The organism is Microbacterium xanthum, assembly GCF_034531355.1.
Classification (GTDB): Bacteria; Actinomycetota; Actinomycetes; order Actinomycetales; family Microbacteriaceae; genus Microbacterium; species Microbacterium xanthum.
Window position 1 is genome coordinate 115,344 of record NZ_JAWHUE010000004.1, and the last position, 57,671, is coordinate 173,014.

General features: G+C 69.2%; 54 protein-coding genes and 1 tRNA gene (1 of these 55 only partly in view). 45 read left to right on the forward strand and 10 right to left on the reverse strand.

The window, feature by feature from the left end; all coding sequences use genetic code 11:
- On the reverse strand, window positions 1-113 hold the start of the coding sequence (locus tag RZO50_RS12870; protein ID WP_416211613.1) for a DUF349 domain-containing protein. The gene continues 1,075 nt to the left of window position 1, outside the view; only the first 113 of its 1,188 coding nucleotides appear in the window; it begins with the start codon at window positions 111-113; its stop codon lies off the left edge, out of view.
- A 288-nt stretch (window positions 114-401) separates the two neighbouring features.
- Window positions 402-698 carry a dioxygenase gene (locus RZO50_RS12875; protein ID WP_322600133.1) on the reverse strand — a complete coding sequence of 99 codons (297 nt, stop codon included), beginning with the start codon at window positions 696-698 and terminating at the stop codon, window positions 402-404.
- A gap of 123 nt (window positions 699-821) precedes the next feature.
- Here RZO50_RS12875 and RZO50_RS12880 point away from each other — a divergent pair, with 123 nt between their 5' ends.
- From RZO50_RS12880 to RZO50_RS12950, 15 genes are all read left to right on the forward strand, one after another.
- Window positions 822-2,207, forward strand: coding sequence for a replication-associated recombination protein A (locus RZO50_RS12880; RefSeq protein WP_322600134.1), 1,386 nt, complete (start codon window positions 822-824; stop codon window positions 2,205-2,207).
- Between the two features lie 177 nt (window positions 2,208-2,384).
- The gene (gene rpsD, locus RZO50_RS12885) at window positions 2,385-3,014 is read left to right on the forward strand and encodes a 30S ribosomal protein S4 (RefSeq protein WP_322600135.1); all 630 of its coding nucleotides are present in this window, start codon (window positions 2,385-2,387) and stop codon (window positions 3,012-3,014) included.
- A 248-nt stretch (window positions 3,015-3,262) separates the two neighbouring features.
- A complete protein-coding gene (locus RZO50_RS12890; protein ID WP_322600136.1) occupies window positions 3,263-3,520 on the forward strand; it encodes an ATPase in 258 nt (85 codons plus the stop codon).
- Between the two features lie 61 nt (window positions 3,521-3,581).
- Window positions 3,582-6,242 (forward strand): alanine--tRNA ligase, encoded by a 2,661-nt coding sequence (gene alaS / locus RZO50_RS12895; RefSeq protein WP_322600137.1) that lies wholly within the window; start codon window positions 3,582-3,584, stop codon window positions 6,240-6,242.
- Window positions 6,239-6,712, forward strand: a complete 474-nt coding sequence (ruvX, locus tag RZO50_RS12900; RefSeq protein WP_322600138.1) for a Holliday junction resolvase RuvX — start codon at window positions 6,239-6,241, stop codon at window positions 6,710-6,712. Before alaS ends, ruvX begins: the two co-directional genes overlap by 4 nt.
- Window positions 6,712-8,217: an endolytic transglycosylase MltG gene (gene mltG / locus RZO50_RS12905; RefSeq protein ID WP_322600139.1), complete on the forward strand. Its 1,506-nt coding sequence runs from the start codon at window positions 6,712-6,714 to the stop codon at window positions 8,215-8,217. Before ruvX ends, mltG begins: the two co-directional genes overlap by 1 nt.
- Window positions 8,211-9,044: a shikimate dehydrogenase gene (locus tag RZO50_RS12910; protein WP_322600140.1), complete on the forward strand. Its 834-nt coding sequence runs from the start codon at window positions 8,211-8,213 to the stop codon at window positions 9,042-9,044. Before mltG ends, RZO50_RS12910 begins: the two co-directional genes overlap by 7 nt.
- A 4-nt stretch (window positions 9,045-9,048) precedes the next feature.
- Window positions 9,049-10,266, forward strand: a complete 1,218-nt coding sequence (aroC, locus tag RZO50_RS12915) for a chorismate synthase (protein ID WP_322600141.1) — start codon at window positions 9,049-9,051, stop codon at window positions 10,264-10,266.
- The gene (locus tag RZO50_RS12920) at window positions 10,263-10,775 is read left to right on the forward strand and encodes a shikimate kinase (protein ID WP_322600142.1); all 513 of its coding nucleotides are present in this window, start codon (window positions 10,263-10,265) and stop codon (window positions 10,773-10,775) included. The genes aroC and RZO50_RS12920 overlap by 4 nt, the downstream gene beginning before the upstream one ends.
- Complete coding sequence (gene aroB, locus RZO50_RS12925) at window positions 10,772-11,848, forward strand: 3-dehydroquinate synthase (protein WP_322600143.1); 1,077 nt, start codon at window positions 10,772-10,774, stop codon at window positions 11,846-11,848. The genes RZO50_RS12920 and aroB overlap by 4 nt, the downstream gene beginning before the upstream one ends.
- Window positions 11,845-12,309, forward strand: coding sequence for a type II 3-dehydroquinate dehydratase (aroQ, locus tag RZO50_RS12930; RefSeq protein WP_416211604.1), 465 nt, complete (start codon window positions 11,845-11,847; stop codon window positions 12,307-12,309). The genes aroB and aroQ overlap by 4 nt, the downstream gene beginning before the upstream one ends.
- Before the next feature lie 88 nt (window positions 12,310-12,397).
- Complete coding sequence (gene efp / locus RZO50_RS12935) at window positions 12,398-12,958, forward strand: elongation factor P (RefSeq protein ID WP_322600144.1); 561 nt, start codon at window positions 12,398-12,400, stop codon at window positions 12,956-12,958.
- Between the two features lie 7 nt (window positions 12,959-12,965).
- On the forward strand, window positions 12,966-13,376 hold the full coding sequence (nusB, locus tag RZO50_RS12940; protein ID WP_322600145.1) for a transcription antitermination factor NusB: 411 nt from the start codon (window positions 12,966-12,968) through the stop codon (window positions 13,374-13,376).
- Window positions 13,377-13,408: 32 nt separating this feature from the next.
- The gene (locus RZO50_RS12945) at window positions 13,409-16,372 is read left to right on the forward strand and encodes a DEAD/DEAH box helicase (protein WP_322600146.1); all 2,964 of its coding nucleotides are present in this window, start codon (window positions 13,409-13,411) and stop codon (window positions 16,370-16,372) included.
- Between the two features lie 80 nt (window positions 16,373-16,452).
- A complete protein-coding gene (locus RZO50_RS12950) occupies window positions 16,453-18,015 on the forward strand; it encodes a Rieske 2Fe-2S domain-containing protein (protein WP_322600147.1) in 1,563 nt (520 codons plus the stop codon).
- Between the two features lie 27 nt (window positions 18,016-18,042).
- Here the strand turns inward: RZO50_RS12950 and RZO50_RS12955 are convergent, their stop codons facing one another.
- Genes RZO50_RS12955 through mvk form a run of 6 tightly spaced genes read right to left on the reverse strand, consistent with a single transcriptional unit; the run spans window position 18,043 to window position 24,386 of the window.
- Window positions 18,043-19,206: a hydroxymethylglutaryl-CoA synthase gene (locus RZO50_RS12955; protein WP_322600148.1), complete on the reverse strand. Its 1,164-nt coding sequence runs from the start codon at window positions 19,204-19,206 to the stop codon at window positions 18,043-18,045.
- A complete protein-coding gene (locus RZO50_RS12960) occupies window positions 19,203-20,252 on the reverse strand; it encodes a hydroxymethylglutaryl-CoA reductase (protein WP_322600149.1) in 1,050 nt (349 codons plus the stop codon). Before RZO50_RS12960 ends, RZO50_RS12955 begins: the two co-directional genes overlap by 4 nt.
- A complete protein-coding gene (gene fni, locus RZO50_RS12965; RefSeq protein ID WP_322600150.1) occupies window positions 20,242-21,315 on the reverse strand; it encodes a type 2 isopentenyl-diphosphate Delta-isomerase in 1,074 nt (357 codons plus the stop codon). Before fni ends, RZO50_RS12960 begins: the two co-directional genes overlap by 11 nt.
- Window positions 21,305-22,411 carry a phosphomevalonate kinase gene (locus RZO50_RS12970; RefSeq protein WP_322600151.1) on the reverse strand — a complete coding sequence of 369 codons (1,107 nt, stop codon included), beginning with the start codon at window positions 22,409-22,411 and terminating at the stop codon, window positions 21,305-21,307. The genes fni and RZO50_RS12970 overlap by 11 nt, the downstream gene beginning before the upstream one ends.
- Complete coding sequence (gene mvaD / locus RZO50_RS12975; protein ID WP_322600152.1) at window positions 22,408-23,367, reverse strand: diphosphomevalonate decarboxylase; 960 nt, start codon at window positions 23,365-23,367, stop codon at window positions 22,408-22,410. Before mvaD ends, RZO50_RS12970 begins: the two co-directional genes overlap by 4 nt.
- Window positions 23,364-24,386, reverse strand: a complete 1,023-nt coding sequence (mvk, locus tag RZO50_RS12980; RefSeq protein WP_322600153.1) for a mevalonate kinase — start codon at window positions 24,384-24,386, stop codon at window positions 23,364-23,366. Before mvk ends, mvaD begins: the two co-directional genes overlap by 4 nt.
- Window positions 24,387-24,516: 130 nt before the next feature.
- On the opposite strand from mvk, the gene pyrR reads away from it, so the two are divergent.
- The 29 genes from pyrR (at window position 24,517) to RZO50_RS13125 (ending at window position 56,410) form a co-directional block, all read left to right on the forward strand.
- The gene (gene pyrR / locus RZO50_RS12985) at window positions 24,517-25,047 is read left to right on the forward strand and encodes a bifunctional pyr operon transcriptional regulator/uracil phosphoribosyltransferase PyrR (RefSeq protein ID WP_322600154.1); all 531 of its coding nucleotides are present in this window, start codon (window positions 24,517-24,519) and stop codon (window positions 25,045-25,047) included.
- Window positions 25,044-26,009 (forward strand): aspartate carbamoyltransferase catalytic subunit, encoded by a 966-nt coding sequence (locus tag RZO50_RS12990; RefSeq protein WP_322600155.1) that lies wholly within the window; start codon window positions 25,044-25,046, stop codon window positions 26,007-26,009. The genes pyrR and RZO50_RS12990 overlap by 4 nt, the downstream gene beginning before the upstream one ends.
- Window positions 26,006-27,337, forward strand: a complete 1,332-nt coding sequence (locus RZO50_RS12995) for a dihydroorotase (RefSeq protein WP_322600156.1) — start codon at window positions 26,006-26,008, stop codon at window positions 27,335-27,337. The genes RZO50_RS12990 and RZO50_RS12995 overlap by 4 nt, the downstream gene beginning before the upstream one ends.
- Window positions 27,334-27,837, forward strand: coding sequence for a PH-like domain-containing protein (locus RZO50_RS13000; protein WP_322600157.1), 504 nt, complete (start codon window positions 27,334-27,336; stop codon window positions 27,835-27,837). The genes RZO50_RS12995 and RZO50_RS13000 overlap by 4 nt, the downstream gene beginning before the upstream one ends.
- Window positions 27,834-29,009, forward strand: coding sequence for a glutamine-hydrolyzing carbamoyl-phosphate synthase small subunit (gene carA, locus RZO50_RS13005; protein WP_322600158.1), 1,176 nt, complete (start codon window positions 27,834-27,836; stop codon window positions 29,007-29,009). Before RZO50_RS13000 ends, carA begins: the two co-directional genes overlap by 4 nt.
- Window positions 29,009-32,296 carry a carbamoyl-phosphate synthase large subunit gene (gene carB / locus RZO50_RS13010; RefSeq protein WP_322600159.1) on the forward strand — a complete coding sequence of 1,096 codons (3,288 nt, stop codon included), beginning with the start codon at window positions 29,009-29,011 and terminating at the stop codon, window positions 32,294-32,296. The genes carA and carB overlap by 1 nt, the downstream gene beginning before the upstream one ends.
- Complete coding sequence (gene pyrF, locus RZO50_RS13015; RefSeq protein WP_322600160.1) at window positions 32,293-33,132, forward strand: orotidine-5'-phosphate decarboxylase; 840 nt, start codon at window positions 32,293-32,295, stop codon at window positions 33,130-33,132. The genes carB and pyrF overlap by 4 nt, the downstream gene beginning before the upstream one ends.
- Window positions 33,129-34,052 carry a guanylate kinase gene (gmk, locus tag RZO50_RS13020; protein WP_322600161.1) on the forward strand — a complete coding sequence of 308 codons (924 nt, stop codon included), beginning with the start codon at window positions 33,129-33,131 and terminating at the stop codon, window positions 34,050-34,052. The genes pyrF and gmk overlap by 4 nt, the downstream gene beginning before the upstream one ends.
- A 44-nt stretch (window positions 34,053-34,096) precedes the next feature.
- Window positions 34,097-34,351, forward strand: a complete 255-nt coding sequence (rpoZ, locus tag RZO50_RS13025; protein WP_071043502.1) for a DNA-directed RNA polymerase subunit omega — start codon at window positions 34,097-34,099, stop codon at window positions 34,349-34,351.
- Between the two features lie 96 nt (window positions 34,352-34,447).
- Complete coding sequence (gene metK / locus RZO50_RS13030) at window positions 34,448-35,641, forward strand: methionine adenosyltransferase (protein WP_322600162.1); 1,194 nt, start codon at window positions 34,448-34,450, stop codon at window positions 35,639-35,641.
- Between the two features lies 1 nt (window position 35,642).
- Window positions 35,643-37,640, forward strand: coding sequence for a primosomal protein N' family DNA-binding protein (locus tag RZO50_RS13035; RefSeq protein WP_322600163.1), 1,998 nt, complete (start codon window positions 35,643-35,645; stop codon window positions 37,638-37,640).
- Between the two features lie 7 nt (window positions 37,641-37,647).
- On the forward strand, window positions 37,648-38,568 hold the full coding sequence (fmt, locus tag RZO50_RS13040; RefSeq protein ID WP_322600164.1) for a methionyl-tRNA formyltransferase: 921 nt from the start codon (window positions 37,648-37,650) through the stop codon (window positions 38,566-38,568).
- A complete protein-coding gene (locus RZO50_RS13045; RefSeq protein ID WP_322600165.1) occupies window positions 38,565-39,929 on the forward strand; it encodes an RsmB/NOP family class I SAM-dependent RNA methyltransferase in 1,365 nt (454 codons plus the stop codon). The genes fmt and RZO50_RS13045 overlap by 4 nt, the downstream gene beginning before the upstream one ends.
- Window positions 39,926-40,624, forward strand: a complete 699-nt coding sequence (rpe, locus tag RZO50_RS13050; protein ID WP_322600166.1) for a ribulose-phosphate 3-epimerase — start codon at window positions 39,926-39,928, stop codon at window positions 40,622-40,624. Before RZO50_RS13045 ends, rpe begins: the two co-directional genes overlap by 4 nt.
- A 53-nt stretch (window positions 40,625-40,677) precedes the next feature.
- Window positions 40,678-40,941: a phosphoribosyl-ATP diphosphatase gene (locus RZO50_RS13055; protein ID WP_322600167.1), complete on the forward strand. Its 264-nt coding sequence runs from the start codon at window positions 40,678-40,680 to the stop codon at window positions 40,939-40,941.
- Window positions 40,942-40,984: 43 nt separating this feature from the next.
- Window positions 40,985-41,827: an ATP phosphoribosyltransferase gene (hisG, locus tag RZO50_RS13060; RefSeq protein WP_322600168.1), complete on the forward strand. Its 843-nt coding sequence runs from the start codon at window positions 40,985-40,987 to the stop codon at window positions 41,825-41,827.
- Between the two features lies 1 nt (window position 41,828).
- A complete protein-coding gene (gene hisF / locus RZO50_RS13065; protein WP_322600169.1) occupies window positions 41,829-42,620 on the forward strand; it encodes an imidazole glycerol phosphate synthase subunit HisF in 792 nt (263 codons plus the stop codon).
- Window positions 42,617-42,970 (forward strand): phosphoribosyl-AMP cyclohydrolase, encoded by a 354-nt coding sequence (gene hisI / locus RZO50_RS13070; RefSeq protein ID WP_322600170.1) that lies wholly within the window; start codon window positions 42,617-42,619, stop codon window positions 42,968-42,970. Before hisF ends, hisI begins: the two co-directional genes overlap by 4 nt.
- Entirely contained in the window at window positions 42,967-43,572 is a 606-nt protein-coding gene (locus RZO50_RS13075) for a Trp biosynthesis-associated membrane protein (protein ID WP_322600171.1), read from the forward strand. Before hisI ends, RZO50_RS13075 begins: the two co-directional genes overlap by 4 nt.
- Window positions 43,573-43,612: 40 nt before the next feature.
- The gene (locus RZO50_RS13080; RefSeq protein ID WP_322600172.1) at window positions 43,613-43,843 is read left to right on the forward strand and encodes a DUF6704 family protein; all 231 of its coding nucleotides are present in this window, start codon (window positions 43,613-43,615) and stop codon (window positions 43,841-43,843) included.
- Window positions 43,844-43,845: 2 nt separating this feature from the next.
- Window positions 43,846-44,655, forward strand: coding sequence for an indole-3-glycerol phosphate synthase TrpC (gene trpC / locus RZO50_RS13085; RefSeq protein WP_322600173.1), 810 nt, complete (start codon window positions 43,846-43,848; stop codon window positions 44,653-44,655).
- Entirely contained in the window at window positions 44,652-45,917 is a 1,266-nt protein-coding gene (trpB, locus tag RZO50_RS13090) for a tryptophan synthase subunit beta (RefSeq protein WP_322600174.1), read from the forward strand. Before trpC ends, trpB begins: the two co-directional genes overlap by 4 nt.
- Window positions 45,914-46,714, forward strand: coding sequence for a tryptophan synthase subunit alpha (gene trpA / locus RZO50_RS13095; protein ID WP_322600175.1), 801 nt, complete (start codon window positions 45,914-45,916; stop codon window positions 46,712-46,714). Before trpB ends, trpA begins: the two co-directional genes overlap by 4 nt.
- 59 nt (window positions 46,715-46,773) lie before the next feature.
- The gene (gene lgt / locus RZO50_RS13100; protein WP_322600176.1) at window positions 46,774-47,739 is read left to right on the forward strand and encodes a prolipoprotein diacylglyceryl transferase; all 966 of its coding nucleotides are present in this window, start codon (window positions 46,774-46,776) and stop codon (window positions 47,737-47,739) included.
- A gap of 71 nt (window positions 47,740-47,810) precedes the next feature.
- Window positions 47,811-52,409 (forward strand): glutamate synthase large subunit, encoded by a 4,599-nt coding sequence (gene gltB, locus RZO50_RS13105; RefSeq protein ID WP_416211605.1) that lies wholly within the window; start codon window positions 47,811-47,813, stop codon window positions 52,407-52,409.
- Window positions 52,402-53,868: a glutamate synthase subunit beta gene (locus RZO50_RS13110; protein WP_322600177.1), complete on the forward strand. Its 1,467-nt coding sequence runs from the start codon at window positions 52,402-52,404 to the stop codon at window positions 53,866-53,868. Before gltB ends, RZO50_RS13110 begins: the two co-directional genes overlap by 8 nt.
- A 54-nt stretch (window positions 53,869-53,922) precedes the next feature.
- Entirely contained in the window at window positions 53,923-55,371 is a 1,449-nt protein-coding gene (pyk, locus tag RZO50_RS13115) for a pyruvate kinase (protein WP_322600178.1), read from the forward strand.
- 71 nt (window positions 55,372-55,442) lie between these two features.
- Window positions 55,443-55,823, forward strand: coding sequence for an SHOCT domain-containing protein (locus RZO50_RS13120; RefSeq protein WP_322600445.1), 381 nt, complete (start codon window positions 55,443-55,445; stop codon window positions 55,821-55,823).
- Window positions 55,824-55,873: 50 nt separating this feature from the next.
- Complete coding sequence (locus RZO50_RS13125; protein ID WP_322600179.1) at window positions 55,874-56,410, forward strand: hypothetical protein; 537 nt, start codon at window positions 55,874-55,876, stop codon at window positions 56,408-56,410.
- A 49-nt stretch (window positions 56,411-56,459) separates the two neighbouring features.
- Here RZO50_RS13125 and RZO50_RS13130 read toward each other — a convergent pair.
- Window positions 56,460-56,542, reverse strand: a tRNA-Leu gene (locus tag RZO50_RS13130).
- Window positions 56,543-56,576: 34 nt separating this feature from the next.
- On the opposite strand from RZO50_RS13130, the gene RZO50_RS13135 reads away from it, so the two are divergent.
- Window positions 56,577-57,194: an ANTAR domain-containing response regulator gene (locus RZO50_RS13135; RefSeq protein WP_322600180.1), complete on the forward strand. Its 618-nt coding sequence runs from the start codon at window positions 56,577-56,579 to the stop codon at window positions 57,192-57,194.
- 44 nt (window positions 57,195-57,238) lie between these two features.
- Here the strand turns inward: RZO50_RS13135 and RZO50_RS13140 are convergent, their stop codons facing one another.
- Entirely contained in the window at window positions 57,239-57,664 is a 426-nt protein-coding gene (locus RZO50_RS13140) for a hotdog fold thioesterase (protein ID WP_322600181.1), read from the reverse strand.
- Window positions 57,665-57,671 lie beyond the last annotated feature (7 nt).

Genomic DNA, 57,671 nt, shown 5'->3' on the forward strand with positions numbered 1-57,671 from the left:
ACCTCGCTGGCCAGATCGGCGTACTTGCGCTCGAAGTAGGCGAGAGCTTCCGCCGGGCTTCCGTCCGGATACTGTCCGACCACGCGCCAGGCATCGCCCTCGCGCACCGACACGGTGCCCTCATCATCGACGCGTCCCCATGGCTGGTCGGTGGTCTCCGGCGCGGCGGCCGCGTCGGCCACTGCGGGCTCCGCAGCGGGGGTCGTGCTCCGCACGGCGGCCGGGGTGGGCGGAGCCGGCACGGCGGGACCGGCCTCGCGCTCGGGGGTGTCGGAGGTCTGGGGGTCGACGGGAGAGTCTGCTGCGGCAGTCACGGATAGCACCTCATCACGGCACGCGGCCGCCTTCGGGGGATGGACGGTGACAGCCTAGTACGTGCCGACCCCTGGGAAGGGTGCCGGTCAGGGGGTGGCGGAGGTCTCCGGCGTCGGCGACCGGTCACTCGAGGACGGGGACGGCGAAGGGGCCGGGTCGGTGACGACGGCTCCGGTCGGCTCCGGTGTCGGTGCGCCCGGGCCGGCGGTGAAGTACAGCGTCTGCAAGGAGATGATCGCGACGAGGATGACGCCGCCGCCGAGGCCGGCGACGAGGTTGTCGCGCGTGCGCCGCGCGATGCGGTCGTCGTGGAAACGGCGCCGCGCCTCGTAGAGACGTGTGCGTTGGCGCTCTTCGCGGTTCCTGCGATCGTTCCTGGGCACCGGTCCTCCTCTCGGCCCGCAGGCCGGGTCGATCCTATCCGTGACCGCGCGCGGCTCGAGCCACCTCCCGTCCGTCCCTTCGTGCGCGGTGCGGTGTCGGCGGCGACGGGTAGCCTGTGCGGGATGAGTTCGTCGGCGTTGTTCCAAGGGCAGACGCCCCTGGCCGTCCGCATGCGTCCCGCGTCGCTCGATGAGGTCGCCGGTCAGGAACACCTGTTGCGGAAGGGCTCGCCGCTGGTCGCTCTGGCCGATCCCGACGCGGCGACCGCCGGTTCCAGTTCGGTGATCCTCTGGGGCCCGCCGGGAACGGGCAAGACGACCCTCGCGCAGGCCATCGCTCGCTCGTCGGGACGGCGCTTCATCGAGCTGTCGGCGATCACCGCAGGCGTGAAAGACGTGCGGGAGGTCATGCAGGATGCGCTCACGCAGCGCGATCTGTACGGCCAGTCCACGATCCTCTTCCTGGACGAGATCCACCGCTTCACCAAGGCCCAGCAAGACGCGCTCCTCCCGGGTGTCGAGAACGGATGGGTGGTCCTGATCGCCGCGACGACGGAGAACCCGTCCTTCTCGGTGATCTCGCCCTTGCTGTCGAGGTCGCTCCTGCTGACGCTGAAGCCGCTGACCGATGCCGACCTCGCTCTGCTGGTGGACCGCGCCGTGGGCGACGCGCGCGGGTTGGCCGGCGCGGTCGAGCTCGACGATGACGCGCGCGACGCGCTCGTGCGGCTCTCCTCGGGCGATGCTCGCCGCGCGCTGACGGCGCTGGAAGCGGCCGCCGTCCTCGCACGCCCCGCCGTCGACCGCGGGGAGGGCCCGGCCGAGGAGCCGGCGGCCGACGAGGCGACCGACGATACCGAGCGCCCGAAGATCACCGCGGAGCACGTCGCCGCGGCTGTGGACCGGGCGCTGCTGCGCTACGACCGGCAGGGCGACGAGCACTACGACGTCATCAGCGCCTTCATCAAGTCGATCCGGGGTTCCGACGCGGACGCGGCGATGCACTACCTCGCACGCATGATCGAGGCGGGGGAGGACCCGCGGTTCATCGCACGACGCCTCATCATCTCTGCGTCGGAAGACATCGGCCTCGCCGATCCGCAGGCGCTGCCCGTCGCGGTGGCTGCCGCCGACGCCGTCCAGTTCATCGGGATGCCGGAAGGGCGCATACCCCTGGCCGAGGCCACGGCCTACCTCGCCACGGCCGCGAAATCGAACGCCGCCTACCTGGCCATCGACCAGGCGATCGCGGACGTGCGGGCCGGGGGATTCGGTCGTGTCCCCCTGCATCTGCGTGACGCGCACTACCCCGGAGCCAAACGACTGGGTCATGGTCGCGGCTACCTCTATCCCCATGACACCGAGGTCGGTGTCGCCCGACAGCAGTACCTTCCCGATGAGCTGCGCGGGCGTCGGTACTACGAGCCGACCGCGCGAGGGCACGAACGCGATCTGGGCGCGCGCGTCGACAAGATCCGCCGCATCCTTGCGGACGAGAACGGTCACTGAACCTCCGGTTGGCGGTCTGATAAGATCGATCGGCTCGAAACATGAGTTTTCGGGCATCCCCTCTCTCCTCAGACAACCATCCGGCGTGCCCCGGCGTGCAGTTCGGATCGGGCGAGGAGGGGGCGATACGTCCGTGAGCCGCGAAAGACGCGGCCACGTCATCGGAAGGAAGTCTTCGTGGCTACGAAGTCCCAGGACCGCCGCAAGGTCCGCCTCTCGCGCGCGCTCGGCGTCGCGCTCACCCCCAAGGCCGCCCGCTACCTCGAGAAGCGTCCGTACGGGCCCGGCCCGCACGGTCGCAACAAGCGCAAGGCGGACAGCGACTACGCCGTCCGTCTGCGTGAGAAGCAGCGCCTTCGCGAGCAGTACGGCATCCGCGAGAAGCAGATGCGCAACACCTTCAACGAGGCCCGCCGCAAGGACGGCCTGACGGGTGAGAACCTGGTCGAGCTGCTCGAGATGCGTCTCGACGCCCTCGTCGTGCGCGCCGGCTTCGCCCGGACCACCTCGCAGGCCCGCCAGCTGGTCGTGCACCGTCACATCATGGTCGAGGGTCAGACCGTCGACCGTCCGTCGTTCCGCGTGAAGCCGGGTCAGCTCATCCACGTGAAGCCCAAGAGCGAGGGCATGGAGCCGTTCCAGGTCGCGGCCGCCGGCGGTCACGCCGAGGTTCTGCCTCCGGTCCCCGGCTACCTCGAGGTCGAACTCGACAAGCTGCAGGCCCGTCTGGTGCGCCGCCCGAAGCGCGCCGAGGTGCCCGTGGTGTGCGACGTGCAGCTGGTCGTCGAGTACTACGCAGCGCGCTAAGCGCTGCGGAGTACAGCGGCGAAGCCGTCAACGGTACCGGTACGCAGCGCGCTAAGCGCTGCGCAGTACAGCGGCGAAGCCGTCAACGGTACCGGTACGCAGCGCGCTGAGCGCTGCGCAGTACAGCGGCGAAGCCGTCAACGGCATCCGTACGAAGGGCGTCGGGGAGACCCGGCGCCCTTCGTCGTCCCCACCGCCCGCCTCCACCGCCTACGATGGAGCGGCAGGAGACCGAAGGAGATCGTGACATGAAGAACCTCGTCTGGTTCGCGTTCGGAGTCGCCGGCGGCTTCGTCGTCGCCCACATGGTCAACAAGGACCCGCGCGGACACGAGATGCTCGCGGAGATCGATGCGCGCATCGGCGAGTTCACCGATCGCATGGGTGACGCGTATCGCGAACAGGAGACTCGCATCGCCGGCATCGTCGAGAGCGTCGCCGACGCTGCTGCCGAGGCCGTCGCCACGACCAAGGGCGTCGCCGCCGACTCATCCGCCGGCGACTGATCCGCCCAGATCCATCGATGCCCGATCGCACCGGTCGGGCATCCTTTTGCAGAAGGACCGCATGAAGACCGCTGACATCGCCCAGCGCTACCTCGACTACTTCGAGGAGAACGGTCACACGATCGTCCCCTCGGCCTCTCTCGTCACGAGCGATCCGTCGCTGCTGTTCACGGTGGCCGGGATGGTGCCGTTCATTCCGTATCTGACGGGTGTGGTCCCGGCTCCGTATCCGCGCGCCGCCGACGTGCAGAAGTGCATCCGGACCAACGACATCGAGGAGGTCGGCAAGACCCCTCGACACGGGACGTTCTTCCAGATGATGGGGAACTGGTCCTTCGGGGACTACTTCAAGGAAGGCGCGATCGGCTACGCGTGGGAGCTGCTCACGCGCAGCGACGCCGACGGCGGCCTCGGCTTCGACGAGAAGGACCTCTGGGTCACGGTGTACGAGGACGACGACGAGGCGGAGTCGCTGTGGAAGTCCGTTGCCGGTATCTCGCCGGACAGGATCCAGCGCCTCGGCAAGGACAGCAATTACTGGAGCACCGGACAGCCTGGTCCGGCCGGGCCGTGCTCGGAGATCTTCTTCGACCGCGGTGCGGCGTACGGCGTCGACGGCGGCCCCGCCACGGATGACGACCGCTACGTCGAGATCTGGAATCTCGTGTTCATGCAGTACGCGATCACGAACGTGCGGTCGAAGCTCGATTTCGACATCGTCGGTGAGCTGCCGCAGAAGAACATCGACACCGGCATGGGCCTGGAGCGGGTCGCCTTCTTGAAACAGGGTGTCGAGAACATGTACGAGACCGACCAGGTTCGGCCGGTGCTCGATCGTGCCGTCGACCTGTCGGGCCGTCGGTACGGCGCCGACCACGAGGACGATGTGAGGTTCCGGGTGGTGGCGGATCACATCCGATCCTCGCTGATGCTCCTGTCGGACGGGGTCACCCCCTCCAACGAGGGACGTGGATACATCCTGCGCCGTCTGATGCGGCGGGCGATCCGCGCGATGCGCCTGCTGGGCGTCGACGGGGCGACCTTCCCGGAGTTGTTCGCCGCGTCCCGCGATGCGATGAAGGAGTCGTACCCGGGGCTCGACACGGACTACTCGCGACTCTCGGCATATGCGTTCGCCGAGGAGGAGACCTTCCTGCGCACCCTCGCCGCCGGCTCGACGATCCTGGATCTGTCGATGTCGCAGACCCGGGACTCCGGGGGGAGGACGCTCGCGGGGTCCGAGGCCTTCCTGCTGCACGACACGTATGGCTTCCCCATCGACCTGACGGTGGAGATCGCGCAGGAAGCCGGTCTCGACGTGGACCGCGCCGCGTTCGACTCGCTGATGCAGGAGCAGCGCCAGCGTGCCAAGGACGACGCTCGCAGTCGGAAGCGCGCGATCGCCGACCACAGTGTGTACCGGGACTTCCGTGCGAAGGGCGAGACGGTGTTCACGGGCTATACCGACCTGGAGACCGAGAGTTCGGTGCTGGGCGTCCTCGTGGACGGCGTCTCGGTGGATCGCGCCCTCAACGGTCAGGTCGCCGAGGTGATCCTCGCCGAAACAGCGCTCTATGCCGAGTCGGGTGGCCAGGTCGCCGACAAGGGCGTCATCGTGGGGCCCGGATACGAGCTCGATGTGCTCGACGTTCAGCGTCCGGTCCCCGGTCTGATCAGCCACACCGTGGAGGTCGTCACCGGTGAGGTCGGTGTCGGGCAGGCAGCCACGACCGTCGTCGACGCCGCGAATCGTCGCGCCGCGCGGCAGGCGCACTCCGCGACCCATCTCGTCCATGCCGCGCTGCGCGACACCCTCGGGTCGTCCGCGACGCAGGCGGGTTCCCTGAACCGCGCCGGATACATGCGTTTCGATTTCACCTGGGGGCAGCAGCTCTCGGAGGCGACGAAGACCGAGATCGAGGAGATCGCGAACAACGCGGTGCGGGACAACCTCGAGGTCACCACGCGTGTCCTGCCGCTGGACGAAGCCAAGGATCTGGGCGCGATGGCGCTGTTCGGAGAGAAGTACGGCGACACGGTCCGCATGGTCGACATCGGCGGACCGTGGTCTCGCGAGCTCTGCGCGGGCACCCACGTCTCCGGCAGCGCCGAGGTCGGTCTGATCAGTCTGGTCGGGGAAGCGTCGGTCGGCGCCTCGAATCGGCGCGTCGAAGCCCTCGTCGGCCTCGACGCGTTCCGTCAACTCGCCGCCGAGCGTGCGCTGGTGTCCCAGCTGTCGACGTCACTGAAGACGCCGAGGGATCAGCTCCCCGCGCGTATCGCCGAGCTGGCGGCCGACCTCCGGGCCGCGGAGAAGAAGATCGCCGCCTTCGAGGCGAAGGCGCTCACGGAGAGGGCGCCGTCGCTCGTCGAGAAGCAGCAACACATCGGCGGGGTCCGCGTCGTCGCCGAGACGATCGGGACCGCGGCCTCGGCGGACGACGTCCGCAGCCTGGCGCTGCAGGTGCGAGATCGTCTCGGTTCGGCTGCCGCGGTGGTGGCCTTGGCCGCGACGGTCGGGGATCGCGTGACGGTCGTGGTGGCCACGAACGAGGCCGCGCGTGCCGAAGGAGCCAAAGCCGGTGCTTTGGCCAAGGGCGCTGCCGGTGTGCTCGGTGGCGGCGGCGGCGGGCGTGATGACGTCGCGCAGGGCGGCGGGTCCGACGCGGCATCGATCCCCGCCGCGCTCACCTCGATCGTCGACTCCCTGCGCGCGGCATGACGACTTTCCGACGCGGGGTCCGGCTCGGCATCGATGTCGGCCGGGCCCGCGTGGGCGTCGCCCGGTGCGACCCCGATGGCATGCTGGCGACGCCCGTCGAGACGGTTGCCCGGGGCGACGCCGCGGTCGCGCGCGTGATCACCCTTGCCGGAGAGCTCGGCGCCGTGGAGATCCTCGTCGGCCTGCCGATGAACCTCCGCGGCGAAGAGACCGCCTCCACAACGGACGCGCGCGCCTTCGCCCGGGAGGTCGCGGCCGGGACGGACCTCCCGATCCGGCTGGTGGACGAACGCCTGAGCACCGTGTCGGCCCACGCGGAGCTGCGCCGCGCGGGCCGATCACAGAAGTCGTCTCGTACGATTGTGGATCAAGTCGCCGCGGTGGTCCTGCTCCAGCAGGCCCTCGAGGTCGAGAAGAGCACCGGTCGCCCCCCAGGTACACCCGTCCCCCCGGTGCAGGAGAGCACCTGATGCCACAGTCGTCGTCATCCTTCGACGATCCGTTCGCGGATCTCTTCGACAAACTTCCCGACCCTCGACGGCGGGACCCGCAACGGGAGAGCCCGGGGGAGGGCGCGGCTGCCGGGCCGACGGAGCCGGAGGTTCCCGTCTCGCGCCGCGCGGCCCGCGAGGCCGCGGCGCGTCGGGCCTCGGCACCGGTTGATGACCGGGCGACAGGCGATCCTGCGACGCCGGAGGCGGCACCTGCGCCGGCGCCTTCGTCGAGGCCTGCCGATGAACGACCGCATCTGCGCACCCCGGAAGGCGCTCCCGCGAGCCGGCGTCGCGACGACGACGCCCGACCTGCGGCTCCGCGGGAGTCCCTCGAGGACCTCTTCACCGGCAACGGCACGACGGAGGATCACGGCACGACTCCGCCCCCGCCGACGCGGCGGCGTCGGCGCGTGGGCGGTTGGATCGCTTTCGGCGTGGTTCTGGTCCTGTTCGGTGGCCTCGCCGGAGCCGGCCTGTATGTATGGTCCACCTACGAGGAGCAGATCCGCGACGTGATGGGCTGGCAGGAGCCGGCCGACTACGAGCCGGGGATGGCGACGGGGGAGGCGCTGGTCACCATCTCGTCCGGCGATACCGGCGGGCCGATCTCCCAGTCATTGTTCGACGCCGGGGTCACGAAGACACCGGACGCGTTCTACGACATGCTCGTCGACACCGGCCAGAACCCGACCTTCTATCCGGGTGTCTACCAACTGCAGCAGATGATGACTTCTGAGGCCGCACTGGAGGCGTTGCAGAATCCCGAGAACAAGCTCGAGAACTCGGCCCTGCTGCCGGAGGGACTGACGGTCGAACAATCGTTGCCGTTGTTGGCGGAGGGCACGGGGATCCCGCTGGAGGATTTCGAAGCCGCCGTCGCCGACCCGTCGCAGTACGGCGTGTCCGCCGACAGCCTCGAGGGCTGGCTGTTCCCGGCGATGTACACGTTCGACCCGGACACGACCGCCGCCGACGTCGTTCAGACGATGGTCGACCGGGCGATCGTGTCCCTCGACGCGGCGGGCGTGCCGGAGGAGGATCGTGAGGAGATCCTCACGATCGCGTCGATCATCCAACGCGAGGCTCGCGAGGAGGACGACTTCTACAAGGTCTCGCGTGTGATCCAGAACCGACTGGCCCCGGACAACGAAGAGACCTTCGGTCGGCTGGAGATGGACTCGACCGCACAGTACGGCATCGGCGAGGACGACGGAACGGTCAGCTCCTCCGAAGAGGCGCTCACCGACGACAACCCGTGGAACACCTACGTCCACCCGGGCCTGCCGATCGGTCCGATCGCGAACCCGGGTGATGTCGCGATCGACGCGGCGATGAATCCGGCTGACGGCCCCTGGCTGTACTTCGTCACGGTCAACCTCGACACGGGGGAGACCGTCTTCACGAACACCTACGCCGACCATCTGGTCGCGGTGGAGCAGTGGCGCGACTGGTGTAGCGAGAACCCGGACTCGGGGTGCTGAGCGGTCGTCGGCTGGCGGTGTGGGGCGACCCGATCGCGCACAGCCGGTCGCCGCAGATGCATGCCGCGGCGTACGGCGTCCTCGGGCTGGACTGGTCGTATGGACGGCGCCGCGTCGACGACGTGGCGTTCACGACGAGCGTGGCGGGACTGGGCGCCGAGTGGCGCGGGTTGTCGTTGACGATGCCCTTGAAATCCGTCGCCTTCGCGGCCGCCGCTCGCGTGGACCGTGGGGCCGAACTCACCCGCGCCGTCAACACGTATGTGTTCGACGCCGACGGGCCCGTCGGCTTCAACACCGACATCGGTGGGATCGTCGCGGCCCTCGCGGAGATCGGACACGCGCAGGTGGCCGCGGCGCGCATCGTGGGGGCCGGCGCGACGGCCACCTCGGCGCTCGTCGCCCTGCAGCTGGCCGGGGCCGAGCGGGTCGACGTCGTGGCCCGACGGCCCGAGGCCGCGCAGGATCTCGTCGAGCTCGGATCCCGTATCGGTGTTCGTGTGACCGTCGGATCGCTCGCCGGCCGGCACGACGCGGTGCCGTTGACGGTGGCCACGCTGCCCGGAGACGCCGCGGTCCCGTCCGAGTTCGCCCACGGTCTCGCCGCCGCCGGTGGGACCCTGTTCGACGCCGTGTACGGTCACTGGCCGACGTGCCTCGCCGCCGCCTGGCACGCGCAGGGCGCCGACGCCCATTCCGGGCTCGGAATGCTCCTGCACCAGGCCGTCCGGCAGGTCAGGATCTTCCGGGGCGGAGACCCCGACGCCGCTCTCCCGCGCGAAGCGGACGTCGTCGCAGCAATGCGGCTCGCGGTCGTGGGAGACTAGACCAATGCTCCGCGTGCTCACGGCCGGCGAATCCCACGGCCCCGAACTCGTCGCCATGATGGAAGGACTCCCCGCCGGAGTCCCGATCTCCCGGGAGGCGATCCAAGCCGACCTCGCTCGGCGCAAGCTCGGCTACGGCCGCGGGTCGCGCATGAAGTTCGAGGCGGACGAGTTGAACATCTCCGCCGGCGTGCGTCACGGACTCAGTCTCGGCTCGCCCATCGCGTTGCGCATCGGCAACACCGAATGGCCCAAGTGGGTCGAGGTGATGAGCCCGGAGCCGGTCGCCCTGACCGAACGCTCGCGCGGCCGGGGCGCCGCCCTGACCCGCCCCCGCCCCGGTCACGCCGACCTGGTCGGTATGCAGAAGTACGGCTTCGACGAAGCCCGCCCGATCCTCGAGCGAGCCAGCGCACGCGAAACGGCCGCACGAGTGGCCCTGGGCGCGGTGGCGCGCGCGTTCCTGTCGGAGTTGGGTATCCGGCTGGTCAGCCACACTCTCTCCATCGGCCCGGTGCGTACTCCGGAGGACTCCGCCCTTCCTTCGCCCGATGACGTCGACGCCCTGGACGCCGATCCGCTCCGCTGCTTCGACGAGGCCACCAGTGCGCGGATGGTCGAGGAGGTCGACGCGGCCAAGAAAGACGGCGACACCCTCGGCGGCATCGTGGAGGTCCTCGCCTACGGGTTGCCGCCGGGGCTCGGTTCCCACGTGCAGTGGGACCGCAAGCTCGACGCCAAGATCGCCCAGGCGCTCATGAGTATTCAAGCCATCAAGGGCGTCGAGATCGGTGACGGCTTCGAGACCACCCGCCGGCGGGGCTCTCGCGCGCACGACGAGTTGTTCATCGCCGAGGACGGCATCACCCGCTCGAGCGACCGCGCGGGCGGAACCGAGGGTGGCATGTCGACGGGCACGACCCTGCGGGTCCGCGCCGGGATGAAGCCGATCGCCACCGTGCCGCATGCGTTGCGCACCGTGGACGTCCGTACGGGCGACACCGCGTCCGCGCACCACCAGCGATCGGATGTGTGCGCGGTGCCGGCCGCGGGTGTCGTCGCCGAGGCGATGGTCGCACTGGTCCTGGCCGAGTCCGTCCTGGAGAAGTTCGGCGGCGACAGCGTCGCCGAGACGCGGCGCAACCTGGAGGCGTACATCGCGTCGATCCCGGAGACGCTGCGCTCCACCGCCGTGAGCGACGGCGCACTCCTGGACGTATGACGGCGGCTTCCCTCGTTCTCATCGGGCCGATGGGTGCGGGAAAGACCAGCATCGGACGCAAAGTCGCCAAGGCCCTCGGCCGGCCCTTCTACGACAGCGACACCGCCGTCATCCGCGCCCACGGCCCCATTCCGCAGATCTTCGCCGAGCACGGCGAGGACGTCTTCCGGGCGTGGGAGCGGGAGGCCGTCTCGGCGGGACTCGCCCGAGGCGGCGTGGTCTCCCTCGGCGGCGGCGCGGTGCTGGATGCGGACACCCAGACGGACCTCGCCGGCCACCGTGTGGCGCTGTTGACCGTCGAGCCGCGAGTGGTCGCCGCCCGCGTATCCGGGACGGCGCGTCCCCTGCTGGGCGACGACGACGGCCTCGCCCGCTGGGAGGCGATCTTGAAAGAGCGCGAGCCGGTCTATCGTCGACTGGCCGACCGCACCTTCGACACATCCCATGGCCCGCTGCAACGCGTCGTCGAGGCGATCGCGCAGTGGGTTCGCGACGAGGAGGACGTATGAGCGAGATCACAACCATCTCCGTGTCCGGCGACGCCGGGTACGACATCACGGTCGGGGCGGGGGTCCTCGCGCGCCTGGGCGAGACGCTTCCGGCATCCGCCCGGAAAGTGCTGATCGTGCACCCGCCGACCCTGTCGGCCGAGGCCGAGAAGCTGCGTCTGCAGCTCATGACCGACCGGGAGGTGCTCCTGGCGGAGATCCCCGATGCCGAGCAGGGGAAGCGCATCGAGGTGGCCGCCTTCTGCTGGCAGGTGCTCGGTCAGGCCGATTTCACGCGGACGGACGCCGTCGTCGGGTTCGGAGGAGGCGCGGTGACCGACCTGGCCGGGTTCGTCGCCGCGACCTGGTTGCGCGGCGTGGCCGTGGTGCAGGTCCCCACGACGGTGCTCGGGATGGTCGATGCTGCCGTGGGCGGCAAGACCGGTGTGAACACCGCCGAGGGCAAGAACCTCGTGGGGGCGTTCTGGCCACCCCACGCCGTCCTCTGCGACCTCGATCTGCTCGAGACGCTGTCCGACCACGAGCGGGTCGCCGGCTATGCCGAAGTCGTGAAGGCAGGATTCATCTGGGCGCCCGAGATCCTCGACCTCATCGAGGCGGACCCGCGGGCGGCGGTCGATCCGCGGAGCGATGCCTTCCGTCGATCGCTCGAACTGGCCATCGACATGAAGGCGCGCATCGTGGGAGCCGACATGCGCGAAGCCGGCCAGCGCGAGATCTTGAACTACGGCCACACCCTCGGGCACGCCATCGAGCACGCCGAGCGGTACCGCTGGCGTCACGGTGCAGCGATCTCCGTGGGGATGGTCTTCGCCGCCGAGCTTTCGCGCCTGGCCGGACGCCTCTCGGACGAGGCGGTGGCGCGCCACCGCGACGTCTTGGGATCCCTCGGCCTGCCGATGACCTATCGCGCCGGCGCCTGGAACCAGCTGCTCGCGACGATGCAGCGCGACAAGAAGAGCCGCGGCGGCATGCTGCGTTTCATCGTGCTCGACGACATCGCCAAGCCCACCGTCCTGCAAGCACCCGATGAGTCCCTCCTGTTCGCCGCATATCAGGAGGTCGGGGAGTGACCGATATCGGCACTCGTCGCCTCCTCCTGGTCAACGGGCCCAACCTCAATCTGCTGGGCACGCGCGAACCGGAGATCTACGGCACGGAAACGCTCGCCGACGTGGAGCGGACCGTCGCCGAGGCCGCCGCCGGGCACGGCTTCGAGGTCCGCGCCGTGCAGAGCAACCACGAGGGTGTGCTCATCGACGCCATCCACGACGCGCGCACCGACTGCTCCGGCATCGTCATCAATCCGGGCGGGCTCACCCACACCTCGGTCGTCCTCCGAGACGCCCTCTCGGGTGTCGCCCTGCCGGTCGCGGAGGTGCACATCTCCGATGTGCGCGCGCGAGAGTCCTTCCGTCGCCATTCCTACGTCGCGGACGTCGCGTCGGTGCATGTCGTCGGCGCCGGGGTGCCTGGATACGCACAAGCCGTGACCGCGTTGATCGAGCTCATCCTCTCACCGACCCGCTGCTGATCGGCGGCGCGCCCCGCGATCCTCTAGAATCGAACGTCGGACCGGCGCTGAGCGCCCGCGATCACCCAACGAACGGACTCTTCACCTCATGGCATCCACCGCAGACATCAAGAACGGCGTCGTGCTCAGCATCGACGGACAGCTCTGGAGCGTCGTGGAGTTCCAGCACGTCAAGCCCGGCAAGGGTGGCGCCTTCGTGCGGACCAAGCTGAAGAACGTCGTGTCGGGCAAGGTCGTGGACCGTACCTACAACGCCGGTGCGAAGGTCGACATCCAGAACGTCGATCGTCGCGATTACACGTACCTGTACAACGACGGCGAGAGCTTCGTGTTCATGGACATGTCCGACTACGACCAGATCAACGTTCCGGCCGCCACCGTCGGCGACGCCGCGAACTTCATGCTCGAGAACCTGCAGGTGACGATCGCCCTTCACGACGGCACGCCGCTGTATCTCGACCTGCCGGCCTCCGTCGTCCTCGAGATCACCTACACCGAGCCGGGCCTGCAGGGCGACCGCTCGTCGGCGGGCACCAAGGCCGCCACCGTCGAGACGGGCTACGAGATCCAGGTCCCGCTGTTCCTCGAGACCGGCACCAAGGTCAAGGTGGACACCCGCACGGGTGACTACCTCGGCCGCGTGAACTGACCGTCGGATGAGCGCCCGCACCAAAGCCCGCAAACGCGCCCTGGACATCCTGTTCCAGAGCGATGTCCGCGGCGACGAGCTGCCCGCGATGCTCGCCGTGGAGGCGCGGCGGGCCGCGAACGAGCCTGCGAGGGAATCCTCGTGGCTGTACGCCCGCGACATCGTCGACGGCATCATCGACAACCGCGACGAGATCGACGAGCAGATCACCACCCACGCCCGCGACTGGTCGCTGGCCCGTATGCCCGCCGTCGACCGAGCGCTGTTGCGGATCGGCGTGTGGGAGATCGTCTTCAACGACGAGGTCCCCACCGCGGTGGCCATCGATGAGGCGGTGGAACTGGCCAAGGAATACTCCACAGACGACTCCGGCTCGTTCGTGCACGGGATCCTGGCACGCGTGGCCCGCTCGGTCTGAGCGCTGTCGTCGCCCCCGGGCAGGATGGTCCCATGTCGAGGACACCCGGCGAAGCGCGTGGACGCGAGGGGACCGCTGCCCACTGGCGGGACGTGCTCTCGAGTCGGCGCACGGCGACAGCCGGGACTCCGTTGGCGCTGTTCGTCGACCTCCGCCAACGCACCAGATCCAGCCACTGGGGGCCGATGCGCCTCGAACCCGCGACGGCGGGCTCAGTGCTGCGACGACCGAGAGACGTCGTGGTCGGGTTGCGGCCGGCTGTGCCGGGGGCGAGTACGGGGTCGTGGATCCAGGGCGATGTCGGGTGGGACGCGTTGCGTCGCCCTGGGGGTCCGTGGGTCGCGGCCCACGCTCGCTGGTTCGCTGAGCTGCACGGGATCGCGCGGGAGGTGCGCGCGCTGTCGACGTATTCCGATCTGGGGGAGTGGCTCGTCCTCGACAGCATCGAGTCCTCTCTGCTGTGGCCCCACCTGGCCGAAGCGGGTGCGCTCGGCATCCCCCTCGTCGGCACTCGGGCGTCCCGTGCGGTGGCACTGGCATCCCGGGCCGGTTCCGCCCTGCGAATCGAGCGGGAGGCGGACGGCGGTCTTCGGGTGTTCGCGGACGTCGAGATCGACGACGAGCGGTTCGCCCCGGAGCGGGTGCGTCCCGTCGGCCGGTCCGGGGTGTACGCGTTCCACGTCGTCGACGATCACCCCGCGGTCGTGCTGGCCCCCGCCGCCCTGGACGAGGTGTCCCGGCGCATGCTGGCGGAGGGTGGCGCACTTGCGATCCCTGCGCACGATGCGGGGGAGTTCCTGCAGGAGTACGCCCCGGCCCTGGCCCGCCGCCTCGCCGTGCGCACCGGTGCGGGGGTCGATCTGCCGCCGACCGCCCCACCGTCGCTCCGACTGCGCGTGGACGCGAGGGAGCTCGACCGCGTCGTCGTCCGGTGCGATTGGACGGCGCCGGGTGTTCCGGCGCAGCCCTTCGGTCGCTCGGAAGGCGATTCCTCACCGGATGACGAGAGTGTCGCGGCCGAGGTGCTCGACCGTGTGCACGACGCGTGGCGGCATGTCACGGACGAGCCCCTCGCCGCCCACGTGGTCTTCCGGGGCGTCGCCGCGGCGGAGTTCACGACGGCGCTGCTGCCGGCACTGGAGGACATCGATGGGGTTCGCGTCGAGATCGACGGTGACGCGCGTCGTCACCGTGAGCTGCGCGGAGACCCGCGCATCCGCATCAGCACCGTCGAGTCCAGCGATCCGGACTGGTTCGACCTCGGCATCCAGGTGACGGTCGACGGCCGGCGTATCCCGTTCACGTCGCTGTTCACCGCGCTCGCGCGGGGACGCAGCAAGATGATGCTCGCCGACGGCGCGTATTTCTCCCTCCGCCACCCGTCATTGGACAGGCTGCGCGAACTCATCGACGAGTCGCTCGGCCTCGACGAGTGGGACGCCGGCCCCCGGATCAGCCGTCATCAGCTCGCGTTGTGGAGCGACTTCGAGGACCTCGCCCACGAGTCGGAGGCGGCGTCGTCCTGGAGGGCGGCGGCGCGCACCCTGCGTGACACCGACAGGGTGCCGGAGGTCCCGGTGCCGCGCGAGGTTCGCGCGTCGCTGCGGCCGTACCAGCGGCAGGGGATGTCGTGGCTGGTGTTCCTCGCCGATCATCGCCTCGGTGGCATCCTCGCCGACGACATGGGGCTCGGAAAGACCCTCCAGGTGCTCGCGGCGCTCGGAGTGCGTCGCGCACGGGGGGCCGCAGGCCCGTCGCTGGTGGTGGCGCCGACGAGCGTGCTGTCGACATGGGTGGAGGAGGCTGCGCGCTTCGTCCCGGACCTGCGGGTCGCGGTGGTCGCCGCCGTCGGCGGTCTCGGCGCCCACGACGACGTCGACCTCGTCGTGACCTCCTACACGGTCCTTCGCCTCGATGAGGACGCCTTCGCCGCCCGCGAGTGGGGATGGGTCGTGCTCGACGAGGCGCAGTTCGTAAAGAACCCCGCCACGCGCATCCACCGCGCGGCGGCCCGGCTGCGCGCAGAGGTGCTCTTCGCGCTCAGCGGAACACCGTTGGAGAACAGCCTCTCGGAACTGCAGGCGCTGCTCTCGCTCACCTCCCCGGGGTTGTTCCCGTCGGCGCGGCGCTTCCGCGAGGAGTACATCGGACCGATCGAGAAGGGCAAAGTACCCGAGAACGCCGAAGGGGGCGCTTTCCGCACGGCACGGCTCGAGCGGCTTCGTCGCCGGGTGAGGCCCCTTCTGCTGCGGCGGACCAAGGCTCAGGTCGCCGGTGACCTGCCCGACCGGCAGGAGCAGGTGATCCGGATCGAACTCTCGCCCGAGCACCGTGCGATCTACGATCTGACACTCCAGAGGGAGCGTCAGAAGATCCTCGGTCTCCTCGACGACCTGGATCGACATCGATTCATCGTCTTCCGGTCGTTGACCTTGCTGCGGATGCTGAGCCTGGCGCCGCGCCTGGTCGATCCCGCGGCCCCCGGGCAGTCCGCCAAGCTGGAGGCGATGGTCACCCAGCTGTCGGAGGTCGTCGCCGAGGGGCGCCGCGCACTGGTGTTCAGCCAGTTCACGTCCTTCCTGGACCTCGCCGGGGTCGCGCTGCGCTCGGCGGGCCTGACCTTCACGCGCCTCGACGGCTCAACGACCGGACGGGGTCGCGTGGTGGAGGAATTCCGCGACGGCGGCGACCCCGTCTTCCTCATCAGCCTCAAGGCAGGCGGCTTCGGGCTCAATCTGACCGACGCCGACGTGGTGGTGCTGCTGGACCCGTGGTGGAACCCGGCGGCCGAAGCGCAGGCGATCGATCGCGTCCACCGGATCGGACAGACCCGTCAGGTCATGGTGTACCGCCTCATCGCAGCCGGGACGATCGAGGAGAAGGTCAGGGCGCTGCAGCAGCGCAAGGCACGGCTGTTCGGTGCTGTGCTCGACGACGACGATCTCTTCGCTCGTGCCCTGGACGCCGAGGACATCCGCGCACTCGTGACGGAGTGATCGTCCCGCCCGGGGCGCGTACGGCGGTCTCCAGGTCGGGGAGCCGTAGAATCGAGGGCGTTCGGACACAGGAGGAAGTCATGCGGATCACGGGCCTCGGCCACGCCGGGATGTTCATCGAGACGGCCGGCGGCAGCATCCTCTGCGACCCCGTCATCGGCCCGAGCTTCTACGGTTCGTGGTTCCCTTTCCCCGACAACCGTGGCCTGGACTGGCAGCGGTTCGGCGCGGCGGATTTCCTCTACATCTCGCACCGGCATCGGGACCACTTCGATCCATCGCTGCTCGAACGCTTCGTCCCGAAAGACATCCGCGTTCTGCTGCCGGAGTATCCCACGGACGACCTCGAGGTCGACATTCGCCGCCTCGGGTACCAGAACATCGTGCACACGCGCGCCGGCGAGGTGCTGGAGTACGGTGACCTGAAGATCATGATCACTCCGCTGCGTGCGCCCTCGGACGGACCGATCGGCGACTCCTCGCTCTCGGTCGCCGACGGCACGGCCAGCATCCTGAACCAGAACGATTCGCACCCTCTCGACCTCGAGAGGCTGATGGCGTTCTCGAAGCCGGAGGCGTACTTCACCCAGGTCTCGGGAGCGATCTGGTGGCCGATGGTCTACGACCTGCCGCAGGCGTCGAAGCAGAATTTCGCCGCCCTCAAACGGGACGCGCAGAACAAGCGCGCGATGTACTACATCGAGAAGGTCGACGCGCCCCATGTCTTTCCGATGGCGGGTCCGCCGATGTTCCTGCGCGAGGAGCTGTTCCGCTACAACGGCACGGGGCTCGACGGCGACTCGATCTTCACCGACCAGCGCCAATTCCTGCAACACATGAAGAAGGAACGTCCCGAGCAGAAGGGGTACGAGTTCGTCCCCGGCACGGTCGTGGAGATCGTCGACGGCGATCTCTCGGTGACGCAGACGCTGTACACCGAGGCCGAGATCGATCGGATCTTCGACGACAAATGGGCCTACCTCGCCGAGCAGCGCGATTCGCGACAGGACGAGATCCGGGCGGAGGAGGCCTCGCGCGCCGATGTGCTTCCCCCCGACGAGATGCTCGCGGCTCTCAAGGCGTGGTGGGAACCGTTGCTCCGGCGTGCCCGGACGATCCGAAACGGCGTCGGCGGCAACGTGCGCTTCCGCATCGGCGAGCTGGACATGGTGGTCGACTTCCCCAAGGCGAAGGTGCGGGAGTACGCGGGGGAGGAGTGCGTGTACTGGTACACGATCCCGGCCGACCTGGTCTCCACCAACATCGCCGACCATGAGATCGACTGGTCGAACTCGATCTTCCTCTCGATGCAGTTCGAGGTCGGTCGCAGTGGCAAGTTCAACGAGTTCCTCACCACATTCCTGAAGTGCCTGTCGCGTGACCGAATCGAGTACGTCGAGAACTGGTACGCGGAGCAATCGGACCAGACCGAAGACGTCCAGCTGGGTGACTGGGTGGTGCAGCGTCGATGCCCCCACCTCCGTGCGGACCTCACGAAGACGGGGAAGATCGAAGACGGGGTCCTGACGTGCTCGTTGCACGACTGGAAGTGGGACCTCGCGTCGGGTCGCTGCCTGACGACGCAGGGCCACCCGATCCGGTCGAGCCGGGCCGAAGAGGACGAGGACGCCCCCGCCGCGTAGCGGGGGCAGCGGGGGCGTCCGAGACACTCAGTCTCGCGTGTAGCGTCGCGCTCGTCCGGCGATGCCGGCGAAGTGGAACCCACCGGGTGATTCGGGCGCCACGGTGAGGTCGGCGGTGGTGTCGCGCGGGACGCTGCGGTGCAGTGCACGGTAGTCCTCGACCGAGATCGGAACACGTGCGTCGAGCAGCTTCTCGGTGCGATCACGCCGCATCAGCTCGCGATACCCCGGCTGGACCACGGCGGTGAAGAATTCGCCCACGGCGCCGGATCCATAGCTGAACAGCCCGATGCGTGCGCCCGTGAGGTCTTCATCGGCGTCGAGGACGGCCGCGAGCGCGAAGAACAACGACGCGGTGTAGCTGTTGCCGATCCGTCGGTTGTAGCGGGTCGAGGGCAGGAACGACTCGAGGCCGAGATCCACACCGGTGTGCTCGCCGAGCCGACGATGCGCCTTCTCCGCCATCCGCGTGAACGGCTGGTGGTGGCAGAATCGGTCGATCTCCGAGATGTCCACGCCGCCTTGTGCACGGTAGTCGTCCCACGCGCCGGTGAAGGCGTCGAGGTAGGCATCGATCGAGAGTTTGCCCTCGACCATGGCCACGTCACTGTCGTTGGGACGCCAGAAGTCGTCGATGTCGGCGGTCCAGACCCCGGTAGGCCCCGGGATCTCCAGAAGATCCGGGTCGGCGGCGACGAGCATCGCGACGGCGCCGGCTCCTTGCGTGGGCTCGGCGGCCGTGTCGATGCCGTACCGTGCGACGTCGCTGGTGATGATCAGGACCCGTTCGCGGGGGTCGCGGGCGACGATCCCCATCGCCATCTGAAGAGCGGCGGTTCCGCCGTAACAGGCCTGCTTGAGTTCGACGACACGGCATGCCGACGGCAGACCGAGGAGGCGATGGGCGAAGACCCCCGCGGCCTTGGACTGGTCGACACCCGACTCGGTGGCGAACAGCAGGGTCCGGATGCCGTCCGTGCCATGACGCTCGAGGATGGGTGCGGCGGCATCCGCACCCATGGTGACGATGTCCTCGTCCGGTGCGGGCACGCTCATGTGGTCCTGCCCCAGACCCTTGTGGAACTTCGCCGGTTCGACCCCGGTGGCATGCGCCAGGTCGGCAAGATCGAGCACACGCGCGCCCGTGGCGACCGCGAGGTCGTGAATTCCGATGACGGGTGGGTTGTTCATGCCTTGCCTCCTGCGCGGCGCTCCATGAGCACATGCGATTGCATCAATTCTCCCGGATTGGTCTGAGCGGCCAGCAGAGACAGCTCTCCGCACAGCACGGTCGCGGCGATCAGTCCCGCCAGGCGGCGGGCACCGGCGCCGGATTCCTCCAGACCTCGGCAGCCGAGTCGCTCGAGCGCAGCATCGACGCCGGGAAGGTCCTTGCCGTTGCCGACGGTACCCACGATGAGGTTGGGAAGCGTGCAGGAGAACAGCAGCGCACCCTCGGGACGTTCCTCGGCGTAGGTGATGCCCTGTGACCCCTCGACGATGTTCGCCGCGTCCTGCCCGGTCGCCAGATAGAACGCCAGCAGCATGTTGGCGTAGTGCGCGTTGGCCGAGCGCAGCGCGCCGGCGATGGTCGATCCGACCAGGTTCTTCCGGGTGTTGAGTTCGACCATGCGCGACGCGGAGGTGCGCAACTGATCTGCCACGAGCGCCTCGGGGATGAGGATCTCCGCCACGACGCTGCGGCCGCGACCGAGAAGTCCGTTGACGGCGGTCGCCTTCTTGTCGGAGCAGTAGTTTCCCGAGATCGAGCCGTAGGACAAGTCGGGATGCCAGGCGAGGATCGTCTCCATCAGCGATTGCGCCGCGAGCGTCACCATGTTGTGCCCCGATGCGTCCCCGGTCTTGAGGGCGAATCGGACGAAGAGCAGGTGACCGACGATCTCCGTGTCGATGTCGATGAGTCGCGCGTGTCGACTCTGCGCGGCCACGACCGCGCAGAGATCGTCGAAGCGGGCGGCGAGTCCGCGCGACGCGGCGACAGCCGCCGCGGCGGACGGCGCGACGAACAGGCTCGAGCGCGTCATCCGCTCGTCGACGACGGAGATGCGGATGCCGTCCTCGACCAGGCGCGAGATGCGAGCGCCACGCCCGACCGAGGGCCACAGAGGCGATTCGTAGGTGGCCAGCGGCACGCTCTGTTCGCCCGTGACGTCACCGGTGAGTTTCAGCGGTCCGACCCAGCGGGTCGGTACGGGGGTGACGAGGTCATCGGACATTGCTGCTCCTTCCGAGGGTGCGCTGCGCGAGCGTCGACACGTCGACGCCTCGTACGGCGCAGAACTGCGCGGTGGGGCCGCCGACGACGACGTCGGTGGTCCGGAGGGCCGCGAGGTCTTCGGCTCCGAGCAGGGCAAGGAGCGAGGTGAGGTGCGTGGTCCAGTCCGCGATCCGGTCGCGCAACGCTTCCGCGCCGCCTTCGAGGACGACCGAGAGGAATGAGCCCGAAACCCCCACAGCGCGCGCACCGAGGGCGAGTGCGCGGGCGATGTCCAGGGGTGAGCGCACCCCGCCGGAAGCGAGAAGGTCGGGTGCGCCTTCGGGCGCCTCCAGCAAGCAGGCCACGGCCGACTGGCCCCACCCCTCGAGGTAGGCGTAGTCCCGATGCGGACGGCGTTCGTTCTCGACCCGCACGAAGTCGGTCCCGCCGTTGCCGGACACATCAGCGTTCGCCACGCCCATGTCGGCGAGGCGTCGCAGGGTCCGTGCGCTGAGTCCGAATCCGACCTCTTTGACGATGACGGGTACGTCCACCGCGGACACGATCGCTTCGAGGGAGGCGGGCCAGCTCGAGAAGGAGCGGCTGCCCTCGGGCATCACCGTCTCCTGCACGGCATTGACGTGAACTTGCAGCGCGTCGGCGTCGAGGAGGTCGACCGCGCGCCGCGCGTCATCGGCGCTGCGCTCGATGCCGAGGTTGGCCATGACGTAGCCGTCGGGGTTCTCATCTCGGAGCACACGGAAGGTGGGGGCGACGGACGGGTCCCCGAGAGCGATGCTCACCGATCCGGAAGCGATGGCCACCCCGGTCTCGCGCGCTGCGATCGCAAGGTCTCGGTTCACCGCCCCCGTCATGTCGCTGCCGCCGGTCATGGCGTTGATGTAGAAGGGCAGGCGCCACCGGGACCCCGCGACGTCAGTGTCCAGCGACACCCGGTCCGCATCGATGCCGTCCAGGGCATGGTGGACGAAGGCGACGTCGTCGAAGCCGTTCCTTCGCGGACCCGCTGTCTGTTGCGCGGCCGCCAGCCGGACATGGTCGTCTTTGCGATCACCCGACACGATCGTCCCCTTCTCGCTGCCAGACCGCCAGCGGCAGCGGATGGATTCCGTGCGCGCGCCAGTCGTCCTCGAGGGACGCGCGGTCACCGTCCGCATCGACGAGGGCGACTCCGCAGTCACCGCCGCCGGCGCCGGAAGGCTTCGCCGCACCGCCCCGCCCTTCGATGATGTCGCACATTCGGCCCAGTGCGGCCGTCTCGATCTCGACGCCGCTCTGCCGGCCGAGTTCGCGGAGGACAGCGCGCGCCTGCCGAAGGGCGTCCTGGGCCTCCCGCCCCTCTGCGGCACAGAGGGCATCACGGAGCATCGACACGGCGTGGCGTGACTCATCCAGGAACCGCTCGTGGTCCACCGCGCCCGAGATCACCGCGGACTGAACGGCCGAGACGAGTGACCGTGTCGACGCGGGATGGCCGGTCCAGCCGACGACCAGTTCGAGACCATCAGGTGCGGGCAGCGGAGTGAGTTCACCCAGATCCCACGCACGCGACCCGAGGAGAGCGGAGAGTGCGGCATCGGCACTCTCCTCGAGAAGTCGTCGTCGATCGGGGGAGCGGTACAGGATCCAGCCGCCCATCGTGCTCGCGGCGACGTCGCCGCCGCTGGCATCGGGTGCCACGGCGAGCGTGGCGAGCATCGACAAGCGGTACTCCTCGGTCGGCGTCAGGTCGAGGCCGAGATGGCGGCCCACTGCGCGCACGACACCGACGGTGACAGCCGCGGACGACCCGAGCCCGTACTTCCGCCCCGAACCGTGGTCGAGGCCGCTGTCGATGTCGAGCGCGAACACGCGCGACGCGATCCCCCGTTCGCGGCGCAGTCTTTCGAGCACGCTCAGCGCGGAGACGACGTAGTCGAGGTCGTGGTCCGCATGCGCGGGGACGATCCCGGTCTCTGCCGGCGTCCACTCCAACGTCCGGTATCCGCGTGAACGCACGGTGCGGACGGGCGCCACGGGATCGAGCGCGACGGTGATTCCCATGTCCACGGCGACCAGCACAGCCGGCTCCCCGGGGGTGACCACCGCATACTCGCCGGCGATGAAGAGCTTCCCCGGAACGCGGACGACCAGCGACCCGTTCGGCGTCGGGGTCACGCGTCGGTCTCCTGCAGACGCACACCCGGCCCCGGCCGTGCGATCACGACGTCGGCCAGCGCACCGATGCGTTCTGCGACCGCGGCGGTGTGCTCGGGCGGTGAGATCACGCACACGTTCGGTCCGGCGTCGGCAGTGGCCCAGGCGAGGACGCCCTCGCCGCGCAGCTGCGCGACGGCATCGAAGATCGCCCAGCTCCTCGGGGTGAGGTAGCGGATGGACGGGTCGCTGCCCTGGATCGCGGCGTGCATGCGCAGGGCGTTGGTCTCGGTGATGCGTCCGAGGCGCTCGAGGTCACCGGAGCGGCAGGCCTCGAGCGCCGATTCCAGGGTCTGCGCCGTCGAGGTGACCCACGCCGGGTAGAACGGCGAGGTCATCGCGGTGCGTTGCATCGCGTCGCGGCTGGAGACGGCCTTCTCCCGTGCGTCGACGGTGGCGATGACCATCTCGATGGGCGGCGCCTGGACCGGCTCGGCGAACGACTGTTCGTCGGATCCGGCGTGCCACACCGCGAAGCGCGGGATGACCGAGCGCGCCGCGGAGCCGGAGCCGCGCCGCGCCAGGCGGCTGAGCGAGCGGTCATCGAGCGCAAGGCCGTACGCGGTCGAGGCTGCCTGCGCGAGTGCGGCGAATCCGGACGCCGAGGACGCCAGGCCCGCGGCGGAGGGGACGGTGTTCTCGGTGATCACCTCGGCGCGGTCCTCGCGACCCGCGAGGAGACGGACGTGGTCGAGGAAGCGGACGACGCGATCGCGGACGGTGCCCTCGCGCTCCGCGCCGTTGAACACGACGCGGTCGTGGTCGCGGTCGACGATGCGGACGGTGGTCGTGGTCGGGAAGATGTCCAGAGTCATCGACAGGCTGCCCGTCGCGGGCAGGTTCGACGCCGCGTCGGCTTTGCCCCAGTACTTCACCAGCGCGATATTGGGGTGTGCGCGCGCGGTCGCGACGGTCATGCGATCTCCATGTGTGTGGTCCAGGCAGCGGGAGCGCCCGCCGCGCGTAGCCGGGCGACGAGCTCCGCGGCGTGCTCCGGGTCGTCGGCGAGTGCCAGGACGCATCCGCCGCGCCCTCCACCGGTCAGTTTCGCGCCCGGGGATCCGCCCGCGCGAGCCGCCGCGGCGAGGTGGTCGAGAGCGGGGTCACCGACGCCGAGGGTGCCCAAGTGACGGTGCGCGGCATTCAACGCCGCCCCGAGTCCGGCGAGGTCTCCCGCGGAGATGTGCGTGCGGGCGAGCGTCGTCAGGGCCGACAGCGACGACACCGCGGCGTCGAAGACCGATGGAGCCGATCGTCTCACTTCCCGCACAGCCGCCACGGCCTCGCGGGTGCGGCCCCGCACTCCGGAGTCGGCCACGACGAGGTGGAGCGCCGCACCGACGGTGATGTGCTCGATCGCCCCCTGCTGGAACCAGATCGGTCCAGGCGCGCACACCGCGCGCGCGTCGAGTCCGCTCGGTGAACCGTGAGCGGCCCGTTCGGCATCCTGGATGAGGTCGAATCGCTCATCCGGAGTCAGGACCCGGCCGAGGGCCTGCGACACGGCGCTGACGACGGCGCCGGCGACGGCCGCGCTGGACCCGACGCCGCGCTCCGAGGGGATGTCACTGAGGATGCGAACGTGCACCTGGGCGTCGGGGGAGACCGCTGCGATCGCCGCGCGCACCGCCGTGACAGTGGGAAGCAGTCGATCCGGCGCGGCGGCGAGGCTGCCGTGGAACAGCTCGCTGTCGATCCGCGACGGCGCGGTTGTCATCGTGACCTCGGCGCGGGCGCTGATCGAGGTGATCGGCAGGGCGATGGCCGGGTGCCCGTACACGACCGAGTGCTCCCCGATCAGGATGACCTTCCCGGTCGCACGAGCCGTTCCGGCCCCCGGTGAAGGGTCCCCGACGGGAGCGTCGGCGGAACGCGACGCGCGGGGCTGTGTGGGAGCGTCCCCGCGGAGGGCGCTCGCGTCGATCTTGGGGGTCATAGCGGGCACCTCCAGCCTAACAGTCGGTACCCCGGGCGGACCGGTGCGCCGGTCCCGGCGCGGGGTGGGCTAAGGTGTCTGGCGACTGCAACCTTTAACGCCGTCCTGTGAGACGGAGAAGGGAGCGACGATGAGCACGCGCACCGTGCTGCACGACGCCGACATCGCCCGGGCGCTGACTCGGATCGCCCACGAGATCCTCGAGTCGAACAAGGGGCCGGACTCCCTGGTCATCCTCGGGATCCCCACCCGCGGCGTCACCCTCGCGCGACGTCTGGCGACCCTGGTCTCCCGCTTCGGCGGCGGGGAGGTCCCGTCGGGGTCGCTGGATGTCACGATGTACCGCGACGATCTGCACCGCAACCCCACGCGATCGCCGCGTCCGACCGAGATCCCGGCGGGGGGCATCGACGGGAAGACGGTCGTCCTGGTCGACGACGTGCTCTTCTCGGGTCGAAGCATCCGCGCCGCCCTGGACGCGCTGCAGGACATCGGTCGTCCGGCCGCGGTCCGCCTGGCGATCCTCATCGACCGAGGACACCGAGAGCTGCCGATCCGACCGGATTTCGTCGGCAAGAACCTGCCCAGCGCACGCGAGGAACGGGTCAATGTCCGCGTCGACGAGATCGACGGCGTCGACGAGGTGGTGATCGGATCATGAGGAACCTGCTCGACACCCGCTCCCTCAGCCGCGAAGACGCGATCGGCATCCTCGACGTCGCCGAGGACATGGCCGATACGCAGCTGCGCGAGGTGAAGAAGCTCCCGACGTTGCGGGGCAAGACGGTGGTGAACCTGTTCTTCGAGGACTCCACCCGCACCCGCATCTCCTTCGAGGCCGCCGCCAAACGTCTCTCGGCGGATGTCATCAACTTCTCGGCGAAGGGGTCCAGCGTCTCTAAAGGCGAGTCGCTCCAAGACACCGCTCAGACGCTGCAGGCGATGGGAGCCGATGCCGTCGTGATCCGTCACGGCGCCTCGGGCGCCCCTCAGACCCTCGCCACCAGCGGCTGGATCGACGCGGGTGTCGTCAACGCCGGTGACGGCACGCATGAGCACCCCACGCAGGCGCTCTTGGATGCGTTCACGATCCGTCGCCGCACGTACGGGGCCGACAGCCGGGGGCGTGATCTGTCTGGACTCCACGTCGCGATCGTGGGTGACATCCTGCACTCCCGGGTGGCGCGGTCGAACGTGTGGTTGCTCACCACGCTCGGAGCGCGGGTGACGCTCGTGGCACCACCGACGCTGATTCCGCAGGACGTGTCCGCCTGGCCGGTGACGGTGCGGTACGACCTCGACGAAGCGATCGCCGAGACCCCGGATGCGCTGATGATGCTGCGGATCCAACTCGAACGCATGAACGCGGCGTATTTCCCCACTGAGCGGGAGTATTCCCGCCGATGGGGTCTGGACCCGCGGCGTCTGGAGGCGTTGCCGACCGGTAGCATGGTGATGCATCCGGGTCCGATGAATCGCGGCCTGGAGATTTCGGCGGCCGCCGCCGATTCCCCCCGAGCAACCGTGCTGGAGCAGGTCGCGAACGGCGTATCCGTGCGCATGGCCGTGCTGTACCTCCTGCTGGCGGGAGACCGCGCGAATGAGAAGGAGGACATCCGATGAGAACCCTTCATGACCGCGCCGCGTCGCACACCCCGGTCCTCTTCCGCGGTGTGCGGATCCTGGGAGGCGAACCGCGCGACCTGGTGGTCGACCACGGTGTGATCACCTCCCTCGACGGCGAGGCTCCCGCGGACGCCAAGACGGTGGACGCCGAGGGCCTGGTCGGGCTCCCGGGACTGGTCGACCTGCATGTGCACTTCCGTGAACCCGGCTTCGAGGCGTCCGAGACCATCCTCACCGGATCGCGTGCCGCCGCTGCCGGCGGGTACAGCGCTGTCTTCGCGATGCCCAACACCTCACCCGTGGCCGACACCGCCGGGGTCGTCGAGCAGGAACTCGCTCTGGGAGAGGCTGCCGGGTACGTCCACGTCCAGCCCATCGGCGCCGTGACGGTCGGTCAGCGGGGCGAGCGCCTGGCCGAGCTCGGCGCGATGGCGGCCTCGCGAGCTCAGGTCCGCGTCTTCAGCGACGACGGGTTCTGCGTCTGGGACCCGCTGATCATGCGGCGCGCGCTGGAATACGTGAAGTCCTTCGACGGGGTCGTCGCCCAGCACGCCCAGGATCCGCGGCTGACCGAGGCCGCGCAGATGAACGAGGGCTCGGTGTCGGCGGAGCTGGGGTTGGCCGGATGGCCGGCGGTGGCCGAGGAGTCGATCATCGCCCGCGACGTGCTCCTCGCCGAGCACGTCGGCTCGCGGCTGCACGTGTGCCATCTGTCCACGGCCGGTTCGGTCGAGATCATTCGATGGGCCAAGGCGCGTGGCGTGGACGTCACCGCGGAGGTCACCCCTCACCACCTCCTGCTCACGGAGGAGTCCGTGCGGGGCTACGACCCGAGATACAAGGTGAACCCCCCGCTGCGACGGAACGAAGACGTGCTCGCCGTCCGTGAGGGACTGGCCGACGGCACGATCGACATCGTCGCGACCGATCACGCACCGCACCCCGCGGAATCGAAGTCCTGCGAGTGGGGCGCAGCCGCCCACGGCATGGTCGGTCTCGAGAGCGCGCTTCGCGTCGTGCAGCAGACCATGGTCGACACCGGGCTGCTCGGATGGGACGACGTGGCTCGCGTGATGTCCTCGTCCCCGGCCCGCATCGGGCGCCTGACCGGGTACGGCACGGCCCTCGAGGTGGGTGCGCCTGCCTCTCTGACGCTGTACGACCCGCGCCCGTCGCGGACGTTCTCGATCGACGACCTGCGGGGGCGCAGCGTCAATTCGCCTTATATCGGCCGGGAGCTGCCCGGCGAGGTGCGCTGGACGCTCACCGATGGGCGAATCACCGTCGCCGACGGCGAACTGCTCGACCTGGAGGGGATGGCGTGAGCCGCGAAGCCGCGCTGATGGTCGTCATGGCCGTCGCCGTCGCGCTGCTGGTGCTCGCGGCGATCGGGTGGTGGCGGCGATCCCGCCGCGACCGCGGACTCATGCCTCCCGTCGGGCGCATCCCCGAGGGTGCGCTCGAGCGGGACCGCTTCCGCGTCCTCTACGTGGCCACGACGCGAGCCGACGAACCGTTGGAGCGCCTGGCGATCCGCGGTATGGGCTTCCGGGCGGCCGCAGAGCTCATCATCACCGAACGCGGCGTCGCGCTCCACCTTGCGGGTGAGCAGCCCCTGTTCTTCAGCCGACCGCGCCTGGTCGCCGTGGATCAGTCGACCGTCGCGATCGACCGGGTCGTCGAACGCGACGGCCTCGTCCGTCTCATCTGGCGGATATCCGACGACACCGTCGTCGACACCTACCTCCGGCCGCAGGATTCCTCGGCCCGCGCTCTCGCCGACGCCCTCGGCGCTTTCATCACCCCGACAGGAGCAGACGCATGACCTCGCTGCTGACCACCGATCCCGCGGTCCTCGTGCTGGAGGACGGCTCACGACACCCCGGCCGCGCGTACGGCGCCCGGGGGACGACTCTGGGCGAAGTCGTCTTCGCGACCGGGATGACCGGCTACCAGGAGACGCTCACAGACCCCTCCTACGCGGGTCAGATCGTGTTGCAGACCGCACCGCACATCGGCAATACCGGGATGAACACCCAAGACCGCGAATCCCGACGCATCTGGGTGTCCGGCTACGTCGTCCGTGACCCCTCCCGCGTCGTATCGAACTGGCGCTCGGAGGAGTCGCTCGACGACGCTCTCGCCGCCGATGGGATCGTCGGGATCAGCGGTATCGACACCCGTGCTGTCACGCGTCGCATCCGCTCGTCCGGGAGCATGCGCGGTGGCGTCTTCTCCGGTGAGGCCGCTGCCCTGGATGCGGACGAGCAGCTGCGCATCGTTCGTGAGGCGCCGGCGATGTCGGGTCGCAACCTGTCCGCAGAGGTTTCGGTCGACGCCGTCGAAGTCACCGCCGCGACCGGGGACCGCATCGGCAACCTGGCCGTACTCGACCTCGGTGTCAAGCAGGCGACGATTCTCAACCTCGCCGCCCGCGGTTTCGACGTCCATGTGTTCCCGCAGAGCGCGACCATCGAGGAGATCCTGGCCATCGAGCCGGTCGCCGCGTTCTACTCCAACGGTCCCGGCGATCCGTCGGCCAGCGACGCGCACGTGGCACTGCTCCGCGGCATCCTGGACGCGAAGCTGCCGTTCTTCGGTATCTGCTTCGGCAATCAGCTGCTCGGCCGCGCCCTCGGTTTCGGCACCTACAAACTGCCGTTCGGCCACCGCGGCATCAACCAGCCCGTTCTCGACAAGGCCACGGGGCGGGTGGAGATCACCTCGCAGAACCACGGCTTCGCCGTGGACGCGCCGCTGGACGGTCACGTCGACAGCCCCCACGGGTATGGGCGCGTCGAGGTGAGCCACATCGGTCTGAACGACAATGTGGTCGAAGGCATCCGCGCCCTCGACATCCCCGCCTTCAGTGTCCAGTACCACCCAGAAGCGGCCGCGGGACCGCACGATGCGAACTATCTGTTCGATCGCTTCCGCGACATGGTGATCGACGCCCGGTCGACACGCGACAACGACTCCCAGGAGGGTGGCCTCTGATGCCCAAGCGCGACGACATCCAGTCCGTCCTCGTCATCGGCTCCGGTCCGATCGTGATCGGCCAAGCGTGCGAGTTCGACTACTCCGGCACCCAGGCGTGCCGCGTGCTCCGCGAAGAGGGGGTGCGCGTGATCCTCGTCAATTCCAATCCGGCGACCATCATGACCGACCCCGACTTCGCGGACGCCACCTACATCGAGCCGATCTCACCCGAGGTGATCGAGACGATCCTCGCCAAGGAGAAGCCGGACGCGATCCTGCCGACCCTGGGTGGTCAGACCGCTCTGAACGCCGCGATGGCGCTGCACGATCGCGGCATCCTGGAGAAGTACGGCGTCGAACTGATCGGCGCGAACGTCGAGGCCATCCGGAAGGGTGAGGACCGGCAGGTCTTCAAGGAGCTCGTCCTCGAGTGCGGTGCCGATGTCGCCGAGAGCCGGATCTGTCACTCGATGGATGAGGTCCTCGCAGGTGCCGCGGATCTCGGCTACCCACTCGTGGTGCGGCCGTCGTTCACGATGGGTGGGCTCGGCAGCGGATTCGCGTTCGACGAGGCGGACCTGCGGCGTATCGCCGGGGCGGGTCTGCGCGACTCGCCGACCCACGAGGTGCTCCTGGAGGAGTCGATCCTCGGGTGGAAGGAGTACGAGCTCGAGCTCATGCGGGACTCCGCCGACAACACCGTGGTCGTGTGCTCCATCGAGAACGTCGACCCCGTCGGCGTGCACACGGGCGACTCGATCACCGTCGCGCCGTCGCTGACGCTCACCGACCGCGAATACCAGAAGCTGCGTGACATCGGCATCGACATCATCCGCGCCGTGGGGGTGGATACGGGCGGGTGCAACATCCAGTTCGCCGTCGACCCGGTCACCGGGCGCATCATCGTCATCGAGATGAACCCCCGCGTCTCGCGCTCATCGGCCCTGGCTTCCAAGGCGACCGGATTCCCCATCGCCAAGATCGCCGCGAAGCTCGCCATCGGCTACCGCCTGGATGAGATCCCCAACGACATCACGAAGGTCACGCCGGCCAGCTTCGAGCCCACGCTCGACTACGTGGTCGTGAAGGTGCCGCGATTCAACTTCGAGAAGTTCCCGAACGCCGACACCACCCTCACGACCACCATGAAGTCCGTCGGCGAGGCGATGGCCATCGGACGCAACTACACCACGGCGCTGCAGAAGGCCCTCCGCTCGCTGGAGAAGCGAGGCTCGAGCTTCCACTGGGGCGAGGAGGAGCGCACCGTCGAAGAACTGCTCGAGATCGCCCGAACCCCCACCGACGGCCGCATCGTCGTGCTGCAGCAGGCGATGCGCAAGGGCGCCACGGTCGAGCAGGCGTTCGCGGCGACGAGCATCGACCCCTGGTTCCTCGACCAGATGGTGCTGATCAATGAGGTGGCCGAGGAGATCCGCGCGGCGGGGACGCTGGACGCGGACGTCATCCGGCTCGCGAAGGACCACGGGTTCTCCGACGCCCAGGTCGGACAGCTGCGTGGCCTCGACGAGGCCGAGGTGCGCCGCGTCCGCCACGGTTTCGACATCCGCCCGGTGTACAAGACCGTCGACACGTGCGCCGGGGAGTTTCCCGCGCTCACCCCGTACCACTACTCCAGCTACGACTCCGAGACCGAGGTCACGCCGTCGGCACGCACGAAAGTGGTCATCATCGGATCGGGACCGAACCGCATCGGACAGGGCGTCGAGTTCGACTACTCGTGCGTCCACGCCTCGTTCGCCCTGAGCGACGCCGGCTACGAGACCATCATGGTCAACTGCAACCCCGAGACGGTCTCCACCGACTACGACACCTCCGACCGGCTCTACTTCGAGCCGCTGACGCTCGAGGACGTGCTGGAGGTGCTGCACGCCGAGGCGCAGTCCGGTGAGATCCTCGGTGTCGTCTGCCAGCTGGGCGGGCAGACGCCGCTCGGCCTGGCCAAGGGCATCGAAGAGGCCGGGTACACGATCCTCGGGACGAGCCCCGCCGCGATCGACCTCGCCGAGGAACGCGGTCTGTTCAGCGGGATCCTCGATGCGGCCGGCCTCGTTGCGCCGCGGCACGGCACGGCGATCGACGTCGACGAGGCGGTGGCCGTCGCGGAGGACATCGGCTACCCCGTTCTTGTCCGTCCGAGCTTCGTGCTGGGCGGTCGGGGCATGGAGATCGTCTACGACACGGAGAGTCTGCGCGACTACTTCGTCCGGATCGAAGACCAGGCCATCATCGGGCCGGGCCTGCCGCTGCTCGTGGACCGGTTCCTCGACGACGCGATCGAGATCGACGTCGACGCTCTCTTCGACGGAGAGCAGCTCTACATCGGCGGTGTCATGGAGCATCTCGAGGAGGCCGGAATCCACTCGGGAGACTCCAGCTGCACCCTGCCGCCGATCTCGCTCGGACGCACCGACGTCGACCGTGTGCGCGCGGCGACGCTCGCCATCGCCGAGGGGATCGGCGTGCGCGGTCTGCTGAACGTGCAGTTCGCGATCAGCGCCGGTGTGCTGTACGTGATCGAGGCGAACCCGCGGGCCAGCCGCACCGTCCCGTTCGTGTCGAAGGCGCTCGGCATCCCGCTGGCCAAGGCTGCCTCACGCGTCATGGCGGGTGCGACCATCTCGCAGCTCGTCGGAGAGGGGCTGCTGCCCGCCGCGGACGGATCGCGCGTGCCGTTGGACGCACCGGTCTCCGTGAAAGAGGCGGTACTGCCGTTCAAACGGTTCCGCACCAAGGACGGCGAGACGGTGGACTCGATCCTCGGTCCGGAGATGCGCTCCACGGGCGAGGTGATGGGGATCGACCGCGATTTCCCGACCGCTTTCGCCAAGAGCCAGCAGGCTGCCTACGGCGGCATGCCGACGTCCGGCACCGTGTTCATCTCGGTCGCCGACGACGACAAGCGCGCCGTGATCCTGCCGGCACACCGCCTGCGTGAGCTCGGCTTCGACCTGGTGGCCACGGAAGGCACCGCCGAGATCCTCGCCCGCAACGGGATCGCGGTCGAGGTGGTCGCCAAGTACTCCGAGACCCAGGAGTCCGGAGATGCGAACGTCGTCGATCTCATCAACGCGGGCCGCATCGACATGGTCGTCAACACGCCCTCTGGCGGGATGGCGCGCGCAGACGGATACGAGATCCGTGCGGCGGCCGTCGCGGCCGACAAGGCCCTGTTCACCACCATCGCCCTGCTCGGTGCCGCCGTCAGCGCCCTCCCGGCGCTGCGGGAGGGATTCGACGTGCGCAGCCTGCAGGAGTACGCCGCCGACCGCGCCGGCCGCGCATGACAGGCTTCGGCGAACGGGTGAGGGGTGCCCTGGCGCAGAGCGGACCGCTCTGCGTGGGGGTCGACCCCCACCCGGGCCTGCTCGCCGCCTGGGGCTTGCCGACCAGCGCCGAGGGGGTGCGCACCTTCGGGCTGCGCGTCGTCGAAGCGGCGTCTGCGTCCCCCGCGGGCATCATCAAGCCGCAGGTGTCCTTCTTCGAGCGGTTCGGCTCCGCCGGGATCGCGGCGCTCGAGGACGTGATGCGGGCAGGGCGCGAAGGCGGGCTCATCGTGATCGCCGACGCCAAACGGGGCGACATCGGCTCGACCATGCACGCGTATGCGGAGGCGTGGCTGACACCGGGCTCGCCGCTGGAAGCCGACGCGCTCACGGTGAATCCGTACCTGGGGGTGGGGGCACTCTCCTCCGCCGCTGAGCTGGCCTATGCCCACGGAAAGGGACTGTTCGCCCTCGTGGCCACCAGCAACCCCGAAGCCGTCGCGCTGCAGCGATCGCAACGGCAGGACGGCCGGACGGTGGCACGGGCCGTGCTCGACGAGCTGGGGGCGATCAACGCCGACCACACGAGAGCGGGGGAGTGGGGCAGCATCGGGGCGGTCGTCGGAGCCACGGTTTCCTGGGCGGAGAGCGGACTGGTCGCCACGGATCCGCCGACACCGATCCTCGCGCCCGGATTCGGCTTCCAGGGTGCGCGCGCAGATGATCTGCAGCGGATCTTCGGCGAAGCGGCGCCGACCGTGATCGCCAGCGAGAGCCGCAGCATCCTCGCAGCCGGCCCCGACCGTCTCGTCGAGACCATTCGAGAACGCTCTGAGCAGTATGGGAGCACGCCATGACCGATAGCCACCGTCCGCCGGATGTCGACCGGGTCGCCGCGTCACGCCGAGCCGTGGCCGCGCGCCGTGCGCGCGCGGCGCTCAAGAAGGACATCGCGATGCGCGTCGTTTCGCCGCAGGATGTGCTCGCGCGCAGCGCCGACTCGGCCGACGCCGCGGCGTCGACCCTCCGTGTGACGGAGTTCCTCACCGCCCTTCCCGCGATCGGCGCGGGCAAGCGGGATCGTGTGCTCGACGAGCTCCGGATCTCCCCGGTCAAACGCCTGGGCGGCCTCGGTGCCCGCCAGCGGGCGGCCCTCGCGGAGTGGCTCGATTCTCGTTTCCCCCCGGTGCGTCCGCGCTCAGGGCGCAGCCGCCTGCTCGTCCTGGCCGGGCCGACGGCAGTCGGCAAGGGAACCGTGGCCGCGCATATCGCCGCACACCACCCGGAGATCCTGCTGTCCGTCTCGGCGACCACGCGCGCGCCCCGTCCGGGCGAGATCGACGGCACGCACTACTTCTTCGTCGACGATGACGAGTTCGACCGCATGATCGACGCGGGTGAGCTGCTCGAGTACGCCACGGTGCACAACCGACACCGCTACGGGACGCCCCGACGCCCGATCGAACAGGCTCTCGCTTCGGGGCGGACGGTTCTCCTGGAGATCGACCTCCAGGGTGCCCGGCAGGTGCGGGCCGCAGACCCGTCGGCCACGCTCGTCTTCCTCCTGCCACCGAGCTGGGACGAACTGGTCCACCGACTCGTGGGCCGCGGCACGGAGGACGAGGAGGAACGCGCGCGCCGCCTGCGCACGGCGAAGGGCGAACTCGCCGCCCAGAGCGAGTTCGATCATCGCGTCGTCAACGACACCGTCGCCGAAGCGGCCCGCAAGGTCGTAGACTTGTCCGAAGCGCCCGCGCGGTATCCGTCGCGCCCCTGACGCGCAGCCGACTCACCGCCACCGTCCGAACCAGGAGGTTCCCCATGGCCGGAACGAACCAGGGCATCATCGAGCCCCCCATCGACGCTCTCCTCGAGAAGGTCGACTCGAAGTACCAGCTCGTGATCTACGCATCCAAGCGCGCCCGTCAGATCAACGACTACTACTCCGACCTCCACGAAGGCAACCTCTTCGACAACGTCGGCCCCCTCGTCGACTCCACCGTGGAGGACAAGCCGCTCACCATCGCCATGCACGAGATCCACGAGGACAAGCTGCGCCTTCGCGCCGCCGAGTAATCCCCGTCGCGTGTGTCACCGGCCGCATGACCTGCTCATGTCGGCCGGTGATGTCATACTGCCGGCGACCGTGATCCCCGCCTACCTGGAGCCCCGATGAGCGACCTGCGCCTGTTCACCTCCGAATCCGTGACCGAGGGGCATCCCGACAAGATCTGCGACCAGATCTCGGACAGCATCCTCGACGCGATCCTCGCGGAGGACCCGCAAGGCCGTGTGGCCGTCGAGACACTCGTCACCACCGGGCTCGTGCACGTGGCGGGAGAGGTGTCCACCCGCGCGTACGTGGAGATCCCCGCGATCGTCCGCGACGTCGTCAATCGCATCGGCTACACCAGCAGCGACACGGGTTTCGACGGAGACTCGTGCGGGGTGAGCGTGTCGATCGGCGCGCAATCCTCCGACATCGCCGCCGGTGTCAACAAAGCCTTCGAGCAGCGCGAGCGGGGCTCGGTCGACCCCGCGGACGAACAGGGCGCCGGCGATCAGGGAATCATGTTCGGCTACGCCACCGATGAGACGCCCCAGCTCATGCCGATCGCGGCGTGGACCGCTCACCGGATGGCGGAGCGGCTGGCGGATCTGCGGCGTACCGGCGAGCTCGCGTTCCTCCGACCGGACGGCAAGACCCAGGTGACGCTCGGCTTCGACGGGGGCGTGCCGAAGACAGTGGAGTCGGTGGTCCTGTCCACACAGCATCATCCCGACATCTCGCAGGAAGAACTGCGTCAGCGGGTGCGCGCCGAGGTCATCGACCCGGTCCTGCGCGACACGGGCCTCGACCTGCCGGATGTGCAGTACTTCATCAATCCCGCCGGTCCCTTCGTCGTCGGCGGCCCGAAGGGCGACGCCGGGTTGACCGGGCGGAAGATCATCATCGACACCTATGGGGGAGCGTCGCGGCACGGCGGCGGAGCGTTCAGCGGCAAGGACCCGTCGAAGGTCGACCGATCGGCTGCGTACGCCATGCGATGGGTCGCCAAGAACGCCGTCGCCGCGGGCCTCGCAGACCGGATCGAGGTCCAGGTGGCCTACGCGATCGGCAAGGCCAGCCCGGTCGGCCTGTACGTGGAGACCTTCGGCACCGGACACGTCGCCGACGAGCGGATCACCCGCGCGATCCGCGACGTCTTCGATCTGCGCCCCAAGGCGATCATCGATCGGCTCGACCTGCAGCGCCCCATCTACGCCCAGACCGCCGCGTACGGGCATTTCGGGCGCGACCTGCCCACCTTCACGTGGGAGCGCACGGATCGGGTCGACGAGCTCCGCACAGCCGCCGGTCTCTGACATGCCGGCCCGCCGCGTCGCGCGGGTGCTGGTCGACTCCCCGCTGCCGCAGCTGGATCGCCTGTTCGATTACGCGGTACCGCTCGACCTCGTCGAACGTGCACGTGCAGGGGTCCGTGTGAAGGCACCCCTGCGCAGCGCGGGTCGCACCGTCGAGGGATGGATCGTCGAGGTGATCGACGAGGAACCCTCCGATCGCCCGCTCTCCGACCTCGAAGACGTCGTCTCGCCGATCGCCGTCCTGCCCCCGAGCCTCTACGCCTTGGCGCGAAAGGTGTCCGACCGAGCCGCCGGCTCGGTCAGCGGCATCCTGAAGGTGGCTGTGCCGCGGCGCATGGTCCGTGCCGAGAAGGCCCATCTCGCGGCCGACGCGCCCCCGCATCCGGCGGTGCCGGCGGAGTCGATCGCATGGGCCCGAACGCGCCTGGCCGCTTTCCCCGACGCCGCGCAGATCCTGCACGAACACGGCCGCGGTGCCCTGACGGCCCCGCCCGGCGTCGAGGCGGTCGGCGCGGTCCCCGATGACACGACAGGGGGGTACGTCGGCGCGTGGGCCCAGCTCCTGGTGGCCATGGCGGTCGATCTTCTCGCGCGCGGCCGCAGCACGGTCATCGTCGTTCCCGACCACCGTGATCAGGATCACGTGGAGAAGGTGCTGCGCGCGCGACTCCCGGAGGGCGCCACGGTGCGGCTCGATGCGCGCCAGAGCGGTCCGGCGCGGTATGCCGCGTACCTGAGGGTGCTCGCCGAGGCGCCGTGCGTGGTCGTCGGCAATCGCTCGGCCGTGTACGCCCCGGCGTCCGATCTCGGCGCCGTGCTGGTGTGGGACGACGGTGATCCCCTCCTCGCCGAGCCGCTGAGCCCCGGCGTCCACGCCCGCGACGCGGCGTTGGTCCGGCAGGAGTTGGAAGGATGCGCGCTCGTTTTCGCCGGTCACACGCGGTCGACGGATGTCGAACGCCTGGTCTCGGTCGGATGGATCCGAGAGATCGCGCCGGTTCGCCGCGTGATACCGAAGACGCTGCTCAGTGCGACCAGGGAAGGGGAGGGCCGCGGGCAGCGCATCCCCTCGGCCGCATTCGCCGCGGCCCGCGAGGCCCTCGAGCACGGCCCGGTCCTCGTGCAGGTCGCTCGTCCCGGCTACGCGCCCGTCCTGGTGTGCGCCTCGTGCCGTCATCCAGCGCGGTGCGAGCACTGCGGAGGCCCTCTGCACGCTGCCCGACACGGTGCGGTGCCCTCCTGCAGGTGGTGTGGGCGTTCCGCGCCCGCGTGGCGATGCGCCCAGTGCGAGGCGACGTCATTGCGCATGGCGTCCTCTGGGAGCGAGCGGACCGCGGACGAGCTGGGCCGGGCCTTCCCCGGCGTGCGGGTGATCGTCGCCGACGGCGATCACCCGGTCAGCGAGGTCGACGCGCGCCCGGCGCTGGTGGTGGCGACTCGTGGTGCCGAGCCGATCGCAGCCGGAGGGTATCGGGCTGTCGTCCTCCTGGATGCCGAGCGGATGCTCCTGGCTGAGGAACTGCGGATCGGTGAATCGTGCCTGCGCTGGTGGTCCAACGCGGCCGCCCTGGCCGCTCCCGGCGCCCCCGTCCACCTGGTGGGCGTGGCAGGTCCGGCGGCCCGGGCGTTCGCGACATGGAATCAGCCGGCGTACGCGCGCAGCGAACTGGCCGAGCGTACACCACTGCGGATGCCGCCGGTCGTGCGCGTGGCCGCGCTGGAAGGCGACCGGCGCGCGGTGACGGACGCCCTCGCCGTCCTGCAGCGGGAGGTCGACGGGCTCGGCGACGGGGCAGTCCTCGGCCCGGTGGAGACCCAGGACGGAACGGTTCGCGCCCTCGTCCGTTTTGACTACGCCCGGGGGACCGCGGTGACGCAGAATCTGCGCTCCTCGGTGATCGCTGCCGCCCTCCGCTCGCGCAGACCGGCCAAGGGGCGTCCGCGTTCCCCCGGCAATACACTCAGAGTCCGGGTCGATGTGCCCGATCTCGACCTGTGAGGAATCCATGCGTCTCGTCTTCGCCGGCACCCCCGATCCGGCCGTCCCCTCCCTCCGTGCCCTCGCACGTGGCCCGCACGACATCGCCGCGGTCATCACGCGCCCCGACGCGCCCGTCGGGCGACGCCGGGTGTTGACGCCGTCACCGGTCGCCGACGCCGCCGCCGAACTCGGGCTCGACACTCTGAAGGCCGCCAGACTCGACGAAGAGGCCACGGCGGCGATCGCCGCGCTCGAGCCGGACCTCGGCGTGATCGTCGCCTATGGCGGACTCGTCCGTGAACCGCTGCTCAGCACGCCCGAGCACGGGTGGATCAACCTTCACTTCAGCCTGTTGCCGCGGTGGCGCGGAGCTGCTCCTGTTCAGCACGCGCTCATCGCCGGAGACCGCATCACCGGTGCCGCGGTGTTCCGACTCGTGGCCGAGCTCGACGCCGGCGACGTCTACGCCGAACGTGAGGTCGCCGTCGCGGACGACGAGACGGCCGGCGAGCTGCTGGCGCGTCTGGCCGGCGAGGGCGCGCTGCTGCTGACGGAGGTGGTGGACGCGATCGCCGCGGGTACGGCCCTGGCTCGACCGCAGAAGGGCGAGGCGTCGACCGCGCCCAAGCTCACGATCGAGGACGGCCGCATCCGCTGGGACGAGCCGGCGCGCCGTGTGCTGGACCGGATCCTCGGCACGACGCCCGAGCCGGGCGCGCACACGAGTCTGGACGGCGCTCGCCTGAAGGTCCTGCGCGCCGCGATCGTCGAAGACGCCCCGACGCTCGATCCCGGGCAGGTCGCGTGGGTCGGCAAGCGCGTCCTCGTCGGCACGGCAGCCGGGGCGATCCACCTCCTGGAGGTCCAGCCCGCCGGGCGCGGCGCCATGGCGGCGGCCGATTGGTGGCGGGGCCTCCGGCGCGATGACGTGCGGGTGGGGTCATGACCGGGGCGCGCGAGGTCGCGTACGAGACACTGCGTGCCGTCCACGAATCCGACGCCTATTCGAACCTCCTTCTTCCCGCGGCCATCCAGCGCGCCGGCCTGTCCTCCGGCGACGCGGCCCTGGCCACGGAGCTGACGTACGGGACTCTGCGCCGACGCGGCACCTACGACGCCGTGATCGGGATCGCGGCCGACCGCTCGCCGGCGAGCATCGATCCTGCCGTTCTCGACGCCCTTCGATTGGGCGTCCACCAGTTGCTGGCCACACGGGTGGCCTCGCACGCGGCGGTCAACGAGTCTGTCACCCTCGCGCGCCGCGCCGCGGGGAGAGGTGCCGCCGGCTTCACCAATGCCGTCCTACGGCGGGTGTCCCGCGACACGCCCGGCGAGTGGGCCGATCGCATCGCGCAGACGGCGCGCTCGGACGACGAGGCGATCGCGTTGACCACCTCCCATCCGGTGTGGGTCATCCGGGCCTTCCGGCGGGCACTTGCCGCCGAGGGTCGGGGCGATGAGCTGGAGGCGTTGCTGACGGCTGACAACGTCGCACCCCGCGTGACCATGGCAGCCCTTCCCGGCCTGGCCGCACCCGACCCCGCGGCACGACAGACACCGTTCTCTCCGCTCGGTTTCCGGCTCGCCGGTGGGGCCCCCGACGCGGCCGTCGCCGAGTCGCACGGTCGGGTGCGCGTCCAAGACGAAGGCTCGCAGCTGGCCGCGCTCGCGCTCACCCGTGCGACGCCGGTGAGCGCGGGGGAGCGATGGCTCGACCTGTGCGCCGGGCCCGGGGGCAAGACAGCGATCCTTGCGGCGGAAGCACTGGCCCACGGAGCCCGGCTCGACGCCAACGAGGTTTCGCCGACCCGGGCGGGGCTCGTACGCCGATCCATCGCCGGTGTCCCGCTCGCGGTGGAGGTGACCGAACGCGATGGCCGCGATCTCACGGCAGAACGCGCGGGCGCCTACGACCGCATCCTCGTCGACGCCCCCTGCACCGGCCTGGGCGCGCTGCGTCGACGACCCGAAGCGCGGTGGCGGAAGGCCCCCGGGGACGTGCCGGAACTGACCGCGCTGCAGGGCCAGCTTCTGGCGGGCGCGGTCGACGCCCTCGCGCCAGGGGGCCTCGTGGCCTACGTGACCTGCTCTCCTCACCTCGCCGAGACCGCCGGGGTCGTCGCGGAGGTCCGACAGCGCTTCGGAGCGGAGCTGGACGAGGTCGATGCCCGCGAGGTCGTGCGGCGCATCGCCGTCTCGCCCCCGGATCTGGCCGAGCAGAGCGACGGGTCGGGGCGGGCGCAACTGTGGCCGCACCGCCACAACACCGATGCCATGTCGATCACGCTTCTGCGTCGCCGCGGATGACCGGCAGGCGACGAGATAATGGGGGCGTGAGCGATATCCGCATCAATCCCAGCATCCTTGCCGCCGACTTCGTCAACATGCAGGCGGAGCTGACCCGCATCGACTCGGCGGACTTCGTCCACGTCGATGTCATGGACAACCACTTCGTGCCGAATCTCACCTTCGGGCCGCAGATGGTCGAGCGGATCCAGGCGACCAGCCCCGTCCCGCTGGATGTCCACCTGATGATCGACGAGCCCGAGCGATGGGCACCCACGTACGCCGAGATCGGTGCCGCCTCGGTGACCTTCCACCTGGAGGCGGCCGCGGAGCCCGTCACCCTCGCACGCACCCTGCGGAGCATCGGCGCCCGCGCGGGGGTGGCCGTCAAACCGGGGACCGCCGTGGACGGGCTCTTCGATGTGCTCGACGAATTCGATCAGATCCTGGTCATGACGGTCGAGCCGGGCTTCGGAGGCCAATCCTTCATGCCGGAGACCATGCCGAAACTGCGCGCACTCGCCGCGCACGCGCGGTCGGTCGGCTCGGGCGTCTGGCTGCAGGTCGACGGAGGGATCGGCGAGTCGACGATCGCCCAGGCCGCCGATGCCGGGGCGGACACCTTCGTCGCCGGTTCGGCGGTCTTCGGCGCCGACAGGCCGGACGCCGCGATCGCCGCCCTTCGCACGCGTGCGGGACAGGCCCACCGCCACTGACCGATGCCGGTCCCGCGGGCGGGGCGGGGTCGGGCATTCGGTACGCTGGAGACGTGAAGACCTTCGACGACCTGTTCGGCGAGCTTGCGGCCAAGGCTGCGGAACGGCCCGAAGGGTCCGGGACGGTGGCGCAGCTCGACGCCGGTGTCCACGCGATCGGCAAGAAGATCGTCGAGGAGGCCGCCGAGGTGTGGATGGCTGCGGAGTATGAGTCCGTCGAGGCCGCCGCCGAGGAGATCTCCCAACTGCTCTATCACCTGCAGGTGCTCATGCTCGCGAAAGGGCTGACGCTGCAGGACGTCTATCGACATCTCTGAGCGCCGTCCCGCACCCGCCGCCAGAGAAGAAAGTCCAGCCATCATGCTTCGCATCGCCGTGCCCAACAAGGGGTCGCTCGCCGAGACCTCGGCGACCATGCTCGCCGAGGCCGGTTACACCGGTCGCCGGGACTCGAAGGATCTGCACAAGGCGGATCCCGCCAACGGCGTCGAGTTCTTCTACCTGCGGCCGAAAGACATCGCGACCTACGTCGGATCCGGCGCGCTGGATGTCGGCATCACCGGTCGTGACCTGCTGAAGGATGCGCGGATGCCCGGTGCCCGGGAGATCGAGGCGCTCGGCTTCGCCGGATCGACCTTCCGATTCGCCGCGGCCCCAGGCCGCTTCGCGGAACTGTCGGACCTCGAGGGGTGCCGCATCGCGACGTCCTACCCCGGATTGGTCGATTCCTTCCTCGACGCGCACGGCGTGGCGGTGGACCTCGTCCCCCTGGACGGCGCGGTCGAATCCGCCGTCCGCCTGGGTGTCGCCGACGCTGTGGCCGACGTCGTCGAAACGGGCACCACGCTTCGGCAGGCGGGGCTGGAGGTGTTCGGTCCGCCCCTTCTGCAGTCCGAGGCAGTCCTCATCAGCGGCCCCGACGACGCGCCGGGAACCGAGACCCTCCTGCGTCGACTGCGCGGTGTCATGGTCGCTCGACGGTATGTGATGGTCGACTACGATCTGCCGGCCTCGCTGGTCGACCGGGCGGTCGAGATCGCCGGAGGCATCGAGTCGCCCACCATATTGCCGTTGCGCGACCCCGAATGGGTCGCGGTGCGCGTGATGGTCGCCCGGTCGAGTGTGAACCGGGTGATGGACGAACTCTACGAACTCGGTGCCCGCGCGATCCTCGTGACCGCCATCCACAACGCGAGGATCTGACGTGGCCGTCGTCTGCCGCGTGATCCCGTGTCTCGATGTCGCCGCGGGTCGCGTGGTCAAGGGCGTGAACTTCGAGAATCTGCGCGACATGGGGGATCCGGTCGAGCTCGCCCGACTCTATTTCTCGCAAGGCGCCGACGAGTTGACGTTCCTCGATGTCACGGCGACCGTCGATGAGCGTGCCACGACCTACGACGTCGTCCGACGCACAGCCGAACAGGTGTTCATCCCCCTGACCGTCGGGGGAGGAGTGCGAACCCATGAGGACGTCGCTCGGCTGCTCGGCGTCGGCGCGGACAAGGTGGGGGTCAACTCCGCAGCGATCCGTCGCCCGGACCTGATCGACGACATCGCCGACCGCTTCGGCGCACAGGTGCTCGTCCTGTCCCTCGATGTCAAGAGATCGCCGCGCACGGCGTCCGGATTCGTCGTGACGACGCACGGCGGCCGCACCGAGACCGACCGGGATGCGTTGGAATGGGCGCGCGAAGCGATCGAACGCGGGGCCGGCGAGCTCCTGGTCAACTCCATCGACGCGGACGGCACGAAGGAGGGATTCGACGTGGAGCTGGTCTCGCTCATGCGCGAGGTCTCCTCCGTCCCGGTTATCGCCTCCGGCGGCGCCGGCGCGGTGGATCACTTCGCCCCCGCCGTGCATGCGGGCGCGGATGCCGTCCTCGCCGCGTCGGTCTTCCACTCCGGGCAGCTCACGGTCGGCGAGGTCAAGCACGCGATGCGCACAGCCGGCATCGATGTCCGCGACAGTCGACTTTCGACGGGGGCGGACGCATGACCGAGTCGGTCGAGGACCGCATCGCACGGGTCACCTTCAACGCCGATGGGCTCGTGGCGGCCATCGTGCAGCAGTGGGACACCCGAGAGGTGCTCATGCTCGGCTGGATGGACGCCGAGGCTCTCCGCCGCACGCTCACGGAAGGACGTGTGACCTATTGGTCGCGCTCCCGCCGGGAGTACTGGAGGAAGGGCGACACGTCCGGCAACTATCAGGAAGTCAGGGGCATGCGGCTGGACTGCGACGGCGACGCCGTTCTCGTCACCGTCGAGCAGCACGGGCCCGCGTGCCACACCGGCACGCGCACCTGCTTCGACGCCGATGATCTGGACCCGGCGGTCGCCGGATGACGCGACGCCCACGGACGATGGCGGTCCTCATGATCCTCTTGGGTGCCGCCGTCGGAGTGATCTCGTCGACCCAGACGTGGCTCACCGTGACCCTGGCGTCCATCGAGAGCGAGGAGTTGAGTGTCGCCGGGGCGGACGCCCTTCCCCTTCTCGCGCCGCTCAGCCTCGCGGCGCTCGCGCTCGGGGCGGCTCTGACGATCGTCGGCCGCGTGCTCGTCTACGTCTTCGGCGTGATCACCGCCGCCGTGGGAGCCATCCTGGCCGCCGCCTCGGTACGAATCGCCGCGAACGCCCCGGTCGAGTCCGTCGCCTCCACGGTGACCGATGCCACGGGGATCACCGGGCTCGTCGCGGTCGGAGACCTCGTCGCCGACGCGGCACCGACGGTCTGGCCCGGTGTGACGGTCGCAGCCGCCGTTCTGATCACCGCATCGGGCGTGTTCACGCTGGCCACCGCCCACCGGTGGGCCGGCGCGGGGCGCCGCTACCGCAGTGCTTCCGCGAGCGAGGACGCATCCGGCGCCGGGCGGGATCCGTCGCGCCCCCGCGACGCGATCGACTCGTGGGACGACCTGTCCCGGGGCGAAGACCCCACGAACTGAACCGATAGACTTGACCCACCCGCGCAATCGGAGGAGATCCATGAGCAACCCCAACGGCGATCCCGGCCACGGCCACTCACCGGCAGCCTGGACCGCTGTCATCATCATGCTCGTCGGCTTCGCCATCGGCACGACGGCGTTCTTCCTGGACATCCCCTGGATCGTCTGGGCCTCCGCGGCGCTCGTGGTGGTCGGGCTCCTCGTCGGATGGGTCATGGCGCGCGCCGGATACGGCGTGAACGGTCCGAAGTACACCGCGAAAGAGCACTGAACGTGCTCGCCGACCTGACGGCCGGCGCGGTGGCGGACGCGGAGGCGCGGCGGCTCGAGCGGCCGTTCGCCTCGCTCGAGAAGGTCGCCCTCGCCCGACCGTCCGCCGTCGACGCACTGGCGGCTCTGGCCCCCGCAGACCGCGTGAAGATCATCGCCGAGGTCAAGCGCGCCAGTCCCTCCCGTGGCGACCTCGCCGCGATCCCCGACCCCGCCCACCAGGCATCGCTGTACGAGACCGGCGGCGCGTCGGCCATCTCGGTGCTCACCGAGGCGCGCCGCTTCAAGGGGTCGTTGGCGGATCTCGAGGCCGTCCGCGAGGCGGTGCGCGTCCCGGTGCTCCGCAAGGACTTCATCGCCACCGAGTATCAGGTCCTCGAAGCACGTGCCGCCGGCGCTGACCTCGTCCTCCTGATCGTGGCTGCCCTCGAGCAGGACCTTCTGCACCGTCTGCACGATCTGACGGTCCAACTCGGGATGACGCCGCTCGTGGAAACGCACAGTGCCTCGGAGGTCGACCGCGCCGCGGACCTCGGCGCACGGCTGGTCGGCGTGAATGCGCGCGACCTGTCGACCTTCGAGCTGGACAAGGATCTGTTCGGACGCCTCGCACCGCGCCTTCCCGCTGACGTCGTCAAGATCGCCGAGTCGGCCGTCCTGGCGCCGGCTGATGTCGCGCATTACCGCCGCGCCGGCGCCGACGTCGTGCTGGTGGGGGAGGCTCTGGTCACCGGAGATCCGGTCGCGACGCTGACGGCGTTCCTCCAGGCGGACGCGGCGGAATCATCTTCGACCGAGAGGAGCGGCGCATGAGCCTGCGCGACGCATCCGGACCGTTCTTCGGCGACTTCGGCGGACGGTACATGCCCGAGTCCCTCATCGCCGCGATCGACGAGCTCACGGCGGCGTACGAGGCGGCGATGGCGGACGAGTCCTTCCTCGCCGAGTTCCGCCGGCTGCTCCGCTCGTACGCCGGTCGCCCGTCTGTCCTCACCGAGGTTCCGCGGTTCGCCGAGCACGCGGGCGGGGCGCGCGTCTTCCTGAAGCGGGAGGACCTCAACCACACCGGTTCCCACAAGATCAACAATGTCATCGGCCAAGCCCTGCTCACCCAGCGCTTGGGCAAGACCCGTGTCATCGCCGAGACCGGCGCCGGCCAGCACGGGGTGGCCACCGCGACAGCCGCCGCTCTGTTCGGCTTCGACTGCACGATCTACATGGGCGAGGTCGACACCGAGCGGCAGGCGCTGAACGTCGCGCGGATGCGTCTTCTCGGCGCGGAGGTGATTCCGGTCACGACCGGCTCACGCACCTTGAAGGACGCCATCAACGACGCGTACCGCGACTGGGTGGCGTCCGTCGAGACGACCAACTACATCTTCGGCACCGCCGCGGGTCCGCATCCGTTCCCCGCGATGGTGCGCGACTTCCAGAAGGTGATCGGCGAAGAAGCGCGCGCCCAGCTTCTCGAGGAAGCCGGCCGCCTCCCCGACGCCGTGCTCGCGTGCGTCGGCGGCGGATCCAACGCCATCGGCATGTTCGACGCGTTCCTCGACGATGCCGATGTTCGCCTCTACGGCGTCGAAGCCGCCGGAGACGGGGTCGACACGCCCCGACACGCCGCATCGATCGGCCGCGGGCGCCCCGGCGTCCTGCACGGGGCCAAGACCTTCGTGCTTCAAGACGAGGACGGACAGACGACCGAGTCTCATTCGATCTCCGCCGGCCTGGATTACCCAGGCGTCGGTCCGGCGCACGCGTGGCTGGCCGACATCGGCCGAGCGGAGTACATCCCCGCCACCGACGATGAGGCGATGCAGGCACTGCGATTGCTCTCGCAGACCGAGGGGATCATCCCGGCGATCGAATCCGCTCACGCCCTCGCGGGAGCCATCCGCATCGGTCGCGAACTGGGCCCCGACGCCATCCTCGCGGTCAATCTCTCGGGCCGCGGCGACAAGGACATGGACACCGCGGCTCGCTACTTCGAACTGTACGACGCGGGCAACGACGCCGACGCCTCCGCAGCCGCCTCGCCGGCGGAGGCCGCGAAGGGCGAAGGGGAGAAACGGTGACCTCGCGCGTATCCGCCGCGATCGACGCGGCCCGGGAGCAGGGGCGAGGTGCCTTCGTCGGGTACCTACCGCTCGGCTTCCCCGACCTGCAGACCAGTATCGACGCCGCGGTGACGCTGGCCGAGAACGGCGCCGACGTCTTGGAGCTCGGCCCGCCGTACTCCGATCCGGTCATGGACGGCACGGTGATCCAGGAGGCGACGCAGGCTGCACTGGCCGCCGGGTTCCGGTTGCGCGACACCTTCACCGCGATTCGGGAGATCACTCGTCGCGTGGATGTCCCGGTTCTCGTGATGACCTACTGGAATCCGGTCGTGCAGTTCGGGGTCGACCGGTACGCCGATGAGCTGCTCGCCGCCGGCGGTGCCGGGCTGATCACCCCGGACATCACGCCGGACGCAGCCGGGGAGTGGATCGCCGCCAGCCGCCGCACGGGCCTGGATCGTGTGTTCTTGGCCGCACCGACCTCCTCGGACGAGCGCCTGCGCCTGGTCGTCGAGAACTCGACCGGCTTCGTCTACACCGTCTCGACGATGGGGATCACCGGCGAACGGGCCGAGCTCGACGCCGCCGCGCGGGTCCTGGTCGGGCGGCTCCGGGCGCAGGGTGCGGAGCACGCGTGCGTCGGGATCGGGATCTCGACCGCCGAGCAGGTCGAGGGCGTTCTCGACTACGCCGACGGTGCGATCGTCGGAACCGCGCTGGTGCGGGCGCTGCGCGAGGGCGGCCTGGACGGTCTGGCGGCGACGACCCGCGAGCTGACGGCGGGCACCCGCTCCGGCGCTGCCGCGAACTAGACTCTGACCGCGGGCGCCCGAAGCGGCGCCACCCCATTCGAGAAGGACGATCCGCCCACATGATGAACGCCGCCCTCAGCGTGGTCGCCAGCATCCCCAGCCCCACCGTCAGCTACATCGACCTCGGACCGCTGCGCATCCACTTCTACGCGTTGTGCATCATCGCGGGGATCGTCATCGCCGTGCTCATGACCAACCACCGGCTGACCCGACGCGGCGCGGAACCGTGGGTGGTCATCGACATCGCGCTGATCGCGGTGCCTCTGGCCATCATCGCCGCGCGAATTTACCACGTCGCGACACACCCGGGATTCTACTTCGGCGAAGGTGCCGACATCTGGGCGGTGTTCCGCATCTGGGAAGGCGGCATCGCGATCTACGGCGCGCTCATCGGGGGCGCGGTGGGAGCGTGGCTCGGATGCCGGTGGACCGGCATCCGGTTCTGGAGCTTCGCCGACGCTCTCGCTCCCGGCCTTCTGCTCGCGCAGGCGATCGGTCGATTCGGCAACTGGTTCAACCAGGAGCTGTTCGGGCTGCCGACCGACCTGCCCTGGGGTCTGCAGATCGACGCGGACAACTCCGCCTTCCCCGCCGGACTCGCCCCGGACACGCTGTTCCACCCGACCTTCCTCTACGAAGTCCTCTGGAACGGCCTCGGGGTGATCTTCCTGTTGTGGGTCGGGCGACGCTTCGGCCTCCAGTGGGGTCGTCTGTTCGCGCTGTACCTCATCTGGTACAGCGCGGGCCGCATCGTCTGGGAGTCGATCCGCATCGACCCGAGCGAGATCTACCTCGGTCTGCGCACGAATGTCTGGGCGGCGATCGCGGGCGTCGTGCTGGGCGCGGTCATCTTCTTCGTCCAGAAGCGGCGTCACCCCGGGCGTGAGCCCTCCCCGTACGTGCCGGGCCGTGAGTGGACTCCCGAAGGCGCTGTACAATCGGCCGAAGACTTCGTCGACACCAGCGCACCCCCGTCAGCCGGAGTCGACGCCCAAGACGCCACAAGCGCATTCCCCACGAAATAGAGCACACAGCACCGCGTGCACCCCGGGCCGACGTCGTCCCACCCTTGAGTATCAACGTGAGGACGGTAGGTATGGCATCGAGCCCCCGTCACAGCGCCGCTTCGGCAGGCGTGACTTCCACCTTGCCCGGGGGTTTCCCCGAGCGGCAGGGCATGTACAACCCGGCGTTCGAGAAGGATGCCTGCGGCCTCGCGATGGTCGCCACGCTCCGCGGTGAGCCGGGTCACGACATCGTCGACCTCGCGCTGACCGCGCTGCGCAATCTCGAGCACCGCGGCGCGATCGGCTCCGACGCGGGCACGGGCGACGGCGCAGGCATCCTCACCCAGATGCCGGACGCTTTCTTCCGCGACGTCGTCGCCTTCGACCTGCCGGCGAGTGGGGAGTATGCGGCCGGACTTGCCTTCCTCCCGCCGGAGCCGGATGCACGCACCGCGCAGAAGGCGACCATCGAGGCCATCGCCTCGGAAGAAGGACTCGTCGTCCTGGGATGGCGCGAGGTCCCGACCGCCGACGACAACCTCGGCCGCCTCGCCTTCGAGGCACGGCCGGTCTTCGAGCAGCTCTTCGTCGCGGCCCGCCCCGTCGAGGGGTCGGCGCTGTCGGGAATCGCCCTGGACCGTCTCACGTACCGCCTTCGCAAGCGGTCCCGCAGCGAGGCGGGCGCGTACTTCGTGTCGCTCTCTTCGCGCACCATCGGCTACAAGGGCATGGTCACGACCCTGCAGCTGGAGCCGTTCTACCCCGACCTTCAGGACGAGCGCTTCGCCACCGAGCTGGCCGTCGTCCACTCGCGCTACTCCACCAACACCTTCCCGTCGTGGCCGCTGGCTCAGCCGCTGCGCATGATGGCCCACAACGGCGAGATCAACACCGTCAACGGCAACCGGAACTGGATGCGGGCCCGCCAGTCGCAGCTCGAGTCTCAGCTCATCGGCGACATCCGTCCCCTCCTGCCGATCTGCACCGACGGCGCCAGCGACTCGGCCTCTTTCGACGAGGTCCTGGAGCTGCTGACACTCACTGGACGTTCTCTGCCTCACGCCATCCTGATGATGGTTCCGGAGGCCTACGAGAAGCAGTCCGACATGGATCCGGCGTTGCGAGCGTTCTACGACTACCACTCGATCCAGATGGAGCCGTGGGACGGTCCGGCCGCCCTCATCTTCACCGACGGCACCGTCGTCGGTTCCACCCTCGACCGCAACGGGCTGCGCCCCGGACGCTGGACCGAAACGACCGACGGCCTCGTGGTCATCGGCAGCGAGACCGGCGTCCTGGACTTCGAGCCCGAGCGCATCAAGCGCCGCGGCCGGCTGCAGCCAGGTCACATGTTCCTCGTCGACACCGCGCAGGGACGCATCATCGAGGACGAGGAGATCAAGTCCGACCTCGCCTCGATGCACCCGTGGCAGGAGTGGCTGGACGCCGGACGCGTCCGCCTGTCGGATCTCCCCGAGCGCGAGCACATCGTCCACCCGATCGCGTCGATCACGCGGCGTCAGCGCACCTTCGGGTACACCGAAGAAGAAGTGCGGATCCTGCTGACCCCGATGGGTCAGAACGGCGCGGAGCCGCTCGGGGCGATGGGTTCGGACACGCCGGTCGCTGTGCTCAGCGAGCGTCCGCGGCTGTTGTTCGACTACTTCACGCAGCAGTTCGCACAGGTCACCAACCCGCCGCTCGACTCGATTCGCGAAGAGGTGGTGACGTCGCTGTCGCTGGGCTTGGGCCCCGCACGCAACCTGCTGTCGTGGGGTCCCGACCACACGCACACCGTGACGCTCGATTTCCCGGTCATCGACAACGACGAACTGGCGAAGATCCAGCACATCGACACGGCCGTCCCGGGCCGCAGCTCGGTCACCATCCGCGGACTGTACCGGGTGGAGGCCGGGGAGAAGGGCATGCGCAAGCGGCTCGAGCAGATGTGCGCCGAAGCCGACCGCGCCATCGAGGACGGCGCGGAGTACATCGTGCTCAGCGACCGCGACTCGAACAAGGACCTCGCGCCGATCCCCTCGCTGTTGATGCTCGCCGCGGTCCACCATCACCTGATCCGCAAAGAGACCCGCATGAAGGTGGGGCTGGTCGTCGAGGCCGGCGACGTCCGCGAGGTCCATCACGTCGCAACACTCATCGGCTACGGCGCGTCGGCGGTCAATCCCTATCTGGCGATGGAGACGGTCGAGTACCTGGTGCGCGCCGGCTACATCACCGGCATCACGCCGTCCAAGGCCGTCGCGAATCTCATCAAGGCCCTCGGCAAGGGTGTGCTGAAGATCATGTCCAAGATGGGCATCTCGACCGTCTCCTCCTATGCCGGCGCGCAGGTCTTCGAAGCGGTCGGGCTCTCGCAGGAGTTCGTCGACAAGTACTTCACCGGCACCGAGACGAAGCTCGGCGGCGTGGGCCTGGACGTCATCGCGTCGGAGAACGCGTCGCGGCACGACTACGCCTATCCCGAGGACGGCGCGGTCCGCGCCCACGAGCGCCTGTGGACGGGCGGCGAATACCAGTGGCGCCGCGACGGATCCCCGCACCTGTTCAACCCCGACACGGTGTTCCGTCTGCAGCACGCCACGCGCACCGGTCGCTACGACATCTTCCGCGAGTACACCAAGCTCGTGGACGATCAGGCGGCGGAGCTCAAGACCCTGCGCGGCATGTTCCGCCTGCGCACCGACGAGCGCACGCCCGTGCCGATCGACGAGGTCGAGCCGGTCTCGGCGATCGTCAAGCGGTTCCAGACCGGTGCGATGAGCTACGGCTCGATCTCCAAGGAAGCGCACGAAACGCTTGCGATCGCGATGAACCGGATCGGCGGCAAGTCGAACACCGGCGAGGGCGGCGAGGACGTCGACCGGCTGATGGACCCGGAGCGGCGCAGCTCGATCAAGCAGGTCGCCTCCGGCCGGTTCGGGGTGACGAGCCTGTACCTCACCGAGTCGGATGACATCCAGATCAAGCTGGCACAGGGGGCCAAGCCCGGCGAGGGAGGCCAGCTGCCGCCCACCAAGGTGTACCCCTGGGTCGCTCGCACCCGTCACGCCACGGCGGGCGTGGGACTCATCTCGCCGCCGCCGCACCATGACATCTACTCGATCGAAGACCTCAAGCAGCTCATCTTCGACCTGAAACGAGCGAACCCGCGCGCCCGAATCCACGTCAAGCTGGTCAGCCAGTCGGGCATCGGCGCGGTCGCGGCCGGCACGGCGAAGGCCCTCGCGGACGTGATCCTGGTCTCCGGGCACGACGGCGGAACCGGTGCGAGCCCGATGAACTCGCTCAAGCATGCCGGCACGCCGTGGGAGCTGGGGCTCGCCGAGACCCAGCAGACCCTCATGCTGAACAACATGCGCGATCGTGTCGTGGTACAGGTGGACGGTCAGATCAAGACCGGGCGCGATGTCATCATCGGTGCGCTGCTCGGTGCCGAGGAGTTCGGCTTCGCCACGGCGCCGTTGGTCGTCTCGGGCTGCATCATGATGCGCGTGTGCCACCTCGACACCTGCCCGGTAGGTGTGGCCACGCAGAACCCGGTCCTGCGCTCGCGCTTCACCGGGAAGCCGGAGTTCGTCGTGAACTTCATGGAGTTCATCGCCCAGGAGGTGCGCGAGTACCTCGCCGAGCTGGGGTTCCGCACCCTCGATGAGGCGATCGGCCGCAACGAGCTCCTCGACGTCGACGGGGCGGTCCGGCACTGGAAGGCCAGCGGGATGGATCTCGCGCCCGTTCTGGAGGGCCCGGCCTTCGCCGACGACCTCGCCCGCCGCCAGATCCGGACGCAGGATCACGAACTCGACGAGCACTTCGACGTGCAGTTGATCGAGCGCGCCCGTGACGTCATCGACGGTGGGGGAGAGGTCACGATCGACCTCCCGGTGCGCAACACCGCCCGCGCGGTCGGAACACTGCTCGGGCATCACGTGACGGTGTCCAACGGCGAGAACGGCCTGACGAACGGATCGATCCAGGTGAACCTCACCGGGTCGGCCGGACAGTCCTTCGGCGCCTTCCTGCCCGCGGGGATCACGCTGCGCCTGGAGGGCGATTCCAACGACTACGTGGGCAAGGGCATCTCCGGTGGCAAGGTCGTCGTGCGGCCGCCGCGCGGCGCCACCTTCGACGCGTCGAAGAACGTCATCGCCGGCAACGTGATCGGCTACGGCGCCACGCGAGGATCACTGTTCCTGAGCGGGGTGGTCGGCGAACGCTTCCTGGTGCGCAACTCCGGCGCGTCCGCCGTCGTCGAAGGTGTGGGCGACCACGCTCTCGAGTACATGACCGGCGGCCTCGCGGTCATTCTCGGAAAGACCGGCCGCAACCTCGGCGCCGGGATGTCCGGCGGAACGGCGTACGTGTACCGACTCGACGAGGCGCAGGTGAACCGCGAGGCGCTGGCCGGCGGCGAACTCCAGCTCGGAGCGCTCGGGTCCGGGGACGCCGAGATCCTGCGCGACCTGCTCGAGCAGCACGTCGCCGAGACCGGGTCCGCCTTGGCGCAGTCGATGCTCGATGATTTCGAAACCGAACTCTCCCACTTCGTCCGGGTGCTGCCACGCGACTACGCCGCGGTGCTGCAGACCCGACAGGACGCCGTCGACGAAGGGCTGGACCCCGACGGCGACATCGTGTGGAGCCGCATTCTGGAGGTGACAGGTGGCTGACCCCAAGGGATTCCTCAAGACGACCGAGCGCGAGCTGCCCGCACGTCGCCCGGTCCCGGTGCGCATCCTCGACTGGAAGGAAGTGTACGAACCCGGCGATTCGGCCGTGCTGCGCCGGCAGGCGGGCCGTTGCATGGATTGCGGCGTGCCGTTCTGCCACAAGGGGTGTCCGCTGGGAAACCTCATTCCCGAGTGGAACGACCTCACGTGGCGCGGCGAAGGTCGCGCGGCCATCGAACGACTCCACGCCACGAACAACTTCCCGGAGTTCACCGGGCGCCTGTGCCCGGCACCCTGCGAGAGCTCGTGCGTACTCGGCATCAACCAGCCGGCGGTCACGATCAAGCAGGTCGAGGTCTCGATCATCGACGAGGCCGTCTCGAACGGGTGGGTCGAGCCGGAGCCTCCCGAGCGCCTCACGGGCAAGACCGTCGCCGTGGTCGGATCGGGTCCGGCCGGCCTGGCCGCCGCACAGCAACTGACCCGTGCCGGCCACACGGTCGCGGTCTACGAGCGCGATGACCGCATCGGCGGACTGCTGCGCTACGGCATCCCCGACTTCAAGATGGAGAAGCGCCACATCGAGATGCGCCTGCGACAGATGCAGGACGAGGGAACGCGATTCCGCGCCGGCGTGGAGATCGGAACCGACATCACGTGGGATGATCTGCGTGCGCGCTACGATGCCGTCCTCGTGGCCACCGGAGCCACCGTCCCGCGCGACCTGGCCATTCCCGGGCGCGATCTGGCGGGCGTTCACTACGCGATGGAATACCTGGTCGAGTCGAACAAGGCCGTCGCCGGTGACGCGGTGCCCAACCAGATCACCGCGGAAGGCAAGCACGTCGTCGTCATCGGCGGTGGCGACACCGGCGCGGACTGCATCGGCACCGCACACCGCCAGGGAGCTCTCAGCGTCACCAACCTCGCCATCGGCAAGCAGCCCCCGGGCGAGCGACCGGACACGCAGCCCTGGCCGATGACGCCGACCCTCTTCGAGGTCGCCAGCGCCCACGAAGAGGGCGGCGAACGCGCCTACCTCGCCTCGACGGTGGAGTTCTTGTCGAACGACGTCGGCGAGGTACGTGCACTGCTGGTCGCGGAGACAGAGTTCGTGGACGGCAAGCGCGTGCCGAAGAAGGGCACCGAGCGAGAGATCCCGGCCGACCTCGTCCTCATCGCGATGGGGTTCACCGGACCCGAGCAGGATGCTCTCGACGCACAGCTCGGGACCGGCTTCACGTCGCGTGGCAACGTCGAGCGCGCCGCGGACTACCAGACCGACACGCCCGGAGTGTTCGTGGCCGGCGATGCCGGTCGCGGGCAGTCGTTGATCGTGTGGGCGATCGCCGAGGGCCGCGCTGCGGCGTCGGCGATCGACGAACACCTCATGGGTGTCACATCGCTTCCGGCACCGGTCGCCCCGACCGATGTCGCGATCGGACTGCAGCCTGCGTAGTCTGGTCACGGCCATCAGGCCGACCTCACCCCCAGCACCCGGAGAAGACATCGGATGAGACGTGCCAAGATCGTCGCCACGCTGGGTCCCGCCACATCGACGTATGAGATGGTCCGCGCGATCATCGACGCCGGTGTGGACGTGGCCCGCCTGAACCTCAGCCACGGCGACTACTCGGTCCACGACAACAACTTCGCCAACGTACGCAAGGCCGCCGACGACGCGAACCGCGCCGTCGCCGTCCTCGTCGATCTTCAGGGCCCGAAGATCCGCCTCGGCCGCTTCGCCGACGGATCCCACGAGCTCGCCGAAGGCGACATCTTCAAGATCACCGTCGAAGACATCCCCGGTACCAAGGAGATCGTCTCGACGACGTTCAAGGGCCTCCCGCAGGACGTCAAGGCCGGCGACTTCCTCCTCATCGACGACGGCAAGGTGCGCGTGAAGGTCCTCGAGACCGACGGCACGACCGTCACGACCGAGGTCGTCGTCGGCGGCCCGGTTTCGAACAACAAGGGGATCAACCTCCCCGGAGTGGCCGTCAACGTCCCCGCCCTGTCGGAGAAGGACGAGGACGACCTGCGGTGGGCGCTGCGCACCGGGGCCGACCTCATCGCCCTTTCCTTCGTCCGCTCCGCCAAGGACGTGCGTCGTGTTCACGTCATCATGTCGGAGGAGGGCCGCCACATTCCGGTCATCGCGAAGATCGAGAAGCCGCAGGCGGTGGACAACCTCGAGGAGATCATCGACGCGTTCGACGGGATCATGGTCGCCCGCGGTGATCTCGGCGTCGAGCTGCCGCTGGAAGCGGTGCCGATCGTCCAGAAGCGTGCGGTCGAGCTGTGCCGTCGGATGGCGAAGCCCGTCATCGTCGCGACGCAGATGCTCGAATCGATGATCAGCAGCCCGGTCCCGACACGAGCAGAGACCAGCGACGTCGCCAACGCCGTCCTGGACGGCGCCGACGCGGTCATGCTCTCGGGTGAGACCAGCGTCGGCGATTACCCGGTCGTGGTGGTCGAGACGATGGCTCGCATCGTGGATTCGACAGAAGTGCACGGACTCGAGCGCATCGCACCGTTGCGCTCCAAGCCGCGCACGCAGGGCGGAGCGATCACCCTGGCCGCGCTCGAGGTCGCCGCCTTCGTCGAGGCGAAGTACCTCTGCACCTTCACCGAGTCCGGCGATACCGCGCGGCGTCTCTCACGTCTGCGTCCCGGCATCCCCATGCTCGCCTTCACTCCCGACCCCGCCATCCGCCGCCGGATGGCCGTCACGTGGGGGATCCAGTCGAGTCTGGTCGAGCACGTTCCGCACACCGACCGCATGTTCATCCAGGTGGACGACTACCTGTTGACCAACGACCTGGCCAAGGTCGGTGACAAGGTCGTCGTGATCTCCGGATCGCCTCCCGGCATCACCGGTTCGACCAACGACATCCGCATCCACAAGGTGGGAGACGCGGTGCACGGCGCCGCGCCCATCTACCAGTCGCGCGAGTAGTCATTCCCGGAAACGGAACGGTCGCGCTATTGTGGGCGCGACCGTTCCGTCGTTGTGAGGAGATCATCGTGATGTGGGACATCTTCCTGTTCATGCTGATGGCGTTCTACGTCGTCGCATACATCTTCGTCGTGATCCTCGTGATCGTGGACCTCTTCCGCGACGAGCAGTTGGCCGGAGGGTGGAAAGCCCTCTGGATCGTGTTCCTGGTCTTCGTGCCGATGCTCACAGCGCTGGTGTACGTCATCGCACGAGGTCGTGGGATGGCCGCCCGCGCGGCGCGCCGCACGCATCCCGGAGCCCCCGAAGCGGACGATTACCGTCCCTCGGCATCTGCCGACCCGTCGGGCGACATCGCCAATGCCAAGGAGCTCCTCGACGCGGGCGTGATCACGCGGGGCGAGTTCGACGCGCTCAAGAGCAAGGCGCTCGGCAACCAGTACTTCGGATAGCGGCGGCGCCCACGCGTCGGCGGCCCGCGTCTCCGTGACAGGCTTGGGGCGTGCAACTTCTTCGTGGAGGGTGGCCCTCCGGCAAAGTCCATGCCCGCAATCTCGAGCACGCACACGCCCTCGACACGGACGGTTTCGTCTTCCGAGGCTCGAAGCCCGGTGACGCCGCATCGGTGACCGCCCTCGTGCGCGCGCATCTGACCGGCGTCCCCGACTTCGCGTACGCGCGGTCGGATGGCGCCGTGGTCGTCGAAGCGCCCGGGGGCGGCGTGGTGGGCGTCGCGGTCGTCCGCGCGTCGCTGTCGCCGGAGCAGAACGTCGTGGTGCAGGTGCGCGCTCTCGTCACCGCACCCCCGCATCGAAACCGTGGTGTGGCTTCCCTGGCGCTCGGGGTGATCCCGCAGGTTCTCGGCCCCGATCTGGTGCCGCAGGTGATCTTCGGCAATGCATCCAGCGCTCACGCGGCGTTCTTCCAACGCAACGGCTTCGACGTGCTGCAGCCGGGGGAGAAGCTCGACCTCGGCGCACACACCGCGGCGCTCGTGCCGGACACCCCGTTCGACACATGGTTCGTTCGGTCGTCCTGACGTCGGTGCGACCGGGATGGAGACGAGCGCGACGTCGATGAGCGTCCTGTGCCGGTGGTGGGAGTCGAACCCACACGCCCTTTCGGGCAACCGAGTTTGAGTCGGTCGCGTCTGCCATTCCGCCACACCGGCCAGTACCGACAAGACGATACCGTAGGATTCAAGGGTGACAGAGCAAGATCAGTCCGCGCCTGCGGCCAGCGCCCCCCGTCGAGTCGTCGTCGCCGAGGATGAGTCGCTCATCCGCCTCGACATCGTGGAGATCCTGCGCGACAACGGATTCGACGTCGTCGGAGAGGCCGGTGACGGCGAGACCGCCGTGCAGCTGGCGACGGAACTTCGCCCCGACCTCGTCGTGATGGACGTCAAGATGCCGCAGCTCGACGGCATCTCGGCCGCCGAGAAGCTGAGCAAGAACAACATCGCCCCGGTGGTGCTGTTGACCGCGTTCAGCCAGAAGGAGCTCGTGGAGCGCGCCAGCGAGGCCGGTGCGCTGGCCTACGTCGTCAAGCCGTTCACCCCCAACGATCTTCTGCCGGCCATCGAGATCGCCCTCGCTCGCCACGAGCAGATCATCACGCTCGAAGCCGAGGTGGCCGACATGGTCGAACGCTTCGAGACCCGCAAGCTCGTGGACCGCGCCAAGGGTCTTCTCAACGAGAAGATGGGCCTGTCCGAGCCCGACGCGTTCCGGTGGATCCAGAAGGCTTCCATGGATCGCCGCCTCACCATGCAGGATGTCGCGAAGGCCATCATCGAGCAGCTCGCCCCCAAGAAGGGCTGACTCCTCCGAACCCGCAGACCTCCCCGTCTCCGTCGGCGCCGCCGTCAGGAGGCGGGGAGGTCTTTGATGTGGTTGGTGATGCGGACCGTGGAGCAGCGCCGTCCCTCCGCATCGGTGACGACGATCTCATGCACGGTCATGCTCCGCCCGAGATGAACCGGTGTGCACACGCCGGTCACACGTCCCGACCGCGCCGACCGGGTGTGGGTGGCATTGATGTCCACGCCGACAGCGAGTCGACCCGGCCCGGCGTACAGGTTCGCGGCCATGGATCCGAGGGATTCGCCCAACACCACATACGCGCCACCGTGGAGCAGTCCCACGGGCTGTGTGTTCCCCTCCACCGGCATCGTGGCGACGGCGCGTTCCACCGCGAACTCCGTCAAGCGGATGCCCATCTTCTCGGCGAGAGCCCCCAGGCCGCGACCGGCGGCCCACTCGAGTCCGTCGACGGTGGTCGCATCGCTCATGGCGGGG

Coding starts and splice junctions, on each gene's coding strand:
- efp (WP_322600144.1), top strand. CDS start 12,398: ATGGCATCCACCGCAGACATCAAGAACGGCGTCGTGCTCAGCATCGAC.
- nusB (WP_322600145.1), top strand. CDS start 12,966: ATGAGCGCCCGCACCAAAGCCCGCAAACGCGCCCTGGACATCCTGTTC.
- gltB (WP_416211605.1), top strand. CDS start 47,811: ATGGCATCGAGCCCCCGTCACAGCGCCGCTTCGGCAGGCGTGACTTCC.
- metK (WP_322600162.1), top strand. CDS start 34,448: ATGAGCGACCTGCGCCTGTTCACCTCCGAATCCGTGACCGAGGGGCAT.
- ruvX (WP_322600138.1), top strand. CDS start 6,239: ATGACGACTTTCCGACGCGGGGTCCGGCTCGGCATCGATGTCGGCCGG.
- RZO50_RS12880 (WP_322600134.1), top strand. CDS start 822: ATGAGTTCGTCGGCGTTGTTCCAAGGGCAGACGCCCCTGGCCGTCCGC.
- mvk (WP_322600153.1), bottom strand. CDS start 24,386: ATGACCCCCAAGATCGACGCGAGCGCCCTCCGCGGGGACGCTCCCACA.
- mltG (WP_322600139.1), top strand. CDS start 6,712: ATGCCACAGTCGTCGTCATCCTTCGACGATCCGTTCGCGGATCTCTTC.
- alaS (WP_322600137.1), top strand. CDS start 3,582: ATGAAGACCGCTGACATCGCCCAGCGCTACCTCGACTACTTCGAGGAG.
- RZO50_RS13075 (WP_322600171.1), top strand. CDS start 42,967: ATGACGCGACGCCCACGGACGATGGCGGTCCTCATGATCCTCTTGGGT.
- RZO50_RS13140 (WP_322600181.1), bottom strand. CDS start 57,664: ATGAGCGATGCGACCACCGTCGACGGACTCGAGTGGGCCGCCGGTCGC.
- RZO50_RS12990 (WP_322600155.1), top strand. CDS start 25,044: ATGAGGAACCTGCTCGACACCCGCTCCCTCAGCCGCGAAGACGCGATC.
- aroC (WP_322600141.1), top strand. CDS start 9,049: ATGCTCCGCGTGCTCACGGCCGGCGAATCCCACGGCCCCGAACTCGTC.
- hisG (WP_322600168.1), top strand. CDS start 40,985: ATGCTTCGCATCGCCGTGCCCAACAAGGGGTCGCTCGCCGAGACCTCG.
- pyrF (WP_322600160.1), top strand. CDS start 32,293: ATGACAGGCTTCGGCGAACGGGTGAGGGGTGCCCTGGCGCAGAGCGGA.
- RZO50_RS12995 (WP_322600156.1), top strand. CDS start 26,006: ATGAGAACCCTTCATGACCGCGCCGCGTCGCACACCCCGGTCCTCTTC.
- aroB (WP_322600143.1), top strand. CDS start 10,772: ATGAGCGAGATCACAACCATCTCCGTGTCCGGCGACGCCGGGTACGAC.
- rpoZ (WP_071043502.1), top strand. CDS start 34,097: ATGGCCGGAACGAACCAGGGCATCATCGAGCCCCCCATCGACGCTCTC.
- carB (WP_322600159.1), top strand. CDS start 29,009: ATGCCCAAGCGCGACGACATCCAGTCCGTCCTCGTCATCGGCTCCGGT.
- RZO50_RS13120 (WP_322600445.1), top strand. CDS start 55,443: ATGTGGGACATCTTCCTGTTCATGCTGATGGCGTTCTACGTCGTCGCA.
- mvaD (WP_322600152.1), bottom strand. CDS start 23,367: ATGACCGTCGCGACCGCGCGCGCACACCCCAATATCGCGCTGGTGAAG.
- rpe (WP_322600166.1), top strand. CDS start 39,926: ATGACCGGCAGGCGACGAGATAATGGGGGCGTGAGCGATATCCGCATC.
- RZO50_RS12920 (WP_322600142.1), top strand. CDS start 10,263: ATGACGGCGGCTTCCCTCGTTCTCATCGGGCCGATGGGTGCGGGAAAG.
- RZO50_RS12955 (WP_322600148.1), bottom strand. CDS start 19,206: ATGAACAACCCACCCGTCATCGGAATTCACGACCTCGCGGTCGCCACG.
- gmk (WP_322600161.1), top strand. CDS start 33,129: ATGACCGATAGCCACCGTCCGCCGGATGTCGACCGGGTCGCCGCGTCA.
- carA (WP_322600158.1), top strand. CDS start 27,834: ATGACCTCGCTGCTGACCACCGATCCCGCGGTCCTCGTGCTGGAGGAC.
- RZO50_RS12945 (WP_322600146.1), top strand. CDS start 13,409: ATGTCGAGGACACCCGGCGAAGCGCGTGGACGCGAGGGGACCGCTGCC.
- hisI (WP_322600170.1), top strand. CDS start 42,617: ATGACCGAGTCGGTCGAGGACCGCATCGCACGGGTCACCTTCAACGCC.
- fmt (WP_322600164.1), top strand. CDS start 37,648: ATGCGTCTCGTCTTCGCCGGCACCCCCGATCCGGCCGTCCCCTCCCTC.
- RZO50_RS13035 (WP_322600163.1), top strand. CDS start 35,643: ATGCCGGCCCGCCGCGTCGCGCGGGTGCTGGTCGACTCCCCGCTGCCG.
- lgt (WP_322600176.1), top strand. CDS start 46,774: ATGATGAACGCCGCCCTCAGCGTGGTCGCCAGCATCCCCAGCCCCACC.
- RZO50_RS13045 (WP_322600165.1), top strand. CDS start 38,565: ATGACCGGGGCGCGCGAGGTCGCGTACGAGACACTGCGTGCCGTCCAC.
- trpB (WP_322600174.1), top strand. CDS start 44,652: ATGAGCCTGCGCGACGCATCCGGACCGTTCTTCGGCGACTTCGGCGGA.
- RZO50_RS12950 (WP_322600147.1), top strand. CDS start 16,453: ATGCGGATCACGGGCCTCGGCCACGCCGGGATGTTCATCGAGACGGCC.
- RZO50_RS12890 (WP_322600136.1), top strand. CDS start 3,263: ATGAAGAACCTCGTCTGGTTCGCGTTCGGAGTCGCCGGCGGCTTCGTC.
- RZO50_RS12960 (WP_322600149.1), bottom strand. CDS start 20,252: ATGTCCGATGACCTCGTCACCCCCGTACCGACCCGCTGGGTCGGACCG.
- pyk (WP_322600178.1), top strand. CDS start 53,923: ATGAGACGTGCCAAGATCGTCGCCACGCTGGGTCCCGCCACATCGACG.
- pyrR (WP_322600154.1), top strand. CDS start 24,517: ATGAGCACGCGCACCGTGCTGCACGACGCCGACATCGCCCGGGCGCTG.
- RZO50_RS13080 (WP_322600172.1), top strand. CDS start 43,613: ATGAGCAACCCCAACGGCGATCCCGGCCACGGCCACTCACCGGCAGCC.